The sequence below is a fragment of the Micromonospora sp. PTRAS2 genome (assembly GCF_054052245.1).
On record NZ_JBSWBU010000004.1, the window covers coordinates 511,102 to 568,422 of the forward strand.

General features: G+C 76.0%; 51 protein-coding genes and 2 pseudogenes (2 of these 53 cut by a window edge). 40 read left to right on the forward strand and 13 right to left on the reverse strand.

The annotated features are described in order from the left end of the window. The 8 genes from ACVMYR_RS17280 to ACVMYR_RS17315 all read left to right on the forward strand — a co-directional run. On the forward strand, positions 1-206 hold the 3' portion of the coding sequence (locus ACVMYR_RS17280; protein ID WP_457122213.1) for a DUF167 domain-containing protein. Its footprint begins 94 nt before the window's first position; only the last 206 of its 300 coding nucleotides appear in the window; its start codon lies beyond the left edge, outside the window; the stop codon is at positions 204-206. A gap of 22 nt (positions 207-228) precedes the next feature. Then, positions 229-1,734 (forward strand): potassium/proton antiporter, encoded by a 1,506-nt coding sequence (locus ACVMYR_RS17285; protein WP_077939062.1) that lies wholly within the window; start codon positions 229-231, stop codon positions 1,732-1,734. Positions 1,735-1,957: 223 nt separating this feature from the next. Further along, the gene (locus ACVMYR_RS17290) at positions 1,958-2,377 is read left to right on the forward strand and encodes a TraR/DksA family transcriptional regulator (protein WP_043969309.1); all 420 of its coding nucleotides are present in this window, start codon (positions 1,958-1,960) and stop codon (positions 2,375-2,377) included. Between the two features lie 62 nt (positions 2,378-2,439). Continuing rightward, positions 2,440-3,048, forward strand: coding sequence for a signal peptidase II (gene lspA, locus ACVMYR_RS17295; protein WP_043967322.1), 609 nt, complete (start codon positions 2,440-2,442; stop codon positions 3,046-3,048). Next, entirely contained in the window at positions 3,045-3,989 is a 945-nt protein-coding gene (locus ACVMYR_RS17300) for an RluA family pseudouridine synthase (RefSeq protein ID WP_077939063.1), read from the forward strand. Before lspA ends, ACVMYR_RS17300 begins: the two co-directional genes overlap by 4 nt. Positions 3,990-3,993: 4 nt before the next feature. Next, complete coding sequence (locus tag ACVMYR_RS17305) at positions 3,994-4,899, forward strand: hypothetical protein (protein ID WP_457122214.1); 906 nt, start codon at positions 3,994-3,996, stop codon at positions 4,897-4,899. Between the two features lie 76 nt (positions 4,900-4,975). Next, positions 4,976-6,652 (forward strand): AAA family ATPase, encoded by a 1,677-nt coding sequence (locus ACVMYR_RS17310; RefSeq protein WP_457122215.1) that lies wholly within the window; start codon positions 4,976-4,978, stop codon positions 6,650-6,652. Between the two features lie 91 nt (positions 6,653-6,743). Continuing rightward, on the forward strand, positions 6,744-7,646 hold the full coding sequence (locus ACVMYR_RS17315) for a DUF2567 domain-containing protein (RefSeq protein WP_457122216.1): 903 nt from the start codon (positions 6,744-6,746) through the stop codon (positions 7,644-7,646). Here the strand turns inward: ACVMYR_RS17315 and ACVMYR_RS17320 are convergent. Then, complete coding sequence (locus ACVMYR_RS17320) at positions 7,561-8,262, reverse strand: LON peptidase substrate-binding domain-containing protein (RefSeq protein ID WP_077939069.1); 702 nt, start codon at positions 8,260-8,262, stop codon at positions 7,561-7,563. The two genes, ACVMYR_RS17315 and ACVMYR_RS17320, sit on opposite strands and share 86 nt — an antisense overlap. A gap of 187 nt (positions 8,263-8,449) precedes the next feature. Here ACVMYR_RS17320 and hisD point away from each other — a divergent pair, with 187 nt between their 5' ends. From hisD to hisF, 12 genes are all read left to right on the forward strand, one after another. After that, complete coding sequence (gene hisD / locus ACVMYR_RS17325) at positions 8,450-9,772, forward strand: histidinol dehydrogenase (RefSeq protein ID WP_077939070.1); 1,323 nt, start codon at positions 8,450-8,452, stop codon at positions 9,770-9,772. Then, entirely contained in the window at positions 9,769-10,839 is a 1,071-nt protein-coding gene (locus ACVMYR_RS17330; RefSeq protein WP_396787865.1) for a histidinol-phosphate transaminase, read from the forward strand. The genes hisD and ACVMYR_RS17330 overlap by 4 nt, the downstream gene beginning before the upstream one ends. Next, positions 10,839-11,450, forward strand: coding sequence for an imidazoleglycerol-phosphate dehydratase HisB (gene hisB, locus ACVMYR_RS17335; RefSeq protein WP_043967336.1), 612 nt, complete (start codon positions 10,839-10,841; stop codon positions 11,448-11,450). The genes ACVMYR_RS17330 and hisB overlap by 1 nt, the downstream gene beginning before the upstream one ends. A gap of 2 nt (positions 11,451-11,452) precedes the next feature. After that, positions 11,453-11,623 (forward strand): hypothetical protein, encoded by a 171-nt coding sequence (locus ACVMYR_RS17340; RefSeq protein ID WP_176734836.1) that lies wholly within the window; start codon positions 11,453-11,455, stop codon positions 11,621-11,623. After that, positions 11,623-12,267, forward strand: a complete 645-nt coding sequence (gene hisH, locus ACVMYR_RS17345; protein WP_077939072.1) for an imidazole glycerol phosphate synthase subunit HisH — start codon at positions 11,623-11,625, stop codon at positions 12,265-12,267. Before ACVMYR_RS17340 ends, hisH begins: the two co-directional genes overlap by 1 nt. Positions 12,268-12,309: 42 nt before the next feature. Beyond that, positions 12,310-12,633, forward strand: a complete 324-nt coding sequence (locus tag ACVMYR_RS17350; protein WP_396787866.1) for a hypothetical protein — start codon at positions 12,310-12,312, stop codon at positions 12,631-12,633. A 31-nt stretch (positions 12,634-12,664) separates the two neighbouring features. Next, positions 12,665-13,390, forward strand: coding sequence for a bifunctional 1-(5-phosphoribosyl)-5-((5-phosphoribosylamino)methylideneamino)imidazole-4-carboxamide isomerase/phosphoribosylanthranilate isomerase PriA (gene priA, locus ACVMYR_RS17355; protein WP_091278328.1), 726 nt, complete (start codon positions 12,665-12,667; stop codon positions 13,388-13,390). Continuing rightward, on the forward strand, positions 13,387-13,776 hold the full coding sequence (locus ACVMYR_RS17360; protein WP_457122217.1) for a Rid family hydrolase: 390 nt from the start codon (positions 13,387-13,389) through the stop codon (positions 13,774-13,776). The genes priA and ACVMYR_RS17360 overlap by 4 nt, the downstream gene beginning before the upstream one ends. A 123-nt stretch (positions 13,777-13,899) precedes the next feature. Further along, positions 13,900-14,346 (forward strand): MarR family winged helix-turn-helix transcriptional regulator, encoded by a 447-nt coding sequence (locus ACVMYR_RS17365; RefSeq protein WP_043967344.1) that lies wholly within the window; start codon positions 13,900-13,902, stop codon positions 14,344-14,346. A gap of 5 nt (positions 14,347-14,351) precedes the next feature. Next, on the forward strand, positions 14,352-14,783 hold the full coding sequence (locus tag ACVMYR_RS17370) for an organic hydroperoxide resistance protein (RefSeq protein WP_077939078.1): 432 nt from the start codon (positions 14,352-14,354) through the stop codon (positions 14,781-14,783). 56 nt (positions 14,784-14,839) lie between these two features. Then, positions 14,840-15,877 (forward strand): NADP-dependent oxidoreductase, encoded by a 1,038-nt coding sequence (locus tag ACVMYR_RS17375; RefSeq protein WP_077939079.1) that lies wholly within the window; start codon positions 14,840-14,842, stop codon positions 15,875-15,877. 183 nt (positions 15,878-16,060) lie between these two features. Continuing rightward, positions 16,061-16,828, forward strand: coding sequence for an imidazole glycerol phosphate synthase subunit HisF (gene hisF, locus ACVMYR_RS17380; RefSeq protein ID WP_043967348.1), 768 nt, complete (start codon positions 16,061-16,063; stop codon positions 16,826-16,828). A 145-nt stretch (positions 16,829-16,973) separates the two neighbouring features. Here the strand turns inward: hisF and ACVMYR_RS17385 are convergent, their stop codons facing one another. After that, positions 16,974-17,435: a hypothetical protein gene (locus ACVMYR_RS17385; RefSeq protein WP_043967350.1), complete on the reverse strand. Its 462-nt coding sequence runs from the start codon at positions 17,433-17,435 to the stop codon at positions 16,974-16,976. A gap of 85 nt (positions 17,436-17,520) precedes the next feature. Then, complete coding sequence (yczE, locus tag ACVMYR_RS17390; RefSeq protein ID WP_353901152.1) at positions 17,521-18,189, reverse strand: membrane protein YczE; 669 nt, start codon at positions 18,187-18,189, stop codon at positions 17,521-17,523. A gap of 58 nt (positions 18,190-18,247) precedes the next feature. Here yczE and yczR point away from each other — a divergent pair, with 58 nt between their 5' ends. Then, positions 18,248-19,705 carry a MocR-like transcription factor YczR gene (gene yczR / locus ACVMYR_RS17395; RefSeq protein ID WP_077939075.1) on the forward strand — a complete coding sequence of 486 codons (1,458 nt, stop codon included), beginning with the start codon at positions 18,248-18,250 and terminating at the stop codon, positions 19,703-19,705. A 78-nt stretch (positions 19,706-19,783) separates the two neighbouring features. After that, a complete protein-coding gene (locus tag ACVMYR_RS17400; protein ID WP_457122218.1) occupies positions 19,784-21,088 on the forward strand; it encodes a low temperature requirement protein A in 1,305 nt (434 codons plus the stop codon). 115 nt (positions 21,089-21,203) lie between these two features. Here the strand turns inward: ACVMYR_RS17400 and ACVMYR_RS17405 are convergent, their stop codons facing one another. The 3 genes from ACVMYR_RS17405 to ACVMYR_RS17415 form a co-directional block, all read right to left on the reverse strand. Next, positions 21,204-23,030 (reverse strand): AMP-dependent synthetase/ligase, encoded by a 1,827-nt coding sequence (locus ACVMYR_RS17405; RefSeq protein ID WP_457122219.1) that lies wholly within the window; start codon positions 23,028-23,030, stop codon positions 21,204-21,206. A 125-nt stretch (positions 23,031-23,155) separates the two neighbouring features. Continuing rightward, positions 23,156-24,103, reverse strand: a complete 948-nt coding sequence (locus ACVMYR_RS17410; protein WP_077939080.1) for a terpene synthase family protein — start codon at positions 24,101-24,103, stop codon at positions 23,156-23,158. A gap of 128 nt (positions 24,104-24,231) precedes the next feature. Further along, entirely contained in the window at positions 24,232-24,861 is a 630-nt protein-coding gene (locus ACVMYR_RS17415; protein ID WP_077939095.1) for a TIGR03085 family metal-binding protein, read from the reverse strand. A gap of 149 nt (positions 24,862-25,010) precedes the next feature. Between ACVMYR_RS17415 and ACVMYR_RS17420 the strand changes: the two genes are divergently transcribed. From ACVMYR_RS17420 to ACVMYR_RS17430, 3 genes are all read left to right on the forward strand, one after another. Beyond that, positions 25,011-26,888, forward strand: a complete 1,878-nt coding sequence (locus ACVMYR_RS17420; RefSeq protein WP_457122220.1) for an ABC transporter ATP-binding protein — start codon at positions 25,011-25,013, stop codon at positions 26,886-26,888. Beyond that, a complete protein-coding gene (locus ACVMYR_RS17425; RefSeq protein ID WP_457122221.1) occupies positions 26,885-28,660 on the forward strand; it encodes an ABC transporter ATP-binding protein in 1,776 nt (591 codons plus the stop codon). Before ACVMYR_RS17420 ends, ACVMYR_RS17425 begins: the two co-directional genes overlap by 4 nt. 112 nt (positions 28,661-28,772) lie before the next feature. Next, positions 28,773-29,525, forward strand: a complete 753-nt coding sequence (locus ACVMYR_RS17430) for a DUF2470 domain-containing protein (RefSeq protein WP_043969311.1) — start codon at positions 28,773-28,775, stop codon at positions 29,523-29,525. Between the two features lie 91 nt (positions 29,526-29,616). Here the strand turns inward: ACVMYR_RS17430 and ACVMYR_RS17435 are convergent, their stop codons facing one another. From ACVMYR_RS17435 to ACVMYR_RS17445, 3 genes and pseudogenes are all read right to left on the reverse strand, one after another. Further along, a complete protein-coding gene (locus tag ACVMYR_RS17435; RefSeq protein WP_396787873.1) occupies positions 29,617-30,216 on the reverse strand; it encodes a TetR/AcrR family transcriptional regulator in 600 nt (199 codons plus the stop codon). 18 nt (positions 30,217-30,234) lie between these two features. Further along, the gene (locus ACVMYR_RS17440; RefSeq protein ID WP_077939082.1) at positions 30,235-30,990 is read right to left on the reverse strand and encodes an ABC transporter permease; all 756 of its coding nucleotides are present in this window, start codon (positions 30,988-30,990) and stop codon (positions 30,235-30,237) included. An 86-nt stretch (positions 30,991-31,076) separates the two neighbouring features. Continuing rightward, a pseudogene (locus tag ACVMYR_RS17445) lies at positions 31,077-31,796 on the reverse strand (ABC transporter ATP-binding protein); the annotation flags it as partial. A 702-nt stretch (positions 31,797-32,498) separates the two neighbouring features. On the opposite strand from ACVMYR_RS17445, the pseudogene ACVMYR_RS17450 reads away from it, so the two are divergent. The 4 genes and pseudogenes from ACVMYR_RS17450 to ACVMYR_RS17465 form a co-directional block, all read left to right on the forward strand. Then, a pseudogene (locus tag ACVMYR_RS17450) lies at positions 32,499-32,822 on the forward strand (phosphoribosyl-AMP cyclohydrolase); the annotation flags it as partial. 204 nt (positions 32,823-33,026) lie between these two features. Next, positions 33,027-33,461 (forward strand): phosphoribosyl-AMP cyclohydrolase, encoded by a 435-nt coding sequence (gene hisI, locus ACVMYR_RS17455; protein WP_043969313.1) that lies wholly within the window; start codon positions 33,027-33,029, stop codon positions 33,459-33,461. Further along, positions 33,458-35,011 (forward strand): anthranilate synthase component I, encoded by a 1,554-nt coding sequence (locus ACVMYR_RS17460; RefSeq protein WP_077939084.1) that lies wholly within the window; start codon positions 33,458-33,460, stop codon positions 35,009-35,011. Before hisI ends, ACVMYR_RS17460 begins: the two co-directional genes overlap by 4 nt. Positions 35,012-35,048: 37 nt before the next feature. Next, positions 35,049-35,666 carry a Trp biosynthesis-associated membrane protein gene (locus tag ACVMYR_RS17465; RefSeq protein WP_457122222.1) on the forward strand — a complete coding sequence of 206 codons (618 nt, stop codon included), beginning with the start codon at positions 35,049-35,051 and terminating at the stop codon, positions 35,664-35,666. 113 nt (positions 35,667-35,779) lie between these two features. Here the strand turns inward: ACVMYR_RS17465 and ACVMYR_RS17470 are convergent, their stop codons facing one another. Then, on the reverse strand, positions 35,780-36,037 hold the full coding sequence (locus ACVMYR_RS17470) for a hypothetical protein (protein WP_043967379.1): 258 nt from the start codon (positions 36,035-36,037) through the stop codon (positions 35,780-35,782). A 521-nt stretch (positions 36,038-36,558) separates the two neighbouring features. On the opposite strand from ACVMYR_RS17470, the gene trpC reads away from it, so the two are divergent. The 5 genes from trpC (at position 36,559) to ACVMYR_RS17495 (ending at position 42,040) form a co-directional block, all read left to right on the forward strand. Beyond that, a complete protein-coding gene (gene trpC / locus ACVMYR_RS17475; protein ID WP_077939086.1) occupies positions 36,559-37,422 on the forward strand; it encodes an indole-3-glycerol phosphate synthase TrpC in 864 nt (287 codons plus the stop codon). A 71-nt stretch (positions 37,423-37,493) separates the two neighbouring features. After that, the gene (gene trpB, locus ACVMYR_RS17480; RefSeq protein WP_091278303.1) at positions 37,494-38,729 is read left to right on the forward strand and encodes a tryptophan synthase subunit beta; all 1,236 of its coding nucleotides are present in this window, start codon (positions 37,494-37,496) and stop codon (positions 38,727-38,729) included. Between the two features lie 3 nt (positions 38,730-38,732). Beyond that, entirely contained in the window at positions 38,733-39,536 is an 804-nt protein-coding gene (gene trpA, locus ACVMYR_RS17485) for a tryptophan synthase subunit alpha (RefSeq protein ID WP_043967383.1), read from the forward strand. Positions 39,537-39,697: 161 nt separating this feature from the next. Then, positions 39,698-40,837 (forward strand): prolipoprotein diacylglyceryl transferase, encoded by a 1,140-nt coding sequence (gene lgt, locus ACVMYR_RS17490; protein WP_457122223.1) that lies wholly within the window; start codon positions 39,698-39,700, stop codon positions 40,835-40,837. A 15-nt stretch (positions 40,838-40,852) separates the two neighbouring features. Beyond that, a complete protein-coding gene (locus ACVMYR_RS17495; RefSeq protein ID WP_091278299.1) occupies positions 40,853-42,040 on the forward strand; it encodes an FAD-dependent oxidoreductase in 1,188 nt (395 codons plus the stop codon). A 303-nt stretch (positions 42,041-42,343) separates the two neighbouring features. On the opposite strand, the gene ACVMYR_RS17500 is transcribed toward ACVMYR_RS17495, so the two are convergent. After that, positions 42,344-43,195 (reverse strand): GNAT family N-acetyltransferase, encoded by an 852-nt coding sequence (locus ACVMYR_RS17500; RefSeq protein ID WP_077939091.1) that lies wholly within the window; start codon positions 43,193-43,195, stop codon positions 42,344-42,346. A 145-nt stretch (positions 43,196-43,340) separates the two neighbouring features. On the opposite strand from ACVMYR_RS17500, the gene gltB reads away from it, so the two are divergent. After that, positions 43,341-48,005 (forward strand): glutamate synthase large subunit, encoded by a 4,665-nt coding sequence (gene gltB, locus ACVMYR_RS17505; RefSeq protein WP_077939092.1) that lies wholly within the window; start codon positions 43,341-43,343, stop codon positions 48,003-48,005. Then, positions 47,998-49,503 (forward strand): glutamate synthase subunit beta, encoded by a 1,506-nt coding sequence (locus tag ACVMYR_RS17510; RefSeq protein ID WP_457122224.1) that lies wholly within the window; start codon positions 47,998-48,000, stop codon positions 49,501-49,503. The genes gltB and ACVMYR_RS17510 overlap by 8 nt, the downstream gene beginning before the upstream one ends. Before the next feature lie 48 nt (positions 49,504-49,551). Here ACVMYR_RS17510 and ACVMYR_RS17515 read toward each other — a convergent pair whose 3' ends face one another. Next, positions 49,552-51,105 (reverse strand): M1 family metallopeptidase, encoded by a 1,554-nt coding sequence (locus ACVMYR_RS17515; protein ID WP_077939094.1) that lies wholly within the window; start codon positions 51,103-51,105, stop codon positions 49,552-49,554. A gap of 196 nt (positions 51,106-51,301) precedes the next feature. Here ACVMYR_RS17515 and ACVMYR_RS17520 point away from each other — a divergent pair, with 196 nt between their 5' ends. The 3 genes from ACVMYR_RS17520 to ACVMYR_RS17530 all read left to right on the forward strand — a co-directional run bounded on the left by ACVMYR_RS17520 (position 51,302) and on the right by ACVMYR_RS17530 (position 55,733). Then, positions 51,302-52,129, forward strand: a complete 828-nt coding sequence (locus tag ACVMYR_RS17520; protein WP_077939099.1) for an SGNH/GDSL hydrolase family protein — start codon at positions 51,302-51,304, stop codon at positions 52,127-52,129. 190 nt (positions 52,130-52,319) lie between these two features. After that, a complete protein-coding gene (locus ACVMYR_RS17525; RefSeq protein WP_457122225.1) occupies positions 52,320-54,875 on the forward strand; it encodes an FtsK/SpoIIIE domain-containing protein in 2,556 nt (851 codons plus the stop codon). A 3-nt stretch (positions 54,876-54,878) separates the two neighbouring features. Continuing rightward, positions 54,879-55,733, forward strand: coding sequence for a hypothetical protein (locus tag ACVMYR_RS17530; protein WP_457122226.1), 855 nt, complete (start codon positions 54,879-54,881; stop codon positions 55,731-55,733). Between the two features lie 77 nt (positions 55,734-55,810). Here ACVMYR_RS17530 and ACVMYR_RS17535 read toward each other — a convergent pair whose 3' ends face one another. After that, positions 55,811-56,767: an FAD-dependent oxidoreductase gene (locus ACVMYR_RS17535; RefSeq protein WP_457122227.1), complete on the reverse strand. Its 957-nt coding sequence runs from the start codon at positions 56,765-56,767 to the stop codon at positions 55,811-55,813. Positions 56,768-56,869: 102 nt separating this feature from the next. On the opposite strand from ACVMYR_RS17535, the gene ACVMYR_RS17540 reads away from it, so the two are divergent. Then, positions 56,870-57,321, forward strand: the 5' portion of a protein-coding gene (locus tag ACVMYR_RS17540; protein WP_228986826.1) for a LysR family transcriptional regulator. Its footprint extends 433 nt past the window's final position; 452 of the gene's 885 nt are visible here — the first part of the coding sequence; its start codon is at positions 56,870-56,872; its stop codon lies beyond the right edge, outside the window.

Below are 57,321 nucleotides of genomic sequence, written 5' to 3' on the forward strand. Positions count from 1 at the left end.
TGGTGATCGCCGTGAACGCCCCGCCGGTCGACGGCCGGGCGACCGAGGCGGCCCGCCGGGCCCTCGCCGACGCGCTCGGCGTCCGGCCGGCGGCCGTCGCGCTGCGGGCCGGGGCGGCGAGCCGGGACAAGCTCTTCGCGGTCGAGCGCCCGACGCCGGAGCTGACGGAGACGCTGCGCCGACTGCGCGACGGGGCCGGCCGGTGACGGCTGGCCGCACCGGGCCGGCATGACGCCCGGGTTCGATCTCGCACTGCTGCTCGGCGCCGGGGTGTTGCTGGTGGCGGTCGGCGCGGTCCGCTTCTCGACCCGCCTCGGCGTGCCCAGCCTCCTGGTCTATCTGGCCCTCGGGGTGGCCATCGGCGAGTCCGGGCTGGGCATCCGCTTCGACGACGTCGACCTGACCCGCACCCTCGGCTTCTGCGCCCTGATCGTGATCATCGCCGAGGGCGGGCTGACCGCCCGGTGGAGCACCCTGCGCCCGGTGCTGGGCCTCGCCTCGGCGCTGTCCACCGTCGGCGTGGTGGTGAGCATCCTGGTGGTCGGCCTGGCGGTGCACCTGCTGCTCGGGCTGGACTGGCGGCTGGCGATGCTCTACGGTGCGGTGCTCTCGTCCACCGACGCCGCCGCCGTCTTCGCCACCCTGCGCCGGCTGCGTCTGCCACCCCGGCTGGTCGCCACCCTGGAGGCCGAGTCGGGGATGAACGACGCCCCGGTGGTGCTGCTGGTGGTGCTGCTGTCCCGCTCGGCCACCGAGGCCGGTCACCCCTGGTGGTACGAGGTGCTGCTGCTCGGTTACGAGCTGGGCGTGGGCGCGGCCGTCGGGGTGGGCGCGGGGCTGGCCGGCCGGGCGGCGCTGCGCCGGGCGGCGCTGCCCTCGGCGGGGCTGTACCCGATCGCGGTGGTCGGCTTCACGGTGCTCGCGTACGCCGCCGGTGCGGTGCTGCACGCGTCGGGCTTCCTCGCCGTGTACGTGGCGGGAGTGCTGCTGGGCAACGCCCGGCTGCCGCACCGGCAGGCGATCCTCGGCTTCGCCGACGGGCTGGCCTGGCTGGCCCAGATCGGCCTGTTCGTGCTGCTCGGGCTGCTGGTCTCGCCGGGCCGGCTGGAGGCGGCGGTGCTGCCGGCGGTGGTCGCCGGGCTGGCGCTGCTGCTGCTGGCCCGGCCGCTGTCGGTGGCGGTGTCGGCCACCCCGTTCCGCGTCGGCCCGCGCGAGCAGGCGTTCCTGTCCTGGGCGGGGCTGCGCGGGGCGGTGCCGATCGTGCTGGCGACCATCCCGCTGTCGCAGCGGGTGCCGGGGGCGGAGCAGCTCTTCGACGCGGTCTTCGTGCTGGTGGTGATCTTCACTGTGCTCCAGGCGGGCACGCTCGCCCCGGCCGCGCGCCGGCTGCGGGTCACCGCGCCCGCCGAGCCGGCGGAGATCCGGGTGGAGACCGCGCCGCTGGAGCGGATGCGGGCCGACCTGCTCCAGTTGGAGGTGCCGCCGGGCTCGCGGCTGGGCGGGGTGCACGTGGACGAGCTTCGGCTGCCGGTGGGCGCGTCGGTGACGCTGGTGCTGCGCGACGGGGTGGGCTTCGTGCCCGGCCCGGACACGCGGCTGAAGGCGGGCGACAGCCTGCTGATCGTGGCCACCGCCGGGGTGCGGGACGCCGCCGAGCGGCGGCTGCGGGCGGTGAGCCGCCGGGGCCGCCTGGCGCGGTGGTTTGGCGAGTACGGCGACGACCGCGACGACTGATCTGCTAGCGTTCCTTTTGCCCATTTGAGGGCTTTTCGGGGCGGATTAGCGGTGCGGCGGTGCGGCACGTTGTCGGACGCCTGTACGTTCCGTATTCTTGCCAACCTCCGGAGTGCGCGGCGGTCCTCGCTGCGCGCCCGTTTTGTTACCTGGGGGCGCCAGGCCGGTGACCCCTGTCCAGAGGCCGTGGCATGCCGCGGTCCCGTGGCGCGAGGGAGTGACGATGGTGAAGCCAGCCGACACCAGGACCGCCGGGCGCAAGCCGGTGGCCAGGACCACCCGCAGCGCCGCGGAGACCGAGAAGATCCGGGCGGCGCTGGCGGCCCGCCGCGACGAGCTGAGCGCCGAGTACGATCAGACGTTGAGCGAGATCACCGAGCTGCAGCGCGACCGGCTGACCGACTCGGCCGGGGACGACCAGGCCGACACCGGCACCAAGACGTTCGAGCGGGAGCAGGAGATCTCACTCGCCAACAGCATCCGGGAACGGATCACGCAGGTCGAGCGGGCCCTGGAGCGGCTCGACGAGGGCGGCTACGGCTGGTGCGAGAAGTGCGGCGACCCGATCCCGGTGGAGCGGCTCGCCGCCTTCCCGTCGGCGACCCTCTGCGTGAAGTGCAAGCAGCTGGAGGAGCGGCGCTGACCTCGCTCCCCGGCCGGTCAGGGCGGTGAGCGATCACCGCCGGGAGCGTCGATGGGGAGCAGATGACGGCTACACCGCCCGCCGGAACCGAGACCGGCACCGCCGAGCCGGGCGGAGGCAGGGCCCGACGCCGGGCGATCGTGCTCCTCGCCGGCGTCGGCCTGTTCGCCTTCCTGGCCGACCTGCTCACCAAGCACCTCGCGTTGCAGGCGCTCAGCGACCGGGAGCCGGTGAAGCTGCTCGGGGGCGCGGTCTACCTCAGCCTCACCCGCAACAGCGGGGCGGCGTGGAGCATCGGCAGCGACCACACCTGGGTCTTCCCGCTGATCACCATCGCGGTGATCGGCTGGATCGGCTGGATGGCGCTGCGGCTGCGTTCGGTGCCGTGGGCGGTCTCGCTCGGCCTGGTGCTGGGCGGGGCGCTGGGCAACCTGGCCGACCGGATCTTCCGCGCACCCGGCCACTTCGTCGGGCACGTGGTCGACATGATCAGCCTCTTCGACCCGTACGGGCAGGTGTGGCCGGTGTTCAACCTGGCCGACAGCGCGCTGGTCTGCGGCGTGGTGCTCGCCGTGTTCCTGGAGCTGACGGGCCGCCAGCGTGACGGTTCCCGGCTCGGCCGGGACAAGCCGGCCGCCGAGGTCCCGGTCGAGCAGGGGGAGCGGGCGTGACGGCCGCGTTCGCCGCCGGCGGCGACCACCGTTCCCTGCCGGTCCCCGACGGCCTGGACGGCATGCGGCTCGACCAGGCGGTGTCCCGGCTGTTCGGGCTCTCCCGCACCGCCGCCGCGAACCTGGTCGACGGCGGGGACGCGCTGGTCGACGGCGTCGTGCGGCCGAACTCGCACAAGGTCAAGGCCGGCTCCTGGCTGGAGGTGACGCTGCCCGCCCCGGTCGCCCCGCCGACCGTCGTGCCGCAGGCGGTGCCCGGCCTCACCGTCGTGTACGCCGACGACGACATCGTGGTCGTGGACAAGCCGGTCGGCGTCGCCGCCCACCCCAGCCCCGGCTGGACCGGGCCGACCGTGATCGGCGGGCTGGCCGGGATCGGGCACCGCATCTCCACCAGCGGCGCGGCCGAGCGGCAGGGCGTGGTGCACCGGCTCGACGTGGGCACCACCGGGATCATGGTGGTGGCCAAGAGCGAGCAGGCGTACACGGCGCTGAAGCGGGCCTTCAAGTACCGCGAGGTGGAGAAGCGTTACCACGCCGTGGTGCAGGGGCACCCGGACCCGTCGCGCGGCACCATCGACGCCCCGATCGACCGGCACCCGCACCACGACTACCGGTGGGCGGTGGTCTCCGGCGGCAAGCCGAGCATCACCCACTACGACACGCTGGAGGCGTTCCCGTCGGCGAGCCTGCTCGACGTCCGGCTGGAGACGGGGCGCACCCACCAGATCCGGGTGCACTTCTCCTCGCTGCGCCACCCCTGCGTCGGTGACGTCACCTACGGCGCGGACCCGACCCTGTCGGCCCGGCTCGGGTTGGCGCGGCAGTGGCTGCACGCCCGGTCGCTGAGCTTCCAGCACCCCCGCACGGGCGACGAGGTGACCTTCGTGAGCGACTATCCCGACGACCTGGACCGGGCGCTGCGGGTCCTCCGCGACTGACCCGGTGACCAGCCGAGACCCCGGTCGGCCGGGCGGCCGCGCGGCCCGACGCCGGCCCCGCGCGCTCACCGTCGCCGCGCTGCTGTCGGTGGCGGCGGTGCTGGTCGCGGCCGGCTGGGTCGGCCGCCACGACCGGCCGGTGGGCGACCGCACGGTGGGCGAGGTGACCCGGGTCGGGGTGCCGCCCGGCGGGTCGGTCCCCGAGTACCTGCGCGCCGCCGCCGCCGAGCTCACGGCCCTGCCGTCGGATGGGTCGCCGTCGGGCACGTACGCGCTGGTGTCGTTCGCGGACTACCTCGCGCCGGACCGGCTGGCCGACACGCTCGCCGGGGTCGCGGTGGCCGAGGTGGTGGCGCGGGCGCCGCTGCCCGGCCGGCAGACCGAGATCGTCCGGCTGTCGGCCCAGCGGCTCCCGCAGGACGTGGTGGTGGGGATGGCCGGCATGGCGGGGCGCAAGGACCGCGAGGCCGCCGACCAGCGGGCCCGGGCCGCCGCCGCCGACGACGCCGAGCTGCGCCGGGCGTACGAGACCGGGGCGCTGGTCGCGGCGGGCGAGGCGGCGGCGTACCGGGCGGGGTGCGCCTGCGCCTACGCCGCCGTCGTGCGGGCCGCGCCGGACGCGCTGCGCGCCCTGGCCGCCCGGCCCGGGGTCCGCGCCGTCGACCCGGCCCCGGAGCTGCGCCGGCTGGACCGGACGGTGGTGACCCCGCCGCTGCCCGAGCAGCGCGACGTGGCCCGTCCGCCGGCCGACGCCGGCCCGACGCCGCTGGTGGGCGAAACGTCGGAAGCGGCACCGACGGCGACGGGTTCCTCACCGAACGTCGACCGGGTCGGACCCGCCGCGACCCCGTCCGGCGTCGCGACCTCCCCGGACGCGTCCGTGGGCAGCCGAACGGTGGTGGAGAAGTGACAAAGCCGAATCAGGATGTGCGCGGACCGGTGTGGTCCGAATAGGGTTTCGTTCGTAGCCTGTCAGGCGGAGATCGATGGCGCTGGGAGGGCGAGCCTTGGACGGCACGGAGACCAGCTGGGGTCGGCCGGCCGAACCAGCACCGCGGTGGCGGGCGCTGCTCGACCGGGCGCGGCTCGGCGGTCGCACCGCGGAGCAGGCCGAGGCCGACCGCCACGCCGAGGAGGCGCCGCGCGCGGCGCCCGAGCCGCTGCCCCGGCGCACGTCCGGCAACGGCTACGCCGGGCGGGCGGCGGCGATCGGCCCGCCGGGCGAGCAGTCGTACGCCGCGGAGCCCGGTTACCCGGCGGAGCCGGCGCGCGGCGGCTACCGGGCCGGGGCGAGCTACCGGGTGGACCCGGCCTACCGGATCGACCCGGCGTACCAGCCGGAGCCGCCGGGCTACCAGCCGGAGCCCCCGGGCTACCAGCAGCCGGAGCCGCCGGCCTACCCGGCCGATCCGCTGGGCTACCAGCCCGAGCCTTCCGGCTATCCGCAGGAGCCGACCTATCCGGCCGAGCCGTCGTGGCGGTCCGCCCCCGGGCGCCTCGACCCGGAGCCGGTGCGCCGCGCCGACCCGCCGCCGCCCGCCCAGTCCCGCTACTCACTGCTCGACGGCGGCGGCTACCGCCCCGAGCCCCCGCCGGTCGAGTCGCGCTACTCGCTGCTCGACAGCGGCGGCTACCGCCCCGAGCAGGCCTACCAGCCGCCCCCGGCCGACCCGGTCTACCAGCCGCCGGTCGTGGAGCCCGCCTACCAGCCGCCCCCGGCGGAGCCGGCCTACCGGGCCGAGGCGGCCTACCCGCCCGTCGCCGAGCCGGTCTACCAGCCGCCGCCCGGGCCGCCCGCGGTGGTCGAGCGGGGCTATCCGGCCCGCATCGAGTGGCGGGCGCAGAGCGCCGAGAGCGAGCTGGAACGCGCCGCCGGGGTGCTCCGCCGCGACCTGGGCACGCCCCGGGTGCTCGCCTTCGCCAACCCCAAGGGCGGGGTGCACAAGACCACGGCCACGGTGCTGGCCGCCGCCACCGTCGGCAGCGTGCGTGGCCGGGGCGTGCTCGCCTGGGACGACAACGAGCTGCGCGGCACCCTCGGGCTGCGCGCCGGCAGCGCCCGGCACGCCCGGACGATCCGGCACCTGATCCACGACCTCGCCCAGATCGAGATCCTGGAGGGCTCCGCCCTGCTCGGCAGCCTCGACGACTACCTGCGGCACGCCGCCGACGGCTCGTACGACGTGCTGGCCGGGGAGGAGAGCCCCCGGTTCGCCCAGCGGCTCGACCAGTTCACCGTCAAGCGGGTGCTGGAGCTGCTGCGGCGCACCCACGACGTGGTCTGCGTGGACACCGGCAACAACGTGGAGAGCCCCAACTGGCGCACGGTGATGCAGGCCGCCGACCAGCTCGTGGTGACCACCGTGCCCCGGGAGGACGCCGCGTTCAGCGCCGACTGGATGCTCGACCTGCTGCACGAGGTCGGCATGGGCGAGCTGGCCGACAACGCCGTCACCCTGATCTCCTGCCCGACGCCGGGCCGCTCGCCGTTGCAGACCGACCTGGAGCGGCACTTCGCCACCCGCACCCGGGCGGTGGCCGTGGTGCCGTACGACCCGGCGCTGGAGACCGGCTCCTCGATCGAATACCACCAGCTCCAGCCGGAGACCCGGCAGGCGTGGCTGCGCGCGGCGTCGGTGATGCTGGAGCCCTTCGCCCGCTGAGCCGGCCGCGACCACGAGCCGCCGCGGCGGCCGAGCCGGCTGCGGAGGCACCGACGCCCCGGGGACGCCCCCGGTCTGTAAGGATCATCGGGTGAGCCCGGACACCTCCGACGCCGACCGCCCCGCGCCCCGTCCCGACCCGACCGCCGGGCCGGTCCCCGGGCCGCCCGCCGCCCCGGCCCCCGACCCGACCGAAGGGCTCGTCCACGGGCCCCCGGCCCACCAGCCGCCCGCCGGGCCGTTCGCCGGTCCGCCCCAGTATCCGTTCGGCGCGCCGCCGACCGGGCCGGTCCTCGCCGGCCCGGTTCCGTCCGAGCGCCGCCCGGGCCGGGTGATCGGCGTGGCGCTGGGCGCGGCGGCCGTCCTCACCGCGCTGGGCGTCCCGCTGGGGCTGCTCTGGGCGGCCGTCGCCCCCGACACCCCGGTGGTCAAGACCGCCGAGGGGGCCGTCTACGCCCAGCCGCAGCCGGAGCAGCCGATCGCCGCCGACGGCTGGTTCAGCCTGCTCGGGCTCGGCTTCGGCGTGCTCGCCGCGCTGGCCCTGTGGGTGCTGCTGCGGCGCCGGCGCGGCCCCGTCGGGCTGCTCGCCGGTGCGGCCGGCGGCCTCGGCGCGGCCCTGGTGGCCTGGCAGGTCGGCCGGCGGGTCGGCCTGTCGGCGTACGAGCGGCTGCTGGCCTCCGCGCCGGACGGGCAGGCGTTCACCAAGCCCGCCGACCTGCGCGCCGGGGGCCTGCACCGGCTGTTCGACCTGCTGCCCCTGCCGTACGGCAACCTGCTGCTGCCGGCGTTCGGCGTGGCCGTGACGTACACCCTGCTGGCCGGCTGGTCGCGCTGGCCGTCGCTGCGCCCGGAGCCCGAGCCCGACCTGTCCTGGGTCTACGCCGCCCCGCCCGCCACCGGGTCGCAGGTCAGTTCGGGGTCGGCGGACTCGCCAGCTCCGACAGCGGCACCGGAACCGCCCGCACCTGGCGCAGCAGGGTCGCCTCGCGGTTGAGCAGCCGCAGCTCGGCGCGGAGCCGGGCGGCGGTGCCGTCGACCGCGAGCAGCCGCTGCCGGTCGTCGACGGTCAGCATGGCGGTCGCGGCGACCAGGTGGGACAGCACCGTCGGGTCCTCCGGCAGCTGCTCGGAGATGTCCTCCGGGTCGGGGCGGATCAGCCCGAGGTATTGCCGGAACACCGAGATCACCCGGGCCGCGAGCAGGTCGGCGGCCTCGTCGGGGCCGCCCGGCTCGGGCAGCCACTCGACCTCGGCCGTCAGGTAGGGCTCGGTGGTCTCGTCGAGCTGCGCGACGCGGAACCGCCGCCGTCCCACGGTGACGATGTCGAACCCGCCGTCGTCCAGCTCGGTCACCTGCCGCAGCTCGGCGGTGCAGCCGACCTCGTGCAGCGTGACGCCGCCGACGCCGGGGACGGGCCGCCCGGGCGTGCCGGGGGCGACCTCCCAGCCGGCCCGGATGGCCACCACGCCGAACTCCCGGGGGGCGCCCTCGGGCAGGCCCGTCAGGTGGCGCACCAGGGCCCGGTAGCGCTCCTCGAAGATGTGCAGCGGCAGCACCAGGCCGGGGAAGAGCACCGTCCCGAGGGGGAAGATCGGCAACCGCGCAGTCACGGGACCGAGCCTAGCCCGCCCGCGCCGTCCCGGCGGGGCCCGTCCCGCCCCGGAGGACCCGCCCGCCCCCGGCGGGGCCGCCCCCGGGCCCGTCGCGGCCCGCCCGGCGGCCGGCGTGGCTCGGCTCACCGTCCCGGCGTGCGGGCGGCGCGGGCCGCCGCCGGCCCGGCCGCCTAGACTCGCAGGCGTGTTGAATCGGATCGACCTGCGCGGCGGCGTCCGTGACCCCCGCCGCCTGCTGCCCCGTGCCCAGCTCGACGTCTCCGTGGCGGTCGAGCGGATCCGCCCCCTCGTGGAGGCGGTCCGCGATCATGGGTACCCGGCGATCCGCGAGGCGAGCGAGCGCTTCGACGGGGTCTCGCCGGAGCGGCTGCGGGTGCCGGCCGAGGCGATCGCCGAGGCCGAGGGGACGCTCGACCCCCAGGTCCGCGCCGCCCTGCTGGAGTCGATCAGCCGGGCCCGCAAGGTCCACGCCGACCAGCGCCGCGTCGACCACACCACCCAGGTGGTGCCCGGCGGCACCGTCACCGAGCGCTGGGTCCCCGTCGAGCGGGTCGGCCTGTACGTCCCCGGCGGCCTGGCGATGTACCCGTCGACCGTGGTGATGAACGTGGTCCCCGCCCAGGCGGCCGGCGTCCGGTCGCTCGTCGTGGCCAGCCCGCCGCAGCAGGAGAACGGCGGCCTGCCCGACGCCCGGGTCCTCGCGGCCTGCGCGCTGCTCGGCGTCGACGAGGTCTACGCCGTCGGCGGCGCCCAGGCGGTGGCGATGCTGGCCTACGGCGCGACGGTCGACCCCGACGGCGCGCAGCGCTGCGACCCCGTCGACATGATCACCGGGCCGGGCAACATCTGGGTCACCGCCGCGAAGCGGCTGCTGCGCGGCGTGGTCGGCATCGACGCCGAGGCCGGCCCCACCGAGATCGCGATCCTCGCCGACGACACCGCCGACCCGGCGCACGTCGCCGCCGACCTGATCAGCCAGGCCGAGCACGACCCCCTCGCGGCCAGCGTGCTGGTCACCTGCTCGGTCGCGCTGGCCGACGCCGTCGAGGCCGAGCTGGCCCGGCAGGTGCCGGCGACGAAGCACGCCGACCGGGTCACCACCGCGCTGACCGGCGAGCAGAGCGGCGTGGTGCTGGTCGACGACCTGGCGGACGGCCTGCGGGTGGTCGACGCGTACGCCGCCGAGCACCTGGAGATCCAGACCGAGAACGCCCGCGAGTGGGCGCTGCGGGTCCGCAACGCCGGGGCGATCTTCGTCGGCGCGTGGTCGCCGGTGTCGCTCGGCGACTACTGCGCCGGCTCCAACCACGTGCTGCCCACCGGCGGCTGCGCCCGGCACTCCTCCGGCCTGTCCGTGCAGTCCTTCCTGCGCGGCATCCACCTGGTGGAATACACCCGCGACGCGCTGCGTGAGGTGGCCCCGCACGTGGTGACCCTGGCCGGCGTCGAGGACCTGCCGGCCCACGGCCAGGCGGTCAGCGTCCGCTTCCCCGGGAGCGCCTCGTGACGACCCTCGACGAGCTGCCGATCCGTGACGACCTGCGGGGCCTGACGCCCTACGGCGCCCCGCAGCTCGACGTGCCGGTGCGGCTGAACACCAACGAGAACTCCTACCCGGTGCCCGAGGCGGTGGCCGACGCGATCGGCAAGGCCCTCGCCGCCGAGCTGCGCGACCTCAACCGCTATCCCGACCGCGACGCCGTGGCGCTGCGCGCCGACCTGGCGGCCTACCTGGGGCACGGGCTCACCGTCGGGCAGGTGTGGGCGGCCAACGGCTCCAACGAGATCCAGCAGCAGCTCCTGCAGGCGTTCGGCGGGCCGGGGCGCACGGCGCTCGGCTTCACGCCGGCGTACTCGATGCACCCGCTGCTGGCGCTCGGCGCCGGCACCCGGTGGGTGCCGGCGCAGCGCGGGGTCGACTTCGGGCTGACCGCCGACGAGGCGGTCGCCCAGGTCCGGGCGCACCGTCCCGACGTGGTGTTCCTCTGCTCGCCGAACAACCCGACGGGCACGGCGCTGGACCCGGCGGTGGTCGCCGCCGTCCTCGACGCCGCGCCCGGCATGGTGGTGGTCGACGAGGCGTACGCCGAGTTCGCCCGCCCCGGCACGGTCAGCGCCCTCGCGGTGCTGCCCGGCCACCCGAGGCTGGTGGTGACCCGCACGATGAGCAAGGCGTTCGGGTTCGCCGGCGGCCGGCTGGGCTACCTCGCGGCCGATCCGGCCGTGGTGGCGGCGGTGCAGCTCGTGCGGCTGCCCTACCACCTGTCGGCGCTCACCCAGGCCGCCGCCCGCGCGGCCCTGGCGCACCGCGACGCCCTGCTGGCCACGGTCGAGGCGATCATGGGGCAGCGGGACCGGATCGTCGCCGAGCTGCGCGCCCGGGGCCTTCGGGTCGCCGACAGCGACGCCAACTTCGTCCTGTTCCAGGTGGGCGGCGACCAGGCGGTGGCCTGGCGCGCCCTGCTGGAGCAGGGGGTGCTCGTGCGCGACGTCGGGCTGCCCGGCTGGCTGCGGGTCACCGCCGGCACCCCCGCCGAGACCGACGCCTTCCTCACCGCGATGGAGAGTTTGTGATGAGCCGCACCGCCCGGGTCGAGCGGATCACCAAGGAGACCAAGGTGCTCGTCGAGATCGACCTCGACGGCACCGGCCGGGCCGAGATCGGCACCGGGGTCGGCTTCTACGACCACATGCTGCACCAGATCGCCCGGCACGGCGGCTTCGACCTGACCGTGCGCACCGTCGGCGACCTGGAGATCGACGCCCACCACACGATGGAGGACACGGCGCTCGCCCTGGGCGCCGCGTTCGACCAGGCGCTGGGCGACAAGGCCGGCATCCGGCGGTACGGCTCGGCGACCGTCCCGATGGACGAGGTCCTCGTCCGGGCCGCCGTCGACCTGTCGGGCCGCCCGTACGTGGTGCACGACGAGCCGGCGCTGGCCCCGTACATCGGGCCGGTCTACCCGACCAGCATGACCCGGCACATCTGGGAGTCCTTCGGTCAGGCGGCCCGGATCACCCTGCACGTGGACGTGCTGCGCGCGGCCCGCCCCGGCGGCCACCCCGACGCCCACCACGTGGTGGAGGCCCAGTTCAAGGCGGTCTCCCGCGCCCTGCGCGAGGCCACCGCGCTCGACCCCCGGTCGGCCGGCGCGATCCCCAGCACGAAGGGCGCGTTGTAGCCGTGGGCGGGGTGCTGCCGACCCTGCTGCTGATCCTCGCCGGGGTGCTGGTCGGCGGGGCGGTCTCGCTGCACCGCCAGGGCGCGACGCGCGGCGCGGTGGTGGTCACCGCGGTGCTCGCGGTGCTGGCCACGGCCGGTGGGGTGCTCTGGCTGCTGCCCGGGGAGGGCTGATGGGCGATCTGGTCAAGCGGGTCGTGGTGCTCGACTACGGCTCGGGCAACCTGCGTTCGGCCGAGCGGGCCCTGGCCCGGGCCGGCGCCGACGTCACCGTCACCGCCGACCTGGCCGCCGCCGCCGACGCCGACGGCCTGGTGGTGCCGGGCGTGGGCGCGTACGCCGCCTGCATGGCCGGGATCGAGGCGCTCGGCGCGGGCCCGGTCATCGCCGAGCGGGTCGCCGCCGGCCGGCCCGTGCTGGGCATCTGCGTGGGCATGCAGGTGCTCTTCGAGCACGGCGACGAGCACGGCGTGGTCACCAAGGGGCTCGGGCTGCTGCCGGGCGCGGTGACCCGGCTGCCCGCCGCCCGGCTGCCGCACATGGGCTGGAACACGGTGCGACCTCCGGCGTCGTCGGTGCTCTTCGCGGGCCTGCCCGCCGACAGCCGCTTCTACTTCGTCCACTCCTACGGGGTGGTCGACGCGGGCGCGCTGGCGGCGTCGGGCGCGGCGGTGACCACCGCCCACCACGAGGCGGACTTCGTGGCGGCGGTGGAGCGGGGCGCGCTCTCGGCCGCCCAGTTCCACCCGGAGAAGTCGGCCGACTCCGGCGCGGCGCTGCTGCGTAACTGGCTCGGCACCGTGCCCGCCGGTGGCTGAGCGGGGCCCGCGCGGCCGGGGCACCGGGCCGGGGGGCGCGGCGTGAGCAAGGAGCGGGCCCGCCGCCGGGCGGCCCGCGAGGCCCAGTTGGAGCGGGAGCGGGCCGTGCGCCGCCGCCGGGTGGCCCGCCGGGATCGCCGCCGCGCGGTGGTACGTCGGCTGACGCCCCGCTGGCCTCGCCGCCGCGCCGGCCGGCTGGCCCGGCACTCCCGGGGCGAGCGGGCCGCGATCGTCGGCCTGACCGGCGTGGCGCTGGTCGCCATCTGGAGTTTCGTCGACGACCTGGCGCTGCGGGTGGTGCTGGTCGTGTTGTTGCTGCTGGTGCTGCCGGCGGCCGTGGTGATCGCACTGGGCCGCCGGTCCTGACGCGCACGTTATCGATTCGAGGAGAAGAGCGTTGAGCCTCACCCTGTTGCCCGCCGTGGACGTCGCCGACGGCCAGGCCGTCCGGCTCGTGCAGGGCGCCGCCGGCAGCGAGACCGCCTACGGCGACCCCCTGGAGGCGGCGCTGGCCTGGCAGCGCGACGGCGCGGAGTGGATCCACCTGGTGGACCTGGACGCCGCGTTCGGCCGGGGGTCCAACGCCGCGCTGCTGGCCGACGTGGTGGGCCGGCTGGACGTGCAGGTGGAGTTGTCCGGCGGGATCCGCGACGACGCGTCGCTGCGGGCCGCGCTGGGCACCGGCGCGGCGCGGGTCAACATCGGCACCGCCGCGCTGGAGGACCCGCAGTGGTGCGACCGGGTCTGCGGCGAGTACGGCGACCGCGTCGCCATCGGGCTGGACGTGCGGGGTCGTACCCTCTCGGCGCGGGGCTGGACCCGCGACGGCGGCGACCTGTACGAGGTGCTGGAGCGGCTCGACAAGGCGGGCGCCTCCCGTTACGTGGTGACCGACATCACCAAGGACGGCACGATGCGCGGGCCGAACCTGGACCTGCTGCGCGAGGTCTGCGCCCGCACCGACGCCCCGGTGATCGCCTCGGGTGGCGTCTCGACGCTGGACGACCTGCGCGCCCTGGCCACCCTGGAGCCGGTCGGCGTGGAGGGCGTGATCGCCGGCAAGGCGCTGTACGCGGGCGCGTTCACCGTGCGGCAGGCCCTCGACGTGCTCGCCGCCGCGTGACCGTCACCCGGTTGGGCTCGGGCGGCCCCTGGGAGGCGCGGTACGGCTACTCCCGGGTCGTCCGGGCCGGCGACCGGGCCGTCACGGCCGGCTGCACGGCGACGGTCGACGGCCGGGTGGTGCACGTGGGGGATGCCGCCGCGCAGACCGCGCAGGCGCTGCGGATCGCCCTGGCGGCCCTCGCGGAGGTCGGCGCGGGGCCCGGCGACGTGGTGCGCACCCGGATGTACGTGACGGACCGCGCGTACGCCGACGAGGTGGGCCGGGCGCACAACGCGGTGTTCGGGGCGGTCCGGCCGGCGGCGACCCTGGTCGTGGTGGCCGCCCTGCTCGACCCCGACCACTTGGTCGAGGTGGAGCTGGAGGCGTACCTCGGCGACCGCTGACCCGGCGCACCCCGCTTGCCGGGGTGCCGGGTCGGCGGCGGTGCGTCGTCCGGCGGCGGTGAGCCGGGGCACAGTGCGGCCCGTTAGGTTGTGCACAACTCAATTGCGCACTATGTTTTTCCCGTGACCGACGATCTGGTGCTGGGACGGCAGGTGTGCTTCGCGCTCTACGCCGCGTCGCGCGCCCTCACCGACGTCTACCGGCCGATCCTCGACGAGTTCGGGCTCACCTACCCGCAATACCTGGTGCTGCTGGTGCTCTGGGAGCGCGGCGACGACGCGCCCACCGTCTCCGAGCTGGGCGCCGCCCTGCGGCTGGACTCCGGCACGCTCTCCCCGCTGCTCAAGCGGCTGGAGGCCGCCGGGGTGCTGGTCCGGTCGCGGTCCGCCGCCGACGAGCGGCGGGTCGAGGTGCGCCTCACCGACGCCGGCCGCGCGCTGCGCGAGCGGATGTGCGGGGTGCCGCTGCGGGTGGCGCTGGCCACCGGGCTCACCGAGGCCGAGCTGATCGGGCTGCGCGACACCCTCAACCGGGTCACCGAGACGATCCACCGACAGAAGGAGAAGTGATCGCCATGCAGGTCCTCTACACCGCCAACGCCCGCGCCACCGGCGACGGCCGCGACGGCCACGTCCGCACCTCCGACGGCACCTTCGAGCTGGGCCTCGCGATCCCGAAGGAGCTGGGCGGCGCGGGCGGTGCGGCGAACCCGGAGCAGCTCTTCGCCGCCGGCTACGCCGCCTGCTTCCACTCCGCCCTGCGTCGGGTGGCCCGCGCCGCCAAGGCCGACGTGACCGGCTCGGTCGTCGAGGCCGAGGTGGGCATCGGCGCCAACGGCAGCGGCGGCTTCGGCCTGACCGCCGCCCTCGTGGTGGACCTGCCGGCCGTGCCCAGGGAGGCCGCCGAGCAGCTCGTCGCCCAGGCCCACCAGGTCTGCCCCTACTCGAACGCGACCCGGGGCAATGTCGAGGTCGCCCTCACCGTCCGCGAGACCCTCGCCGCCTGAGCCGTGGCGCGCGGCGCCGGCGCACCCGGGTGTCGCCGCGCGCCGCGCCCCGCCTGATGCAGCCCCGACCAGCGACCGAGAGGACGACCGACACCGTGACCGTCAACCGTGAGATCCACCTCGCCTCCCGCCCCGAGGGGTGGCCGACCGCCGACAACTTCCGGCTCGTCGAGACCGAGGTGCCCACCCCGGGCCCCGGCCAGCTCGTGGTCCGCAACCAGTTCATGTCCGTCGACCCGTACATGCGCGGACGGATGAACGACGTCAAGTCGTACGTGCCGCCGTTCGCCCTCGACGCCCCGCTCGACGGCGGCGCGGTCGGCGAGGTGGTGGCCGGTGAGGGCAACGGGATCGTCCCCGGCGACACCGTCCTGCACGGCCTCGGCTGGCGGGAGTACGCGCTCCTCGACGCCAAGGGCGCCCGCAAGGTCGACCCGTCCCTGGCCCCGGTGAGCGCCTACCTGGGCGTGCTCGGCATGACCGGGCTGACCGCGTACGCCGGCCTGCTCGACGTGGCCGCCATGCAGCCCGGGGAAAGCGTCTTCGTCTCCGGCGCGGCCGGCGCGGTGGGCAGCATGGTCGGCCAGATCGCCAAGCTGAAGGGCGCCGCCCGGGTGGTCGGCAGCGCCGGCTCGCCGGCCAAGGTCGAGCGGCTGCGGGCGCTCGGCTTCGACGCCGCCTTCGACTACCACGACGGCCCCGTGGCCGACCAGCTCGCCGCCGCCGCCCCGAACGGGATCGACGTGTACTTCGACAACGTCGGCGGCGAGCACCTGGAGGCCGCGATCGGCGCGCTGCGGCTGCACGGCCGGGCCGCCGTCTGCGGGATGATCGCCCAGTACAACGCCACCGAGCCGCCGGCCGCGCCGCGCAACCTGGCGATGCTCATCGGCAAGCGGCTCACCCTGCGCGGCTTCCTCGTCGGCGACCACGGCCACCTGCGCGACCAGTTCGTCCAGGAGGTGGCCGGCTGGCTGCGCGAGGGCAGGCTCTCGTACGACGAGACGGTCGTCGACGGCATCGCCGCCGCCCCGGAGGCGTTCCTCGGCCTGCTGCGCGGCGACAACCTCGGCAAGATGCTGGTGCGCCTGTAAGGAAGGGCCCCTTGTTAACGCTTCCGGTAGAGAAGGGTCCCCTTCTCACCCCCCCCGGAGCCGTGGTGCGGAGCCGTGGTGCGGAGCCGCCCCCCGGGGAGCCGCGTGGCGGAGCCGCCCGTCGCCGGTGGTCGGCCTCACTCGGCGGCCGCCGGGGCGGGCCGGGGCGATAGGCTTCGCGGCATGACGGTGGCGGTGCGGGTGATCCCGTGTCTCGACGTGGACGCCGGGCGGGTGGTCAAGGGGGTCAACTTCCTTGACCTGCGCGACGCGGGCGACCCGGTGGAGTTGGCGGCGGCGTACGACCGGGCGGGCGCCGACGAGCTGACCTTCCTGGACGTGACCGCCTCCTCCAGCGACCGGGGCACCATGCTCGACGTGGTGCGCCGCACCGCCGAGTCGGTCTTCATCCCGCTCACCGTCGGCGGCGGCGTGCGGCAGGTCGCCGACGTCGACACGCTGCTGCGGGCCGGCGCCGACAAGGTCGGGGTGAACACCGCGGCCATCGCCCGGCCCGAGCTGATCGCCGAGATCGCCGACCGGTTCGGCCGGCAGGTGCTGGTGCTCTCCCTCGACGTGCGCCGGGCGCCGGCCGGCACCACCGCGAGCGGCTTCGAGGTGACCACCCACGGCGGCCGCCGGGGCACCGGGCTCGACGCCGTCGAGTGGGCGCGGCGCGGCGCCGAGCTGGGCGCGGGGGAGATCCTGCTCAATTCGATGGACGCCGACGGCACGAAGGCCGGCTTCGACCTGGAGCTGATCGGCGCGGTCCGCGCCGTCGTCGACGTGCCGGTGGTGGCCAGCGGTGGCGCGGGCGAGGTGGCCCACTTCCCGCCGGCCATCGCCGCCGGCGCCGACGCGGTGCTCGCCGCCAGCGTCTTCCACTTCGGCGAGCTGACCGTCGCCGAGGTCAAGGCCGCCCTGCGCGGTTCGGGTCACCCCGTGCGCTGACCCGCCCTGCGGCACCGGGTGATCCGGCCCCGCCCGTCGGGGCCGGGTGATCCGGCCCCGCCCGTCGGTGCCGGGCCGAGCCACCGCAGTGCGACCCCGTGGCGGGCCACCAGGCCCGTCGACACCCGGCGTCGCGCCTCGCCCGTCAGTGCCGCCCGGAGTGGCCCTCCGGCGAGCGGCGCGGGGCCGGGATCGAGCGGACGGCGTACTCCTGCACGGCGGCGGCGTGCTCGTCCTCGGGGAGGGTCCAGTCGGCGCTGCCCGGGGCGTGCCGTCGGCTCAGCACGCCCTGCACGGTGTCGACGGCCGTGGCCAGGCCGGCGCTCGGGCGGGAGCGCCAGAGCTTCTCCCCGTCGGGGGTGAGCCGGAACCAGCCGTCGGTGACGCTGACCAGGCCGGCGCCGACGAGCCGGCGGACGGCGGTCTCCACCTCCTGCCGCTCGGGGATGGCGTGGTTGAGGTGGTCGGCTGTGGAGAGCACGTCAGCGAGCCGGACGCCCTCGGGGCGCCGCGTGGACGCCGCCCTGCGGTGCCGGCCGGCACCGTTGGCGATCACCAGCGAAACGAAGATCCAGGCGTCGGTCCAGCGCCATCCGCTCTCCCCCATGCAGGAATGATGCCGTGCGCCGCCGCCGGAGGAAACACCTACTTTTCCGGTACGGGTGTCACCGCAGCTCAGCGCGGTTACGTGGTCACGGTCCGGCGGGGCGCGGCCCGGCGACCCCCACCTCGACCGGTCCCGCCCCGGCCGGTTCCGCCTCGACGGTGAACATCGGCAGGAACAGTTGGGCCAGCGGCCCGATGGTGAGGGCGTACGCGACGGTGCCGACGCCGACGGTGCCGCCGAGCAGCCAGCCGAGGGCCAGCACGGTGACCTCGATGACGGTGCGGACCAGCCGGACCGACCGTCCGGGGCGGCGCGCCACGTACCCGGTCATCAGGCCGTCGCGGGGGCCGGGGCCGAGCCGCGCGCCCAGGTAGAGGGCAGTGGCGGCGCCGTTGGCGACGATCCCGACGACCAGCAGCGCCGCCCGCGCCGCCAGCGGGGCCCCGCCGGGCAGCAGGGCCAGGGTGGCGTCGACCACGAGGCCGATCACCAGCACGTTGCTGACCGTGCCGAGGCCCGGTCGTTGGCGCAGCGGGACCCACAGCAGCAGTACGAGCGCGCCGACGGCGATGGTGACGGTGCCGAACGACAGGCCGGTCCGGCGGGCGACGCCCTGGTGGAAGACGTCCCACGGGTCGAGGCCGAGGCCGGAGCGGATCATCAGCGCCATGCTGACGCCGTAGAGGGTCAGGCCCGCGTAGAGCTGGACCAGCCGTCGGACGGGCCGGTGCCGCAGATTGCCAATTGCCACCATGCATGCCACCCTAGGTGCCAATCCGGCGGTGGGGAGAGCCAATATCGGGAGGGTGGCCATGACAAGTCAGGTGCGTGGGGCCCAATTGGCTCGGCTCCTCGGGCAGTGGCACGCCCTGCCGGGCCGCCGGCGCAGCCCCGACTACGCCGCGCTCGCCGGCGCCGTCCGGGGGCTGCTCGCCGACGGCCGCCTGCCCCTGGGGGTACGCCTGCCGGCCGAGCGGGAGCTGGCCGAGGCGCTGCGGATCAGCCGGACCACGGTGACCGCCGCCTACCGGCAGTTGCGGGAGAGCGGCCACCTGGCCAGCCGCCGGGGGGCGGGCAGCTGGACGATGCTCCCGGGCACCCACCGGGTGGCCAGCACCGGCCTGTGGACCCCGCTGGACGACCGCGACATGATCGACCTCGGGGTGGCCGCGCTGGCCGCGCCGCCCCAGCTGCTGCCCGCCGCCCGGGCCGCCGCCGAGGACCTGCCCCGCTACCTGGGCGGGGCCGGCTACCACCCGACCGGCGTCATCGAGCTGCGCGAGGCGGTCGCCGCCGGCTACACGGCGCGGGGCCTGCCCACCTCACCCGACCAGATCATGGTCACCAGCGGCACCCAGCACGCGCTCGACCTGGTGCTGCGGCTGGCCCTGGCACCCGGGGGCAACGTGCTGGTCGAGTCGCCGACGTACCCGAACGCCCTCGCCGCCCTCGCCGCCCGCCGGGCCCGGATCACCACCCACGGGCTGGCCACCGACGCCGCCGGCTGGGACGCCGACCTGCTGCTGGGCAGCCTGCGTCAGGGGCGGCCGAAGTTGGCGTACCTGATCCCCGACTTCCAGAACCCGACCGGGCACCTGATGCCGGCCGAGCTGCGTGAGCGGGTGGTCGCCGCGGCCCACGCGGCCGGCACCGACCTGGTGATCGACGAGTCGTTCGTGGACCTGCCGCTGGACGGCACCGAGCTGCCCCCGCCCGTCGCCACGTTCGACCGGCACTCCCGGGTGATCTCCATCGGCGGGATGAGCAAGCCCTACTGGGGCGGCCTGCGCATCGGCTGGGTCCGCGCGTCCGCCCCGCAGGTGCAGCGGCTGGCCGCCGCCCGGGTCGGGGTGGACATGGCCAGCCCGGTGCTCGACCAGCTCGTCGCGGTCCACCTGCTCGCCGACGCGCCGGCCATCGTGGCCGCCCGCCGCACCCAGCTCGCCGCCCAGCGCGACGCCCTGACCGACGCGCTCGCGCGCCGCCTGCCCGACTGGCGGGTCACCGCGCCGCGCGGCGGGGTGACGCTCTGGGTGGAGCTGGACGGGCCGATCTCCAGCGCGCTGGCCCGCGCCGCCGAGGAGGTCGGCGTACGGCTGGCGCCCGGCCCCCGGTTCGGCCTGGACGGCACCCTCGAACGCTTCCTGCGGCTGCCGTTCACGCTGCCCGCCGCGGACCTGGCGGAGGCCGTCGGCCGGCTCGCGGCGGTCCGCTACGACCTGGACCGCGCCAGCCGCCCGCGCTGGCAGGAGCCGGCGGTCATCGCCTGACCCGGCCGCCCGCCCGCGCGGTCCACCGATCCGGCCGAACCCGGCTGCCCGGCGGCCCCGGGTTGGAAGACTGCGGGGGTGGGCAACGCGGGATGGTCGCTCGGGGTACGCCCCGGCGCGCCCGGCTCGCGCACCACCCGGCTGGAGCTCTTCTACGACCTGGTCTTCGTCTACGCGTTCCTCAACGTCACCACGCTGACCGTGTACTACCCGAGCCCCGTCAACCTGTGCCGCTGCCTGCTCGTGCTCGGGCTGCTGTGGTGGTGCTGGACGGGCTTCGCCGGGCTCGGCAACGCGATCCGCGCCGACCAGGGGGTCCTGCCGCTCGTCGGCTTCGTCACGATCGCCGCGACCTTCCTGCTGGCCCTGAGCATGCCGGGCGCGTTCACGGACCGGCCCGGCGGGCTGAACGGCCCGTTGGTCTTCGCGAGCTGCTACTTCCTGGTCCGCGCCTCGCAGCTCGCGGTCTTCGGCTGGGTGGCCCGGGGCGACCCGGTGCGGCTGCGGCGCTGGGCGTGGCTTGCCGGGCTGCCGGTGGTCGCGGCGGCCCTGCTCGTCGCGGCCGCGCTGGTGCCGCCGCGGATCGCCCACGACGGCACGGCGACGGCCCTGCAGCTGGCCTTCTGGGCCGCCGCGCTGACCCTGGAGTACGTGGCCGGGACGAGCCTCGGCGGCGCGTACTGGGTGGTGGTGTCGGCGGGGCACTGGGCGGAGCGGCACGCCCTGATGGTGCTGATCGCGCTCGGCGAATCGATCATCGCGTTGGGGCTGGGCTCGAAGTTCGTCACCGGCCTGCCGCTGACCTGGCCGGTGGTGGTTGCCGCGGTGACCGGCATCGCGATCGCGGCGACGCTGTGGTGGGCGTACTTCGACGTCCTGGCGCTCGCCGTCGAGCAGGCGCTGCACCGGGCCCGCGACCCGGTGGCGCGGGCCCGGCTGGCCCGGGACGCGTACACGTACCTGCACCTGCCGATCGTCACCGGGGTGATCTTCTTCGCCCTCGGGATCAAGGACCTGCTCGTCGAGGCGGCGGACCCGACCTCGCCGGCCTGGGGCGAGCCGCTGGGCGCGTTCTGGATCCTCGTGCTCTACGGCGGGGTCGGCCTCTACCTGCTCAGCCTCGTCGCCTGCGGGCTGCGGGCGCTGCGGGTGCTGCGCTGGCCGCCGGTGGTCGCGGTGGCGCTGCTGGCCCTGCTCTCGCCGCTGGCCGCCCGGATCGGGGCCCTGCAGGCGCTGCTGCTGCTGGGGGCGGTCTGCGTGGCGCTGGTCGTGGTGGAGACCCGGGGCGAGGGGCGCCGCCGGCACCGGGTCCGCCAGTTGGCGCTGGCGGAGCAGACGGAGGCCGAGGCCGAGGCGAGCCGGTGGCGCGCCGAGCACCTGTGAGTCCCGACCGCGCCCGTCGGCGTCACGCGGCGACCGGCGGCCGTGCCCCGGGACGGTGGGGCACGGCCGCCGGTGGGTCGGCGCCGCGTGGGCGGGGACCGCCGAAGGAGGCGGCTCAGATCTCGGCGAGGCTGCCCTCGTACATCCGGTCGATCTCGGCCGCGAAGTTGCTCTCCACGCCCCGGCGCTTGATCTTGAGGGACGGGGTCATCTCGCCGTCCTCGATGGTCAGGTCGCGGGGCAGGACGGTCACCTTCTTGATCGTCTCCCAGCGGTTGAGCTTGGCGTTGAGCTGGGCGACGTACTCCTCGACCATGGCCCGGGCCTCGGCGGAGGCGGCGATCTCGGCGTAGCTGCGCCCCTCCAGCGGGCCACCGGCCGCCCAGCCCCGGATCGCATCCGGGTCGAGACTGACCAGCATCGTGCAGTAGTTGCGGGCCTGACCGATGACGACCGCCTGCGACGTGTACGGGCACAGCGCCTTGAACATGCCCTCGATGTGCGAGGGGGCGACGTACTTGCCGCCGGAGGTCTTGACCAGGTCCTTCTTCCGGTCGGTGATGCGCAGGTAGCCGTCGTCGTCGAGGCTGCCGATGTCGCCGGTGCGGAAGAAGCCGTCCTCGGTGAACGCGGCGGCCGTGTCCTCGGGGAGGTGGTGGTACCCCCGCATGACCGGCCGGCCCCGGACCAGGATCTCCCCGTCGGTGTCGATCCGGCACTCCAGGTCGCCCATCGCCCGGCCGACGGTGCCGATGCGCAGGCCGCCGGGCGGGTTGACGAAGTTGCCGGCGCTGCTCTCGGTGAGGCCGTAGCCCTCGGAGATCGGCAGGTTGGCGGCGGCGAAGAAGGTGGCGATCTCCTTGCTCAGCGGCGCGGCGCCGGAGACGAGCACCCGGATCCGGCCGCCGAGGCGGGCCTGGAGCTTGCTGAACACCAGCTTCTCGGCCAGCGCGTACCGCAGCCTCAGCCCGGCGGGGACGGGCCGGCCGGCCTGCTCCAGCGCGACCTTCTCCTTGCCGACCCGCACCCCCCAGGCGAAGATCTTCGCCTTCGCGCCGCCGGCGTCCTGCGCGGTGGTGACCGCCTTGTTGTAGACCTTCTCGAAGACGCGGGGCGCCCCGCACATCAGCGTCGGCCGCACGACGGCCAGCAGCTCGACCAGCTTGTCGACCCGGCCGTCGACGTAGGTCGGCAGGCCGACGTGGGTCGCGCCGCAGAGCAGGGTCTTACCGAACGAGTGGGCCAGCGGCAGCCACAGGTACTGCAGGTCGTCTTCGCGCAGCAGCCCCACCTCGGCCTGCGCCACGCCCTCCCAGCACCAGCCGCCGTGCAGCAGCTCGACGCCCTTGGGCCGCCCGGTGGTGCCGGAGGTGTAGATGAGGGTGGCCAGGTGGTCGGGCCCGAGGTCGGCGGTCAGGCGCTCGATCAGCTCCGGGTCGTCGGCCAGGGTCCGGGTGCCCCGCTCCTCGAGCTCGGCGAGGGTCAGCTGCGGCACGGCCGCCGCCGGGTCGGGCGTGCCGTCGAAGAGCACCACGTGGGTCAGGGCCGGCAGCGTCGCGCCGGCGAGCTTGGCGGCCTGGGCCGGGTTCTCCGCGAACAGCACCCGGGACCCGGAGTCGGCGACGATGTACGTGGCGTCCTCGGGCTCGGTGGTCGGGTAGACGGTGGTGGTGGCGCCACCCGCGCACATGATGCCGAAGTCGGCGAGCACCCAGTCGAGCCGGGTGCTCGACAGGATCGCCACCGGGTCCTCGCGGCCGACACCGAGCCCGTGCAGCCCCGCCGCGACCGCCCGGGCCCGCTGCCCGACCTGGGCCCAGGTCAGCCAGACCGGCCCGGAGTCGTCGGGGGCGGGGTGGGCGAACGCGGGGCGGTCGGGGGTGGCCGCCACGCGCTTGAGGAACATGTCGGGGATGGAACGGTACGGTACATCGAGAGACATCGCTGTAGCCGCCTTCAGGGGTGGAGGCGTGACGGGGGTCACGTCGTTTGCGGTTACCGAAGGGTATTGCCTGCACCGCGCATCGGCTAGTCCTCGCGGCGACCCGCCGGGGCCCCCGGGGTGGATCAGGCGTACCGGGCGGCCCGCAGCGACCAGTCGTAGGTGGCCCGCACCCAGTTGCGGCGGGCCGCCAGGAACGAGCGCAGCGCCGGGTCGTCGTCGGCGTCGCCCAGGGCCGCCTCCCGCTCGGCGTAGCACGCGAGGGCCCGGTTGAACCGCTCGGCGGCGGCCCGCAGCGCCGCCGGCTCGCCCCGGCCGGTCTCGGCCGCGATTGCGCTGACCAGGTTGTGCGCGTCCGGCCCCGCCCGGTTCTCCTTGCCGTACGAGAACAGGTCGTTGCACCAGCAGACCAGGTCCGCCGCCAGGGTCTCGACGTCGACGAGCGCCGGCTCGACGCGGCGGTCCGCCTCCGGCGGCGCGTCGTACGCGAGGTCGGTCAGGGTGAACGCGGGATGCACCGCCCCGGTGTGCCGGCGCAGCGAGACGTACTCGGCCACCCCGGGCACCCGGCCGTGCTCCCGGTTCGCCGCCTCCCACAGCAGGGCCAGCAGGTAGTCGCGCAGCTGGCCGACGAAGCGCAGCAGCAGCGGCGGGTGCCCGTGGGCCCGGATCCGCCGGCAGAGGTCGTCCAGGGCGGCGCCCAGCGGACCGCCGGCGGGGCTGGGGCCCGGGGCGCCGTGCCGGTCCAGCACGTCCAGCAGGTCGGCGACGACCGGGGCGAGCCGGGTGGGCGCGTCGCCGAGCCCGTCGTCGTCGCAGGCGTCGTCGACGACGAAGAGCCAGGTGATCAGGTCGGTGAGCAGCCGCAGCCGGTCGGCGGGCGCGTCCGGGCAGGTGCGACCGGCCAGCTCGGCGGCGGCGGCGTGCCGCAGCCGGTGCATCCGGCGTCCGTTGGTGATCAGGCCGAATGCCTGCGCCCAGCCCAGGCTCTGCGCGGCGGCCAGATCGGTGCCGGCGTGCCGGCACGGGGGAAACGGTGGCTCGTCCAGGGCAGAGACCGCGAAGCTCCGCACGTCACCCCCTGCCGGGTCGGGCCACCCCGGGTGGGGCGACCGGCCGAGGGTACGCCAGATGAATAGATATTCATAGTTCGGTCGGGAGCCCGCCCCGCGCCGTCGAGTGACCGTTCCTGCACAGCCGGTCAGATGCCGAGCTGGGCGGCCCGGAGCCGGTCCACCGCCGCCGCCGGCCCCTCCACCTGCACCCGCGAGACCCGCTGCCGGCCGGTGAGGAAGAGCACCAGCTCGCCCGGCGCGCCGACCACGCGGATCCGTGGCCCGCCCCGCCCCGCCGACAGCGCGCCGTGCCCGGGCGCCTGCACCAGCAGGTCGGCCGGGAAGCGGCGCAACGCCAGCCGGCCGAGCACCGAGGCCCGCCGCCACAGCACGGCGTCCAGCCCGGCCGGCAGGTCGCGTGGACCCCACCCCGCCCGGGCCCGCCGGACGTCCTCGTGGTGGATGTAGAACTCCATCGTGTTGACCAGCTCGTCGGTGACGGGGTTGCTCAGCGGGCTCCACAGCGGCGGCCGGCGCACCTGCGCCACCAGCTCGTCGAAGGGCCGCGCCGCGACCCGCAGGCGCACCCGTTCGGCGTACCCGCGCAGCGGCGGCAGCGCGATCCCCCCGGCGGCGTCCGGCCGCCGCTCCCGCACGACGACGTGGGCGGCGAGGTCCCGCACCGACCAGCCCTCGTTGACGGTCGGCGCGTCCGGACCCAGGTTCTGCATGAGGTCGGCGAGCGCCTCGCGCTCCGACCGGGCGTACCGCGGCATGGCCCGATCGTAGGCCGGTCCGCCGCGGTCGGCTCGTCGTGCGGGGACGCCGCCCGACGTGATCGCCGACATACCCGTTCCGGGACAGCGTGGCTGGACCGGTCCGGTAAGGATGAGGGAGATAATTGCAACTTACGGCGGGGGAGAGCGTGACCAGCAGGACAAGTCGGGACGTGCTCCGCAGAGGGCTGTTCGTGCTCGGCCGGGCGATCCGGGAGCAGCCCCGGATCTTCGCGGTGGCGGTCAGCGGCAGCGTGTTGTTCGGCGGGCTGGTGATCGCCAGCGCGTACGTTGTCGGGGCGGTGGTCGGCGACGTCGTGGTGCCGGCGATCGCGCGCGGGTCGGTGGGCATCGCGGCCCTCGCCCTCGCCGCCGGGGCGCTGTTCGGCATCAGCGTGCTGCGGGTGGTCGGCATCTTCGGCCGCCGGCTCGGCGCGGGCTACATGCAGTTCCGGCTCCAGGCCGCCTACCGCCGGCAGGTGACCCGCCGCTACCTGGAGCTGCCGCTGTCCTGGCACCAGCGCAACGCCACCGGCACCCTGCTGTCCAACGCCAACTCCGACGTCGAGGCGGCCTGGTACCCGATCGCCCCGCTGCCCTTCGCCGTCGGCACCGTGGTCATGCTGGTCGGCGCGATCGCCTCCCTGTTCGTCACCGACTGGGCGCTGGCCCTGGTCGGGCTCGCGGTCTTCCCCGCCCTGTTCGCCCTCAACGTGGTCTACTCCCGCCGGATGGCCCCGCGCCAGGCCCGCGCCCAGCGGCTGCGCGCCGAGGTCAGCGGCATCGCCCACGAGAGCTTCGACGGCGCCCTGGTGGTCAAGACCATGGGCCGCGAGGCGCAGGAGACCGCCCGGTTCGCCGCCCGCGCCGGCGAGCTGCGCGACGCGCTGATCTCCGTCGGCCGGCTGCGCGGCGTCTTCGACCCGATGCTGGAGACCCTGCCCAGCCTCGGCACCCTCGCCGTGCTGGTGGTCGGCGCGTTCCGCCTCCGGCAGGGCGCCATCGGTGTCACCGACCTGGTCAGCGTGGCCTTCCTGTTCACCGTGCTGGCCTTCCCCGTGCGGGCCATCGGCTGGGTGCTGGCCGAGCTGCCGCGCAGCGTCGCCGGCTGGGACCGGGTGCGCCGGGTGCTCGACGCCACCGGCGAGATGCCGTACGGCGACGTCACGCTCGACCCGGCCGACCCGACGCCGGCCACGCTCGCCTTCGCCGACGTCGGCTTCGCCTACGAGCCCGCCGAGGCGCACCTGCCCGGCGCCGAGGTGCTCGGCGAGGTCACCTTCACCGTGCCCGCCGGGAAGACCGTGGCCCTGGTCGGGTCCACCGGCTCGGGCAAGTCCACCATCGCCGCGCTGGCCGTGCGGCTGGTCGACCCGCACACCGGCACGGTCAGCCTCGACGGCGTCGACGTCCGCCGGCTCACCGCCGCCTCGCTGGCCGGCACCGCCGCCCTGGTCGCCCAGGTGCCGTTCGTCTTCGACGACACCGTGCGGGCGAACATCGCGCTGGACCGGCCCGGCGTCGCCGACGACGACGTCTGGGCCGCGCTGCGGCTCGCCGAGGCCGACGGCTTCGTCGCCGCGCTCCCCGAGGGGCTCGACACGATGGTCGGCGAGCGGGGCACCTCGCTCTCCGGCGGGCAGCGGCAGCGGCTCACCCTGGCCCGGGCCCTCGCCGGGCGGCCCCGGCTGCTGGTCCTCGACGACGCCACCAGCGCGGTCGACCCGAGGGTGGAGGCGGCCATCCTCGCCGGGCTGCGCGCGCCGGCCGCCGGCGGCCCCGCCGCCTCGATCCTGGTGGTGGCCTACCGGCGGGCCACCATCGCGCTCGCCGACGAGGTGATCTACCTGGAGCGGGGCCGGGTGGTCGCCCGGGGCACCCACGCCGAGCTGCTCGCGACCGTTCCCGGCTACGCCGACCTGGTCACCGCCTACGAGCAGGCCGAGGCCGACGGCGAGCAGCAGCCCCGCCCGTACGACGAGGTCGCCCCGTTGACCTCCGGCCTGGAAGTCGAGGTGGACCGGTGAGTGTGGTGGAGGCCGAGCAACCGGCGGAGAACACCTGGCGCACGCTGCGGCGGGGCCTGGCCCTCTCGCCCGAGCTGCGCACCGGCCTGGCCGGCACCCTCGCGTTGGCGCTGGTCTACATGGTGGGCCGGGTCGCCGTCCCGGTCGCCGTGCAGCAGGGCATCGACGAGGGCATCGTCGGCGGCCTCGACCTCGGCGTGGTGTGGACCGTCGTCGCGGTGACCGCCGCCGTGCTGGTGGTGACCACCACCTGCGGCTACCTGATGATGCGCCGGCTGTTCACGGTCAGCGAGACGGCCCTGGCCAACGTGCGCACCCGGGCGTTCCGGCACGTGCACGACCTGTCGATGCTGCACCAGCAGTCCGAGCGGCGCGGCTCGCTGGTCTCCCGCGTCACCAGCGACGTCGACCAGATCACCCAGTTCCTCCAGTGGGGCGGGGTGATCCTGATCGTCAACCTCGGCCAGCTCGCGGTGACGACGGCCGTCATGCTGGCCTACTCCTGGCAGTTGACCCTCGTGGTGCTCGCCGCGTTCGCGCCGGCGGTGCTGGTGATCCGGCAGCTCCAGCGCCGCCTCGCCGGGGCGTACGGGACGGTCCGGCAGCGGATGGGCACCCTGCTCGGCACGATCGGCGAGAGCGTCGTCGGCGCGCCGGTGATCCGGGCGTACGGGATCGCCGGGCGGACCGCCCGGCGGCTCGACGCGGCGATCGAGGGGCAGCAGCGGGCCCAGCAGCGGGCCATCCGGATCAGCATCCTGGGCAGCTCCGTCGGGGAACTGGCGGCCGGGCTGGCGCTGGCCGGCGTCGTCGTGCTCGGGGTGCTGCTCGGCGTGGACGGCACCCTGTCTATCGGGCAGCTCACCGCGTTCCTGTTCCTGGTCACCCTGTTCATCCAGCCGGTGCAGATCGCCACCGAGGTGCTCAACGAGGCGCAGAACGCCATCGCCGGCTGGCGGCGGGTGCTCGACGTGCTCGACGTCGCCCCGGACGTGGCCGACCCCGGCGAGCAGGGCCGGGACCTCCCGGCGGGGCCGCTGGACATCCGCTTCGCCGGGGTCGGCTTCGCCTATCCGGGCGGGCCGCCGGTGCTGCACGACGTGACCCTGGACATCGCGGCGAAGAGCCGGGTCGCCGTGGTGGGCGAGACCGGCAGCGGCAAGACCACGTTCGCGAAGCTGCTCACCCGCCTGATGGACCCGACCGCCGGGGCGGTGCTGCTCTCGGGCGTGCCGCTGACCGAGGTCCGGTTCGCCTCGCTGCGCTCCCGGGTGGTGATGGTGCCGCAGGACGGCTTCCTGTTCGACGCCACCGTCGGGCAGAACGTCCGCTTCGCCCGGCCGGAGCTGACCGACGCGGAGCTGACGGCCGCGTTCACCGAGCTGGGGCTGGCCGACTGGCTGGCCGGGCTGCCGGCGGGGCTGGACACCCCGGTCGGGGAGCGGGGCGAGGCGCTGAGCGTGGGGGAGCGGCAGCTCGTGGCGCTGGCCCGGGCGTACGTGGCGGACCCGGACCTGCTGGTGCTGGACGAGGCGACCAGCGCGGTGGACCCGGCGACCGAGGTGCGCCTGCAGCGCACCCTGGACGCGGTGACCCGGGGCCGGACCACCCTCGCGATCGCCCACCGGCTCTCCACCGCCGAGGCCGCCGACGAGGTGATCGTGGTGGACCGGGGCCGGATCGTGCAGCGCGGGCCGCACGACGAGTTGATCCGCGACCCCGACTCGGTCTACGGCCTGCTGCACGCCTCCTGGCTGGAGCAGACCCGCTGACCGGCCCGGACGGGCGAACCGGCGGTGCGGTGGACGCGGGGGCGCGCATGGTCTACCGTGCTGCTTAGGTAAGCCTAACCTTCGGAGGTGGGTCATGCGCCCCAGTCCCGCCCTGCGCCCCACGCCCGCCGAGACCGTCCGGACGCTGGTCGCCGGCCGGCTCCCGGCCCTGGTCCACCTGGCCCAGCGGCCCGGCCCGTACCACGTCCGGCACGCCACCGACGCCGACGGGCGGGTGCTGCTCCTCGTCGGCGTGCACAGCGACCTGGCGGCGGCGCTGCCCCGGGGCGCGGGCGCCGACGTCGCCGTGGCGCTGGACGTGCTCGACCTGCCGCCGGCCGCTGGCGCCCCGTCGCTCGGCCGGGCCTGGGTCTCCGGGTGGGCCGCCGCCCTGCACGGCGACGAGGCCCGCCAGGCCACCCTGGACTTCGCCGAGGTGGACCCGACCGGCGACCTGCTCGACGTGGGCACCCGCTTCCGGCTGTACCGCTTCGAGGTGGCCGAGGCCCGCCTGGAGCGCCCCGACGGGCTGCTGCGGATCGACCCCGTCGCGTACGCCGAGGCGGAGCCGGACCCGCTGCACCCGGTGGAGCCGGAGCTGCTCACCGAGCTGGCCGTGCACCACGGCCGGGAGATGGCCGCGTACGTCCGGCGTCAGCTCGGCCTGGTCGAGTCCGGCCCCGACGGCCCGCCCCGCGTGGTCCGCGTCGACCGGTACGGGCTGCTGGTCTCCCTCGGCCGGCCCGGCGCCCGGCGGCGGGCCCGGCTGGCCTTCCCGCGCCCGGTGGCCGACCACCGGGAGCTGGCCCGGCTGCTGCACCCGATGCTCTGCCAGCACCCGCGCTCCGCCGCCCCCCGCGGCTGAGCGCACCGTGCCGCCGTGGGGCGCGCGGGCCGCGCCCGGTGGGTGAGCGGGGTACCCCGCTCTACCGAATGCGTTAACAAGGGGCCCTTCCTTACCCCAGCTCACCGCGCAGATAGCGCTGGACGGTCGGGCCCACCGCCGCGACCAGGGTCTCCGGCGGGGCGGAGGCGACCGGCTCCAGCCGCACGACGTGCCGCATGAGGGCCAGCCCGACCAGCTGGCTGGCCACCAGCGACCCGCGCAGCGGCAGCTCGGCCGGGTCGACGTCGAGGTGGTGCAGGACCCGGCGCAGCACCTGGGTGACCAGGAACTCGCGCAGCAGCCGGGCCGTCCACTCGTTGCTCACGGCCGAGCGCAGCAGCGCCACCGCGGCGGTGCCGGCCGGGGAGTCCCAGACGCCGAGGAAGGTGCGCACCAGCCGCTCACCGACGCCGTCGGCGTCGCCGGCCAGCACCCGGGGCAGCAGCTCGCCCGGGTCGAGCGGGGCGCCCATCGCGGCCAGGAAGAGCTGGTCCTTGCCGCCGAAGTAGTGGTGCACCAGCGCCGGGTCGACCCCGGCCGCGGCGGCGATCGACCGGATCGAGGCCGCGTCGAAGCCCCGCTCGGCGAACGCGGCACGCGCCGCGTCGAGGATCGCCTCGCGGGTGCCCGGGTTGCCGGGCCGCCGCCCGGTGCGTCGCGCCGTCGCCATCCGCGCCCCGCCCGCGCGTCAGCCGCTGCGGCGGCGCAGGGTGGCCGCGGCCAGCGCCAGCGCCAGCACCACCGCCCCGGCCACCACCCCGAGGTCGCGCCACATGGTGGCCGTCGGCTCGGCGTGCGCGCCGACCTCCTGCAACGCCTCGACGGCGTACGACAGGGGGAGCGCGTCGCTGACCGCCTGCAACCAGCCGGCCATCTCGTCGCGGGCGACGAACAGCCCGCACAGCAGCAGCTGGGGGATCACCACGACGGGCATGAACTGCACGGCCTGGAACTCGGTGCGGGCGAAGGCGCTGCAGAACAGGCCGAGGGCGACGCCGAGCACCGCGTTGACCACGGCGATCACGATCACCAGGGCGCTGCTGCCGGCGGTGGTCAGCCCGAACACCCAGTACGCCACCGCCGAGGCGATCGCGGCCTGGCCGGCGGCGGCGAGGCCGAACGCGATGCCGTAGCCGAAGAGCAGGTCGAGCCGGCCCAGCGGGGTGGTGAGCAGCCGCTCCAGGGTGCCGGAGGTGCGCTCGCGCAGCATCGCGATGCTGGTCACCAGGAACATGATCACGAAGGGGAAGACGCCGAGCATCACCAGGGCCACCCGGTCGAACATGCTCGGCTGGCCGGGCGGGGTGGGCTGGTCGGCGTACATGTAGTAGACGAGCGTGAGCAGCAGGGCCGGCACCAGCACCAGCAGGGCGACGGTGCGCCGGTCGTGCCGCAGCTGGCGCAGGACGCGGCCGGTGGTGGCGGCCAGGATGCGCGCGTTCACGACGCCGCCCCCTCGCCGGCTGCCCGCCCGAGGCCGTCAGCCTGCCCGCCGCCCGCTCTGCCGCCGCCCGGCCCGCCGTCGTCCTGCCCGGCGGCCGCCTCGCTGGCCCGGATCAGGCGCAGGAACGCCTCGTCGAGATCGTCGACCCCGGCGGCGGCGCGGACCGCGTCGGGGGTGTCGTCGGCGACGAGCCGGCCCTCGCGGATCAGCAGCAGCCGGTCGCAGCGGGCGGCCTCGTCCATCACGTGGCTGGACACCAGCAGGGTCGTCCCGGCGGCGGCGAGGGCGTGGAACCGGGCCCACAGGTCGGCCCGCAGCACCGGGTCCTGCCCGACCGTCGGCTCGTCGAGGACGACCAGCTCCGGCTCGCCGACCAGGGCGCAGGCCAGCGACGCCCGGCTGCGCTGCCCGCCGGAGAGGGAGCCGACGAGCTGGCCGGCGGCGTCGGCCAGCCCGACGTCGGCCACGGACCGGTCGGCCTCGGCCCGGCCCCGGCCGTGCAGGGCGGCGAAGTAGCGGGCGTTCTCGGCGACGGTGAGGTCGGCGTAGACGCTGGGCGCCTGGGTCAGGTAGCCCACCCGGCTGCGCAGCGCCGGGGAGCCCGCCGGCCGGCCGAGGACGGTCACCGAGCCCGAGCGGACCGTCTGCACCCCGACGACGGCCCGCATGAGGGTGGTCTTGCCGCTGCCGCTGGGCCCGAGCAGGCCGGTGACGGCGCCGCGCGGCACCGTGCATGTCACGCCGTGCAGCACCCGGCGTCGGCCCCGGTCCACGACCAGGTCGCGGACCGCGATCGCGTGGTCCATCGCCACCCCCTGGGAAGTAATTCATCACCTGATGAACTCCACGCTAGGTGAGGGAGGGGGTCGCCCGCAACGGTCGCCGCCCGGCCGGGCGGTACTGCCACCGAGCCGGGCGGTACTGCCGCCGCGACGGGCGGGGCGGCCGGCCGGAGTCGGGGTGCCGCCGGGCGGCGGCGAAAGGTACCCCGAGGCAGGAAAGAGAACCCTCGGGCACTAGCCTTCGGACCGGGGCGTCAGCCTTCTGACCGGACAGCCCGTCCGGCATCGGGCATTGCGCCCCGATCGGGCGTACGGCACGATGGCGCGGTGGGTCACTCTGCGTCACCGGAAAGTGGATTCCTCGACGACTGGGCCGCCCGGCTGCGGCAGGCGGCCGAGCGCCCCGTCGTCGGCATCCTGCTGCGGGGCAGCCACGCCCGCCGGGCCGCCACGGCGCACAGCGACGTCGACCTCGACGTGCTGGTCGCCGACGCCACGCCGGGCCGCCCGGCCGGGCCGCCGATCAACGCCCCGTACGCCGCCCGCCGCGCCTACCTGGCCGAAACCGGCGGCCGGCTCACCCACGTCTCGGTGGCGGTCCGCGACGTCCGCTCCTGGCTGGAGCGGCTCGCCCAGCCGGCCGAGTGGGCGTTCGGGCTGCCGGTCACCGCGCCGATCCGGCTGCTCTGGGCCGACGAACGGTGGCGTGCCCGCATCGACCTGCCGGTGCTCTGCCAGCCCGCCGACGAGCCCCGGCTGGAGGAACTGATCGCCACGCTCGGTAAGGTCGCCGGGGCCCGGGCCCGGGGTGACCACCTCGGCGTCCGGCTGGCCGCCGCCGACCTGGCCCGGCTCTGCCCGTCCGTGCTGCGGCTGGCCAACCCGTCGGTACGGGTGGTGTCCCGCCGGGCGGCGTTCGCCGCCGCCCTCGACCTGCCGGTCGCCCCGCCCGGATACCGCGACGACATGCTGCTCTGCCTCGGCGTGCGCCCCGGCTCCGTCGGGCAGCTCTGGGCCGCCGCCGGGCGGCTGGTCACCGGCACCGTCCCGCTGGTCCGCCCGTATGCCGAGGAGATCGCCGCCGTCGCCGGCACGGACCTCGCCGAGGCCCTGTCCGACGGGCGGCTGGACCGCTACCTCGCGCAGCTCACCGGCGGGCCCGTACCGGCGCGGGCCCGCGTGCCCGAGCCGGCGCCGGGTGCCCGCCGGGAGCCGTCGCCGGTGCCGTCGCCGCGTGCGGGAGAATGGCTGACTGTGCCCGTACCTGACGCGCCGGTGACCGGCGCCAACGCCCCCAGGACCCCGGCGGCGACGCCCGGCCCGGCCCGCCCGTCCCGGCTCGACCCGGCCGTCGCCGCGCGGCTGCGCCGCACCCCCGACGGTCTGGTGGCCGCCGTGGTGCGCCAGCACGACACGGGCGAGGTGCTGATGGTCGCCTGGATGGACGACGAGGCGCTGCACCGCACCCTCACCACCGGTCTGGCCACCTACTGGTCGCGCAGCCGGCAGGAATACTGGGTCAAGGGGGCCACCTCCGGCCACCTCCAGCACGTCCGCTCGGTCGCGCTGGACTGCGACGGCGACGCGCTGCTGGTCAGCGTCGACCAGGTCGGCGCGGCCTGCCACACCGGCGAGCGCACCTGCTTCTTCACCGAGCTGCCGGTCACCACCACCGGGGGGCAGGCATGACCGACGGCGTCGTCAGCCCCGACCAGGTCACCTTCGCCGACCTGGCGGCCCGCTGGCGGGTCGTCCCGGTCACCCGGCGGCTGCTCGCCGACGCGGAGACCCCGGTGGGCGTCTACCGCAAGCTGGCCGGCGGCCCCGGCACGTTCCTGCTGGAGTCCGCCGAGCAGGGGGCCGGCTCGGCGGGGATGGCCTGGTCGCGATACTCGTTCATCGGGGTGCGCAGCAGCGCCACCCTCACCGAGCGCGACGGCGTGGCGGGCTGGACCGGCCAGCCGCCGGCCGGGCTGCCCTCCGGCGGCGACCCGGTCAAGGTGCTGCGCGAGACCGTCGAGGCCCTCGCCGGCCCGGCCTGGGACCCGGCCAGCGGCATGCCGCCGCTGACCGGCGGCATGGTCGGCTACCTCGGGTACGACCTGGTCCGTCGCTTCGAGCGGCTGCCCGAGCTGACCGAGGACGACCTCGGCCTGCCCGAGCTGGGCATGATGCTCGCCACCGACCTGGTGGTCCTCGACCACTACGACGGCTCGGCGATCCTCATCGCCAACGCGGTGCTCCCGCCGGCCGACGAGCCGGGCCGGGACGCCCTGGTCGCCGCCGCCTACCACCACGCGGTCGGCCGGCTGGACGCGATGACCACGGCGCTGTCCCGGCCCATCCCGCCGATGATCTCCACGGTCGACCGGCCGGCCGTCGGCGACGTGGTCAGCCGCACCGACGCGGGCGGCTACCCGAAGGCCGTCGAGGCGGCCAAGGAGGCGATCCGGGCCGGGGAGTGCTTCCAGATCGTGCTGGCCCAGCGCTTCGAGCGGCCCACCGACGCCGACCCGCTGGACGTCTACCGGGTGCTGCGCACCACCAACCCGAGCCCGTACATGTACCTGCTGCGCTTCGACGGCTTCGACGTGGTCGGCTCGTCGCCCGAGGCGCACCTGAAGGTCAACGCCGGCCCCGACGGCCGCCGCCGCGCGCTGCTGCACCCGATCGCCGGCACCCGCCCGCGCGGCGCGACGCCGGACGCCGACGCCCGGCTCGCCGCCGAGCTGCTCGCCGACCCGAAGGAGCGCTCCGAGCACGTCATGCTGGTCGACCTGGGCCGCAACGACCTGGGCCGGGTCTGCCGCCCGGGCACCGTCCAGGTGCCGGAGTTCGCCACCATCGAGCGGTACAGCCACGTCATGCACATCGTCTCCACCGTGGTCGGGGAGTTGCGCCCGGAGCAGACGGCGTTCGACGCGCTGGCCGCGACCTTCCCGGCCGGCACCCTGTCCGGCGCGCCGAAGGTCCGGGCCATGGAGATCATCGAGGAGCTGGAGCCGGTCCGGCGCGGCCTCTACGGCGGCACGGTCGGCTACTTCGGCTTCGGCGGGGACCTGGACATGGCGATCGCCATCCGCACCGCGCTGATCCGCGACGGCCGCGCGTACGTGCAGGCCGGAGCGGGGGTGGTGGCCGACTCCGACCCGGCCGCCGAGGACCGGGAGACCCGCGACAAGGCCGCCGCCGTGCTCGCCGCCATCGCCGCCGCCGAGACGCTGCGGCCCGCCCGATGAGCGCGGCGGGGCGGCGCGTCGTGGCGCCGGGCGTCGGGTGGCCGCGGTGACCGGGCCGGCGACCGACCGGGAGACCTCCGAGGCCGGCGCGCCGGCCGCGCGGGCGCGCCGTGAGCTGACGTACGCGGTGCTGCTCTGCCTGGCCGGCGCGGGCCTGGCGCTGTGGGCGTCGACCCGGACGTGGGCGGTGGAGCTGGCCGCCCGGCCGGCGCCGCTGCCCCCGGTGCGCGCGGCCCGCACCGGGGCGGGGCTGCTGCCCTGGCTGCCCGCGCTCGCGGTGGTCGGGCTGGCCGGGGGCGGCGCGGTGCTGGCCACCCGGGGGCTGCCGCGTCGGCTGGTCGGCGTCCTGCTGCTGGCGCTCGGGGCGGCCGTCGCGGTCGGCGGCGGCTACGGCCTGGTGGCCGCGTTCGACGGCACGGTGAGCCGGCAGTGGCCGGCGTTCTGCCTGGTCGGCGGCCTGCTCGCCGCCCTCGGCGGCGGCCTCGTCGCGCTGCGCGGCGCGGGCTGGCCGGCGATGGGGGCGCGTTACGAGCGCCCGGGTCGACGCGGCGCGGGCCCCGCCCCGGCGGAGGCCGCGGCCGGCCCGGTGACCGGGCGGCGCACCACCGAGGCGTGGGACGCGCTGGACCGGGGCGAGGACCCGACGGCCGACTGACCGGCGAACGCCGTCCGCGTCGGGCGCGAGGGCGAGGGCCCACTGTCGAACCGGCCGGCCGGCGAACCGACTGGCCGGCGGCCTCGCGGCCGGGGCCGGCCCGGCGGCCGGGGTCAGCCGACCGGCTGGCGGTCCCGCGTCGCGGCGCGGGCGGCGGCCAGCTCGGCCACCAGGCGGTCCAGCTCGGCGCGCTGGTGGGCACGGGCCCGGTCGGCGCAGACGGCCTCCCAGGCGTTGCCGCGTGCGGTGCGCACCCGGGCGTCGCCCACGACGGCCCGCTCCAGGGTGTGCACCACCCCGACGGCCAGCGACGCCACGGTGCGGGAGATGGTGGTCAGTCCGATGGTCGGGTTGGGCCCGGCAGTGCTCATCTGGTCACCCCACGCGAGATCGTTCCGACGGCTCGGGCGGCTGCTCGCCGCGGCCGCCCGATGGGCCGCAGGCAGGCCCCTCGTCGAGTCTGCCCGAGCTCCACGGTGCCCGGCTCACGTTTCGCCGTGGTCACCGCCACGTCAACTGTCCGCCGGATCCGTCCACCTGGGCAGGGCCGTTCAGCCTTGAGCTTCGTCACAACATCGACCGGCGTGCGCGCGGTCGCCGGCCGGCGCGCGTGCGGGTCGCCGGCCGGTCGCGCCGGTGGGCACCGGGCGGCGTGCGCGCGGCGCGGCGCCGACGGACAATGATCCGATGAAGATGGGCGATCATCGATGGCCTGGTGGGCGGTGGTGTCACCGCGATCGATGCGGGAGATCGCGCTCGGTGATCCACCGTTCACCGGAAGTCGGCCATTATGCCGCAGCCCATCTCGTGAGGAGCGCCATACCCCCGGCACGTGCTGCCAGGTGGCGCCCCCTAGCATCGGCCCATGACACCCGGAGAGGGGAGTCCGTTGGTGACTGCTGAGCATGCGCACGCGGAGGGGGACGGGGTCGGTCCGGCGGCGTCCGGAAGCGTCCTCGACGAGATCCTGGCCGGCGTCCGCGAGGACGTCGCCCGGCGGCAGGAGCAGGTTCCGCTGGAGCGGATCCGTGAGCTCGCCGCCGCCGCGCCGCCACCGCTGGACGCGTACGCGGCCCTGCGCCGACCCGGCGTGGCCGTGATCGCCGAGGTGAAGCGTTCGTCGCCGTCCAAGGGCCAGATCGCCGAGATCGCCGACCCGGCCGTCCTCGCCGCCGACTACGCCGCCGGGGGTGCGCGGGTCATCAGCGTGCTCACCGAGGGGCGCTGGTTCGGCGGCTCGCTGGACGACCTGGCCGCCGTCCGGGCCGCGGTCAAGGTCCCCGTCCTACGCAAGGACTTCGTCGTCTCCAGCTACCAGGTGCACGAGGCCCGCGCGCACGGTGCCGACCTGGTCCTGCTGATCGTGGCCGCGCTGGAGCAGAACGCGCTGGTCGGGCTGCTGGAGCGGATCGAGTCCCTCGGCATGTGCGCGCTGGTCGAGGTGCACACCGAGGAGGAGGCCGACCGGGCCATGGAGGCCGGCGCGCAGGTGATCGGGGTCAACGCCCGCGACCTGCGTACCCTGGAGGTCGACCGGTCGGTGTTCGAGCGGATCGCGCCCGGCCTGCCCAGCAACGTCGTCAAGATCGCTGAGTCCGGCGTGCGTGGCCCCCACGACCTGATCCGCTACGCCTCGGCCGGCGCCGACGCCGTGCTCGTCGGCGAGGGCCTGGTCACCCACTCCAGCCCCCGCGAGGCGGTGGCCGCCCTGGTCAACGCCGGCAACCACCCGGCGACGCCCCGCCCGGCACGCTGAGCCGCGCCGGGCGTCCCGCCCGGCGCGCTGAGCAACCCGGGGCGAGAAGTCAGCAGCGAGAGGACACCGCCATGAGCGCCACCGAACCGGCCCCGGCCGGTCAGCTCCCCGACGCCGCCGGTCACTTCGGCCGGTTCGGCGGCCGGTTCGTCCCGGAGGCGCTCGTCGCGGCGCTCGACGAGCTGGACGCCGCGTACCGCAAGGCGATGTCCGACGAGTCGTTCCGCGCCGAGTTCGACGCGCTGCTGCGCGACTACGCCGGCACCCCCTCGCGGCTCTACCCGGCGCACCGGTTCTCCGCGAAGATCGGCGCGCAGGTGCTGCTCAAGCGGGAGGACCTCAACCACACCGGCGCCCACAAGGTGCGCAACGTGCTCGGCCAGGCGCTGCTGACCAAGCGGATGGGCAAGCGGCGGGTGATCGCCGAGACCGGTGCGGGCCAGCACGGCGTGGCCACCGCGACGGCCGCCGCCCTGTTCGACCTCGAATGCGTGGTCTACATGGGCGAGGTCGACACCCAGCGGCAGGCGCTCAACGTGGCCCGGATGCGGATGCTCGGCGCCACGGTCGTCCCGGTCACCACCGGCTCGCGCACCCTCAAGGACGCGATGAACGAGGCGATGCGGGACTGGGTGGCCAACGTCGACGAGACGCACTACCTCATCGGCACGGCCGCCGGCCCGCACCCGTTCCCCGAGCTGGTCCGGGACTTCGTCCGGGGCATCGGCGTCGAGGCCCGCGCGCAGTGCCTGGAGGCGACCGGCGCGCTGCCCGACGCCGTGGCGGCCTGCGTCGGCGGCGGTTCCAACGCGCTGGGCATCTTCCACGCCTTCGTGCCCGACGAGGGCGTGCGGCTCTACGGCTTCGAGGCCGGCGGGGAGGGCGTGGACACCGACCGGCACGCGGCCAGCATCACCGGCGGCACGTCCGGCGTGCTGCACGGCGCCCGCACCTACGTGCTGCAGGACGCCGACGGGCAGACCGTCGAGTCGCACTCCATCTCGGCCGGCCTGGACTACCCGGGCGTCGGGCCGGAGCACGCGTGGCTGCACGACAGCGGCCGGGCGAACTACCTGCCGGTCACCGACGCCGAGGCGATGGCCGCGTTCGAGCTGCTCTGCCGAACCGAGGGGATCATCCCGGCGATCGAGAGCGCGCACGCCCTCGCCGGCGCGCGCAAGATCGCCCCGGGGCTCGCCGCCGAGCTGGGCCGGGAACCGGTCATCCTGGTCAACCTCTCCGGTCGTGGCGACAAGGACGTGCACACCGCCGGCGAATACTTCGGCATCCTCGACAAGGAGCAGTGACTCGTGAGCCGCATCGGGGTCGCGTTCGACAAGGCCCGGGCCGACGGGCGGGCCGTGCTGGTGGGCTGCATGCCGGCCGGCTTCCCGACCGTCGAGGGCAGCATCGCCGCGATGACCGCCATGGTCGACGCCGGCGTGGACGTCATCGAGGTGGAGATCCCCTACTCCGACCCGGTGATGGACGGCCCGGTCATCCAGAAGGCCAGCGACATCGCCCTGGCCGGCGGCGTACGCACCGCCGACACGCTGCGCATCATCGAGGCCGTCGCGGCCACCGGCGCGCCGGTGGTCACCATGACCTACTGGAACCCCATCGAGCAGTACGGCGTCGACGCCTTCGCCCGGGACCTCGCGGCGGCCGGCGGCACGGGCCTGATCACCCCCGACCTGATCCCCGACGAGGCCGACGAGTGGCTGGCCGCCTCGGACGCGCACGGGCTGGACCGCACCTTCCTGGTCTCCCCGTCGTCGACCGACGCGCGGCTGCGGATGACCGTGGAACACTGCCGGGGCTTCGTCTACGCCACCGCCATCATGGGCGTCACCGGCGCCCGGTCGCAGACCTCGGAGGCCGCGCCGATCCTGGTCTCCCGGCTGCGCGAGGTGACCGACCTGCCGGTCGGCGTCGGGCTCGGCGTCGGCACGGGCGCGCAGGCCGGCACCGTCGCCGGGTACGCCGACGGCGTGATCGTCGGCAGCGCGCTGATCCGCTGCCTGCTCGACGCGCCCGACCCGGCCGCCGGCCTGACCGCCCTGCGGGCGCTGAGCGCCGAGCTTGCCGAGGGCGTCCGCCACCCGCAGCGCTGATCCGCCCCGCCCCCGCGCCGCCCCCCGTCCGGCGTCGCTCGTGCGCGCCGTGCGGGGTGAGAAGGGAACCCTTCTCTACCGTATGCGTTAACAAGGGGCCCCTCCTTGCAACCCGGCCCGGGGTGCCGGTCGGGCGGTGGGCGGCGGTAGCGTGTGCACCCGTGACCCTCGTCTCCACGATCCCCCAGGCGGCCCTGCCGAGCCCCAGCACGGCCGTCTGGCAGCTCGGCCCGCTGCCGCTGCGGGCGTACGCGCTCTGCATCATCGCCGGCATCGCGGTGGCCTGCGTGGTCACCGAGCGCCGGCTGCGCCAGCGCGGCGTCGCCCCCGGCGCGGTGCTCGACATCGCCGTCTGGGCGGTGCCGACCGGCATCATCGGCGCTCGGATCTACCACGTGATCACCTCGCCGGAGAAATACTTCGGCGCGGGCGGCGAGCCGCTCAAGGCGTTCGCCATCTGGGAGGGCGGCCTCGGCATCTGGGGCGCGGTGGCCGGCGGTGCGCTCGGCGCATGGATCGCCGCCCGCCAGCTCGGTATCCCGTTCGCGGTGGTGGCCGACGCGCTCGCCCCGGGGCTCCCGCTCGCGCAGGCGGTCGGCCGGTTCGGCAACTGGTTCAACAACGAGCTCTACGGCGGCCTGACGACCCTGCCGTGGGGGCTGCGGGTGCACGACATGGACCCGCGCAACCCGGGTCACGCCAAGGTCGTCGACGGCGAACCGGTGCTGCTGCCGGGGCTCTACCATCCGACGTTCCTCTACGAGGCGCTGTGGAACGTCGGCGTCGCCGCCCTGGTCCTCGTCCTCGACCGGCGGCTGCGGCTGGGCCGGGGGCGGGCGTTCGCGCTCTACGTGATGGGCTACACGGCCGGCCGGTTCTGGATCGAGCTGATGCGCACCGACGAGGCCAACCACATCCTCGGCCTCCGGCTCAACGTCTGGACGGCCGCGCTGGTCTTCGTCGGGGCACTGGTCTACTTCCTGCGGGTGCGCGGGCCCCGCGAATACCTCGTCCCGGTGGGCGGCTCCGCCCCGGAGCCGGCCCCGACCGGGGGCGACGTGTCCCAGCTCGACCTGTCCGAGCGGGAGGCCGGCGCGCGGGCCGCCGCCCCGGAGGGCTACCGGGTGGTGAGCGAGGAGCAGTTCCGCGCGTACCGGGAGACCGGGGTCGTCCCCGACGACCCGGCCGCGGCCGGCCCCGACGCGGCGGGCGACGCCGATCGGGACGAAGACGGAGCCGACGAGACGGACGACGAGGCGGCCGGGGCCACCGGCACCCGCGCCGCCGACCGCGAGAGCTGAGCGGGAGGGGTCGGCATGCGTACCGCGGTGGTGGTCGGCGCCGGGATCGGCGGCCTGGCGGTCGCCGGCGCGCTGGCCCGGTCCGGCTGGCAGGTCACCCTCCTGGAGCGCGCCGACCGGGTCCGCCCGGACCCGACGGCCGTCGTGCTCTGGCCCAACGGGGTACGCGCGCTGCGCGCCCTCGACCTCGGCGCGGGGCTCGACGCGATCGCCACGCCGCTGCCCGACGGCGGCGTGCGCCGCCCCGACGGGCAGTGGCTGGTGCAGCCCCGCCCCACCCCGGCTGACCGGATGCCCGTGGTGGTGCACCGGGAGGACCTGCACGACGCCCTGATCGCCGGCCTCGGCGAGCGGGTGGAGCTGCGCACCGGCGTGTCGGTGCGCACGGTGCGGGCCGAGCCGGGCCAGCGCCCGTCGGTCGGCGACGGCCGGCAGCGCTTCGAGGCCGACCTGATCGTCGCGGCCGACGGCACCGACAGCGAGATCCGCCGGCAGTTGGCCCCCGAGTCCCGGGTGGTCAGCTCCGGCTGCGCCGCCTGGCGGGCGGTGATCCCCTGGTACCGGGCGCCCCGGCTGCCGGCCGACCAGTCCGTCGGCGGGGAGACGCTGGGCGCCGGGTACCGCTTCGTGGCCGCCTCGCTGGGCGAGCGCGGCTCGTCGGGCGCGTCGAGCCGGGGCGGCATCTACTGGGTGGCCACCGCCGCGGGCGCGCCCCGCCCGGAGCCGCCGGAGACCCAGCTCACCCTGCTGCGCCGCTGGTACGCCGGCTGGCCCACGCCGGTCGGCGAGCTGCTCGACGCCACCGACCCGGCCGACCTGGTGCAGCAGGAGATCCGCGAGCTGCGCCCGCTGCCCCGCTCCTACGGCTTCCCGGCCGGGCCGGGCGGGGTGGTGCTGCTCGGCGACGCCGCGCACGCCATGCCCCCGCACCTCGGCCAGGGTGCCTGCCTCGCCTTCGAGGACGCCGCCACCCTCGCCTCGCTGCTGCGCGAGTCGCGCCTGCCGGACGCCGTGGTCGCGTACGACCGGCTGCGCCGCCCCCGCGCGGCGACGGTGGTGCGGCAGACCCGCCGGATGTCGGCGGTGCTCCAGGCCCGGGGCCGGCTCGCCCTGCGGGCGCGCGACGCCGCCCTCGGCGCGATCAGTCCCCGCCTGCTCTCCGGCGCGGCGGCCTCCGCCGCGCAGTGGCGCCCCCCGTCCTGACGGCCCGGGGCCGGGCCGGGTCCGGTCCGGTCCGGGTCCGGGCGCGTCCGGGCACCGGCTGGGTCCGGGCGTGGGCCGGCCCCGGGCGTCATGTCGGCGACATGGCGGTATCCCCGACGCCCTGATACCGCGATGTCGCCGACACCGCCGCGCGCCCCCGGCCGACATCGCCGCGCGTCCCTGGCCGGCAGCGCGGCGCGTCCCTGGCCGGCAGCGCGGCGCGTCCCTGGCCGGCAGCGCCGCGCGTTCCCGGCCGGCAGGCGGCGGCACCTCCCGCGGGCCGCCGCGACGGCGACGGCGGCGTCAGATGATCGCGGCGGGCTCGGCGATGCAGGCGGTGCCGATCCGGCGGAAGCCGACCCGCACGTAGACGCGGGCGATGTCTTCGCTGCCGGCGGAGAGGAAGACCAGGTCGGTGCCGGCGGCGCGCAGCGCGTGGGCGAGGGTGGCGGTGACGGCCGCGGCGAGCCCCCGGCGGCGGGCGGCCGGCAGGGTGGCCACCCCGGCGATCTCGGCGGTGTCGCCCACCCGCATCGCCATCCCGCTGGCCAGCGCACCCTCGCCGGGGGCCTCGGCGAGCGCGGACAGCCGCCGGCCGTCGGCGGTGCGTGCCCGCTCCTCCTCCAGCGCCGCCACGTCCAGCTCGGTGATCGCCGCGTCCCGCTGCGCCGGGCCGGCGTCGCCCCGGGCGGTGCCGGCGGCGGCGAAGCCCACGGCGGCGACCGCCCGGCGGGCGGCCACGTCGGCGGCGAGGCCGGGGGAGGCCGCGTCCAGCAGGCGCACCGGCACGTCGGTGAAGCTGCCCGGGTCGGCCAGGGCGGCGGGGTCGAGGACCATCAGCGGGGCCTCCAGGACGGTCAGCCCGGCAGCGCGGGCCACCGCGAGCAGGTCCGGGTTGCGCTCGTGCACCCACTCGAACGCCTCCGGCAGGCCGAGGTCCCGCTGCCGCTGGCGCACGGCGGTGATGTCGGCCACGGAGGGTGGCCCGGCGGCGTCGAGGCGGGGACGCGCGTAGAACGGCCATCCCGCCCCTTCCCGGGCGAACAGGACCAGGGGGCCGTGCTCCTCGGCGCGGGCCACGTCGCGGGGCACGGCGTCGTAGAACCGCTCCAGCCGGTCGAACGTCACGGTCGTCTCAACGCGTACGTGATCCACCGCGCGAGACTACCTTTCCCAGGATCTGGAAGTGTGATCAATCTGAACTGGCCTTGCGCGCCTACCCCTAACGTAGACTCAATAGACCCATAAGGGCCGACGTCGTCCCGACCATGATCCAACCTGAGTGACGACAGGAGGCCCGGTGGCCTTTCCGTACCCTCTCAGCCAGCAGTCGGCCCCGCCCGCGGCCGGGCTGTACGACCCCGCGCACGAGCACGACGCGTGCGGGGTGGCGTTCGTGGCGGACCTGTACGGCCGGCGCTCCCACTCGGTCGTCGCCAACGGTCTCGGCGCGCTGCTCCGGCTGGACCACCGGGGCGCCCGGGGCGCGGAGCACAACACCGGCGACGGCGCGGGCATCATGATCCAGGTGCCGGACGCGTTCCTGCGCGAGGTCGTCGACTTCCCGCTGCCGCCCGCCGGCGAGTACGCCACCGGCCTGGTCTTCCTGCCGACCGACGACGACGGCGAGGCCCGCGCCCGCCGGGTCCTGGAGAAGTACGCCCTGGTCGAGGGCGCCGAGGTCCTCGGCTGGCGGGACGTGCCCACCGACCCGAGCGGCCTCGGCGAGACCGCCCTGGCGGCGATGCCCCGGGTGCGGCAGGTCTTCCTGGCCGCCAGCCGGCTCACCGACACCCCCGCCGGCCCGGCCGGCTCCCCGCTGTCCGGCCTCGACCTGGACCGGGTGGCGTTCTGCGTCCGCAAGCAGGCCGAGCGGGAGACCGCCGAGCGGGGCGTGGCGGCCTACTTCCCGTCGCTGTCGTGCCGGACGATGGTGTTCAAGGGGATGCTCACCCCCGACCAGCTCCCCGAGTTCTTCCCCGACCTGACCGACGGGCGGGTCGACAGCGCCATCGCGCTGGTGCACTCCCGGTTCTCCACCAACACGTTCCCGTCGTGGCCGCTGGCCCACCCGTACCGGATCATCGCCCACAACGGCGAGATCAACACGATCCGCGGCAACCGCAACTGGATGCAGGCCCGCGAGGCGCTGCTGCGCAGCCCGAACCTGCCCGGCAACATCCGCCGGGTGTTCCCCGTCTGCACCCCGGCGGCCTCCGACTCGGCGAACTTCGACGAGGTCCTGGAGCTGCTGCACCTGGCCGGGCGCAGCCTGCCGCACGCGGTGCTCATGATGATCCCCGAGGCGTGGGAGAACGACCCCGACATGCGCGCCGACAAGCGCGCCTTCTACCGGTTCCACGCGAGCCTCATGGAGCCGTGGGACGGGCCGGCGTCGGTCGCGTTCACCGACGGCGAGATCGTCGGTGCGGTGCTGGACCGCAACGGGCTGCGCCCGGGGCGCTGGTGGCGCACCGCCGACGGCCTGGTGGTGCTCGGCAGCGAGGCGGGCGTGCTCGACCTCGACCCGGCCACCGTGGTCGCCAAGGGCCGGCTCCAGCCGGGCCGGATGTTCCTGGTCGACACCGTCGCCGGCCGGATCGTCTCCGACGACGAGATCAAGACCGAGCTGGCCGCCGCCCAGCCGTACGCGGAGTGGCTGCACGCCGGGCTGATCGACCTGGGTGACCTGCCGCCGCGCGAGCACATCGTCTACACCCACGACTCGGTGCGCCGCCGCCAGCAGACCTTCGGCTACACCGAGGAGGAGCTGAAGATCCTGCTCGCCCCGATGGCCCGCACCGGGGCCGAGCCGCTGGGCTCGATGGGCACCGACACCCCGATCGCCCCGCTGTCGACCCGGCCGCGGCTGCTCTACGACTACTTCCACCAGCTCTTCGCCCAGGTCACCAACCCGCCGCTGGACGCCATCCGTGAGGAGCTGGTGACTAGCCTCCAGCACACGATCGGCGCGGAGGGCAACCTGCTCGACCCGGGCCCGGCGAGCTGCCGGCAGATCGTGCTGCCGTACCCGGTGATCGACAACGACGAGCTGGCCAAGATCCTCTCCATCGACGAGGACGGCGACCTGCCCGGCTTCAAGGCCGTGCGGGTCTCCGGGCTCTACCGGGCCCGCGACGGCGGGGCCGGGATCAAGGCGCGGCTCACCGAGATCTGCCGGCACGTCTCCGAGGCGATCGAGGACGGCGTACGCATCCTGGTGCTGTCCGACCGCGACTCCAACGCCGACCTCGCCCCGATCCCGTCGCTGCTGCTCACCGCCGCCGTGCACCAGCACCTCGTCCGCGAGCAGACCCGCACCCAGGTGGCGCTGGTCGTCGAGTCCGGCGACTGCCGCGAGGTGCACCACGCGGCCGTGCTGATCGGCTACGGCGCGGCGGCCGTCAACCCCTACCTGGCCTTCGAGTCGGTCGAGGACATGATTGCCACCGGCGCCCTGACGGGCGTCGAGCCGGCGAAGGCGGTGCGCAACTACGTCAAGGGGCTCGGCAAGGGCGTCCTGAAGATCATGTCCAAGATGGGCATCTCGACCGTGTCGTCGTACTGCGGGGCGCAGGTGTTCGAGGCCGTCGGCCTGGACGCCCGCCTCGTCGAGCGCTACTTCCGGGGCACCCCCAGCACGATCGGCGGGGTCGACCTGCACGGCGTGCACGCCGAGGTGGCCGCCCGGCACTCGCTGGCCTGGCCGGCGCCGGGCGCGGTGGCGACCGACCGGCTGGAGGTCGGCGGGGAATACCAGTGGCGTCGCGAGGGCGAGCTGCACCTGTTCAACCCGGAGACCGTCTTCCTGCTCCAGCACGCCACCCGCAGCCGCCAGTACGACGTGTTCCGGCAGTACACGGCCAAGGTCGACGAACTGGCCGCGAAGGCCGGGTCGCTGCGCGGGCTGTTCACCCTGCGCACCGGCGTCCGCCCGCCCGTGCCGCTGGACGAGGTCGAGCCGGCCAGCGAGATCGTCAAGCGGTTCGCCACCGGCGCGATGTCGTACGGGTCGATCTCCGCCGAGGCGCACGAAACCCTGGCCATCGCCATGAACCGCCTCGGCGGCAAGTCCAACACCGGCGAGGGCGGCGAGGACGTCGACCGGCTGCACGACCCGGCCCGCCGCTCGTCGGTCAAGCAGATCGCCAGCGGCCGGTTCGGCGTGACCAGTGAATACCTGGTCAACGCCGACGACCTCCAGATCAAGATGGCCCAGGGCGCGAAGCCCGGCGAGGGCGGCCAGCTGCCCGGCAACAAGGTGTGGCCGTGGATCGCCCGCACCCGCCACGCCACCCCCGGCGTCGGCCTGATCTCCCCGCCGCCGCACCACGACATCTACTCGATCGAGGACCTGGCGCAGCTCGTCCACGACCTCAAGTGCGTCAACCCGGCCGCCCGGGTGCACGTCAAGCTGGTCAGCGAGACCGGCGTCGGCACCGTCGCGGCCGGCGTGGCCAAGCTCAAAGCCGACGTCATCCTCATCTCCGGCCACGACGGCGGCACCGGGGCGTCCCCGCTCAACTCGCTCAAGCACGCCGGCACCCCGTGGGAGCTGGGCCTGGCCGAGGCGCAGCAGACCCTGCTGCTCAACAAGCTGCGCGACCGGGTCACCGTGCAGGTCGACGGCCAGCTCAAGACGGGCCGGGACGTGCTGGTCGCGGCGCTGCTCGGGGCGGAGGAGTTCGGCTTCGCCACCGCCCCGCTCATCGTCGAGGGCTGCGTGATGATGCGGGTCTGCCACCTCGACACCTGCCCCGTCGGCATCGCCACCCAGAACCCCGTGCTGCGCGAGCGGTTCACCGGCAAGCCGGAGTTCGTGGAGAACTTCTTCCTCTTCCTCGCCGAGGAGGTCCGGGGCTACCTCGCCGAGCTGGGCCTGCGCTCGATCGAGGAGGCGATCGGGCAGACCGAGCTGCTCGACGTCGTACCGGCCATCGACCACTGGAAGGCCCACGGCCTCGACCTCGGTCGGGTCCTGCACCTGCCGGAGCTGCCGGCCGGCGCCGCCCGGCGCGGCGTACGGGCCCAGGAGCACGGGCTGGAGCTGGCGCTGGACAACGAGCTGATCGCCCTCGCGCAGCCGGCACTGACCGACGGCACGCCCGTGCGGGTCGAGGTGGCGGTGCGCAACGAGCACCGCAGCGTCGGCGCGATGCTCGGCGGCGAGGTCACCCGCCGCTTCGGCGGGGCCGGCCTGCCCGCCGACACCATCGAGTTCCTGCTGCGCGGCACCGCCGGGCAGTCCTTCGGCGCGTTCCTGCCCGCCGGGGTCACGCTGCGGCTGCACGGCGACGCCAACGACTACGTCGGCAAGGGGCTCTCCGGCGGCCGGCTCGTCGTCCGCCCGGACGCCGCCGCGCCGTTCGTCGACGGCGAGGCCGCGTCGGGGGAGCGGGCCGAGGACCAGATCATCGCCGGCAACACCATCCTGTACGGGGCCACGGCCGGCGAGGTCTTCCTGCGCGGCCGGGTCGGCGAGCGGTTCGCCGTGCGCAACTCGGGCGCGGTGGCGGTCGTCGAGGGCGTCGGCGACCACGGCTGCGAGTACATGACCGGCGGCACGGTGGTGGTGCTCGGCGAGACCGGGCGGAACTTCGCCGCCGGCATGTCCGGCGGCACCGCGTACGTGTGGCGGCTCGACGAGCGGCGGGTCAACACCGAGCTGGTCGACCTGTCGCCGCTGAGCGACGAGGAGTCCGACCGGCTGCACGAGCTGGTGCACCGGCACGTCGCCGAGACCGGCTCGGCGGTCGCCGAGGCGCTGCTCAAGCGCTGGCCGGAGGCGGTGGAGGAGTTCACCGCGGTGGTGCCCCGGGACTACCGCCGGGTGCTGGAGATCATGCGGGCCGCCGAAGCCGCCGGCCATGACGTCGACGACGCGGTGATGAGCGCGCTGAGCGCGCCGGCCGCGCCGGTGCCGCCCGCCACGCGGGTGGTCGCCCAGGAGGTGGCTCGTGCCTGACCCGAACGGTTTCCTGCGCTACGACCGGCGGCTGCCCGCGCGCCGGCCGGTGCCGGTGCGGATCACCGACTGGCGGGAGGTGTACCCGCCGGCCGGCGAGGCGCTGATCCGCGAGCAGGCCACCCGCTGCATGGACTGCGGCATCCCGTTCTGCCACGACGGGTGCCCGCTGGGCAACCGCATCCCGGACTGGAACGACCTGGTCCGCACCGGCGGCTGGGACGCCGCGGTGGAGTCGCTGCACGCCACCAACAACTTCCCCGAGTTCACCGGCCGGCTCTGCCCGGCGCCCTGCGAGGCGGCGTGCGTGCTCGGCATCGGCGGCGGGCAGCCGGTCACCATCAAGCAGGTCGAGGTGGAGATCGCCGACGCGGCGGCCCGGGGTGGCCTCGCGCCGCGTCCGGCGGCGGCGCCGACCGGCCGGTCGGTCGCCGTGGTCGGCTCCGGGCCCGCCGGCCTGGCCGCCGCCCAGCAGCTCGCCCGCGCCGGCCACGCCGTGACGGTGTACGAGCGCGACGACGCGATCGGCGGCCTGCTCCGCTACGGCATCCCCGACTTCAAGCTGGAGAAGCAGCACATCGACCTGCGGCTGGCCCAGCTGGAGGCCGAGGGCGTCCGGTTCCGCACCGGCGTGAACGTCGGCGTCGACGTGACCGCCGAGCAGCTGCGCGAGGCGCACGACGCGGTGCTGCTCGCCTGCGGCGCGTTGCAGGGCCGGGACACCCCGGAGACGCCGGGGCGGGCGCTGCGCGGCGTGCACCAGGCGATGGCGCACCTGGTCGCCGCGAACCGCGTCGTCGCCGCCGCGGGCGAGGGCCGGCCGGCCCTCGCGGTGCTGCCCGACGGCACCCCGATCGACGCCGCCGGTAAGCACGTGGTGATCATCGGCGGCGGCGACACCGCCGCGGACTGCCTCGGCGTGGCCCACCGGCAGGGCGCTGCCGGCGTACACCAGCTCGACCTGTACCCCGAGCCGCCGCACGCCCGCGACGCCGCGCGCGACCCGTGGCCGACCTGGCCGTGGATCCTGCGCAGCTACCCGGCGCACGAGGAGGGCGGCGACCGGGTGTTCGCCGCCGCCGTGCAGGAGTTCGTCGACGACGGCACCGGCCAGGTGCGCGCCGTGCGCATCGCCGAGGTGACCGTCGAAAAGCGCGACGGCCGGCGGATCGTCACGGCGGTGCCCGGCTCGGAGCGGGAGCTGCCGGCGGACCTGGTGCTGCTGGCGATCGGCTTCGAGGGCACCGAGGAGCAGCCGCTGCTGGCGCAGTTCGGGGTGGCCCGCAACGCCCGGGGCGCGATCGACGCCCGGCCGGACTGGCAGACCGACGCCGACGGCGTCTTCGTCGCCGGGGACATGCACCGGGGTGCGTCGCTGATCGTGTGGGCGATCGCCGAGGGGCGGGCGGCGGCCGCCGCGATCCACTCCTACCTGGGCGGGGTGGGCGAGCTGCCCGCCCCGGTCGACCCGGCGCGGCAGCCCCTCGCCGCCCGCTGACGGCCCCGCTCGGCGGGCCGGGACCTGGTGTCCCGGCCCGCCGGCGTGTCAGTGCAGCAGCTCGTGGGCCTCGCGGACCTTGGCCCACGACTTCGGCTTGACCGGGGCGGCCGGGGTGGCGGCGGCCCGGGCCGCCGCCGCGTCCGACGTCAGCTCCGGGCGGCCCTTGGTGAACAGCCAGGTCGTGAACAGGGCGTCGAGGTCCTTGCCCGAGACCTGCTCGGCGAGGGCCTGGAACTGCGCGATCGTGCCGTTGCCGTGGCGGTGGGCGGCGGTCCACTCCGGCAGGATGCGGAAGAACGCCGCGTCGCCGACGGCCAGTCGGAGCTGGTGCAGGGCCATCGCGCCCCGGTCGTAGACCGCGCCGTCGAAGACGTTGTTCGCGCCCGGGTCGCCGGGCGGCACCTGCCAGAACTCGTCATCGGCCGGGTAACTGGCGTAGGTGAAGTCGAACCACTCCTGCGCGGTGCCCTCGCCCTGCTCCTCCGACCAGAGCCACTCGGCGTAGCTGGCGAAGCCCTCGTTGAGCCAGATCTGGCTCCAGTCCGCGACCGAGACCGAGTCGCCGAACCACTGGTGGGCGTTCTCGTGCACGACCACGTAGGTGTTCGACCCGCGCCGCCAGAAGCCCGGCCCGTACACCGAGCGGGTCTGCGTCTCCAGGGCGAAGCCGAGGCTGTTGGCCGGAGCGGCGACGCCGCCCTGCGCCTCGAACGGGTACGGCCCGAAGATCCCGCTCTCCCAGTCGACGATCTCGGCGGTGCGTCCGATGCTGGCCCGCGCGGCCGGCCCGAGCGAGCCCAGCGTGGTGCTGTACGCGTTGACGACCGGCTGCCCGTTCGGCGCGGTGTCGGTGACGATGTCGTACTGCCCGATGGCGAGGAACGCCAGGTACGTCGCGCCCGGCGTGGCGCTGCGCCAGCCCCAGCGGGTCCGGTTGCCGGGCTCGGCCAGCGGCGGCCGGGGCTGCACCCCGTTGCTGACGACCTCGACGCCGGTCGGCACCGACACGGAGACGTCCCACGTGGCCTTGTCGCTGGGGTGGTCGTTGCTCGGGTACCACCACCAGGCCGACTCGGGCTCGTTGACGGCCAGCGCCCCGTCGGCGGTCTTCGTCCAGCCGGTCCAGCCGTCGACGCGGGTCTGCGACGGCACGCCCGCGTACTGCACCACGATGGTCAGGGACTGGCCCGAGACGATGGGGCGGGGCGCGGTGATCACCAGCTCGTGGGCGCCCTCGCGGGCGAAGGTGGCCGGGTAGTTGTCGACCTTCACCGACTGGACGCCGAGCACGAAGTCCAGGTTGAACCGGGAGAGGTCCTGGGTGGCCCGGGCGAGGATCGTGGTGGTGCCGGAGAGCTGGTCGGTGGCGGGCTCGTAGCGCAGCCGGACGTCGTAGTGGTCGACGTCGTACCCGCCGTTGCCGTAGTCGGGGAAGTAGCTGTCGCCGATGCCGGGGCTGCCCGGGGTGGGCGCGGCCGGCGCCGCGGCCGGCCGGCCCCAGCCCGATCGGGCGGCGGCGTGGCCGGGTGCGCCGGCCGCGACCGTGCCGGCGGTGGAGACGGTCAGGGCGGCGATGGCCGCCGCGAGAACGCGTCGCACGGGATGGACTCCCTCCGTTGGGTGTACGCCGGCCAACCTAATCGACAGATGTAAACGGGTGTGTCCCGCGCGGGCGGTCCGCGCCCTATTCCCTCGATGGAAATGTTTCGATAGCATTACCGACCAGTAACCACCACCCCTGGGCCACGCGCGCGGTTCCGAGGATCCACCACCCCTGCCCCCGCGGAGGTTCCCCATGCCCCACCGCCCGCTGGCCCGCGCCCTGACCGCGCTGACCGCCCTGCTCGCCGCGACCCTCGGCGCGGCGGCCGCCCCCGGCGTCGCCCAGGCCGCCCAGGCGGCGAAACCCGCCCGTGCCGCCGCCGCGATCAACTACGTGGCGCTGGGCGACTCCTACTCGTCCGGCGTCGGCGCCGGGCCGTACGACCTGTCCACCTGCCTGCGCAGCGACAAGTCGTACGCCCCGCTCTGGGCCGCCGCCCACCAGGTCGCCAGCTTCACGTTCCCCGCCTGCGGCGGCGCGGTCACCGCCGACGTCATCAACAAGCAGGTGAGCGCGCTGAGCACCAGCACCACCCTGGTCACCATCACCATCGGCGGCAACGACGCCGGCTTCGTCGACGTCATCACGAGCTGCCGGTTCGGCAGCACCAGCACCTGCGAGGGCGCGGTCAACGAGGCCAGGACGTTCGCCACCACCGAGCTGCCCGGCCGCCTCGACCGCACTTACGCCGCGATCCGCGAGAAGGCCCCCAACGCCCGGCTCGTCGTGCTCGGCTACCCGCGCCTGTTCGAGACGACCTCCTGCGGCGCGCTGGCGATGAGCGCCTACAAGCGCACCATCATCAACGAGGCCGCCGACCTGCTCGCCTCGGTCACCGCCGGCCGGGCCGCCGCGGCCGGGGCCACCTTCGCCGACGCCCGCCCCTACTTCGCCGGGCACGGCGTCTGCGCCGCCGCGCCGTGGATCCGCGACGTCACCGGCGTCATCGAGGCGTACCACCCGAACGCCGACGGCTACCGGCTGGGCTACCTGCCGGCGCTCACCGCCGTCACCGGCTGACCCCGCGCCACCACAGCCGGCCGGCGACCGGCGGCCCCGCCTCAGGCCCCGCCGCCGGCCCGTCACCGGCCCCGCCGGCCGCCCCGGCGGGGCCGGTGCGCGCGCCGCCGCGGCGGACTGTCCGACGCCGCCGCGCGTCCGTTAGGGTTCGCTGGATCAGACGGCCATCGCGCGTGGGGGGCAGCAGAGGGTGGGCAGGCTCGCGTCGGCGTACGGTCAGGCGGTCGCCGCCCATCGGCAGGCCCGCGAGCGGCTCGACCGGGCCCGCCGGTCCCTGGGCGCGCCGGGCCCGGCCGCCCCCACCGCCGCGGACGTCGTCGCCCGGCTGGCCGCCGTGGGCGGGCGGCTCGCCGCCCCCGCCCCCGGGGTCACCGCGCTGACCGGCGCGCCCGCCCCGATCCGCGTCGGCGAGGCGACCACACTGGACGGCGGCTTCCCCGTGCTCGTCCCGCTCGGCGGCGGCTGCCACCTCACCGTCGACGCCGACGCCCGGGACCCGCGCGTCGGCGAGCTGCTGCGCGCGGTGGTGCTGCGGCTGCTCGCCACCGCCCCGCCCGGCACGGTCCGGGTCGCCGGGATCGACACGGTGGCCTTCGGGGCCACCTTCCTGCCGCTGCGCCCGCTGCTCGACGCCGGGGTGCTCGCCCCGACCGCCACCACCGCCGCCGAGGTCGCCGCGCTGCTCGACTCCGCCGAGCGGCACGCCCGGGCCGCCCAGGAGGCCGACCCCGCCGCCCGCGAGCTGCTGGTGCTGGTCGTCGCCGCCGCGCCCGGCCCCCGCGAGCTGGCCCGGCTCGCCGCGCTCACCCACGCCGGGGCGTCCGCCGCGGTCTGCGTGCTGCTCGCCGGCCACCGCGCCGCCTCACCCGGCGGCGCCGGCCAGCAGAGCCCCGCCGGCTCCGACGCCCCGCCGGGCGCGGCCACCGCGCTGCGCCTGATGCAGCGGTACGCCCACGTCGGCGACCCGCCCGGGCACCCGTTCAGCGCCGACGGCTCCGGGCTGGCCGCCCCCGTCGTCCTCGACGGCGACCTGCCGCCGGCCACCGTGGCCGCCCTCGCCGCGCACCTCGCCCCCGCCGCCCGCCGCGACACCCCGCCCGCCTTCGCCGACCTGCTGCCGGCCCGCCGCTGGGCGGCGACCAGCGCCGCCGGGCTGTCCACCGTGGTCGGCCGGGCCGGGCGGCAGCCGGTCACCGTCGCCTTCGACGACGCCACCCCGCACTGGCTGGTCGCCGGCCGCACCGGCGCCGGCAAGACCGTGTTCCTCCTCGACGCCCTCTACGGGCTGGCCGCCCGCTACGCCCCCGACCAGCTCCAGCTCTGGCTGCTCGACTTCAAGGAGGGCGTCAGCTTCACCGAGTTCGTGCCCACCGAGCGGGACCCGTCCTGGCTGCCGCACGCCCGCGTCGTCGGCATCGAGAGCGACCGGGAGTACGGCCTGGCCGTGCTGCGGGAGCTGCGCCGGGAGCTGAACCGGCGGGCGACCGTCCTCAAGCGGCACGGCGTCACGAAGCTCGCCGACCTGCCCCGCGACGCGGCGGTGCCCCGGATCGTGGCGGTCGTCGACGAGTTCCAGGTGCTGCTCGCCGGCACCGACGCCGTCGCCCGCCAGGCCGTCGACCTGCTGGAGGAGCTGGCCCGCAAGGGCCGCTCGTACGGGGTGCACCTGGTGCTGGCCAGCCAGTCCACCGCCGGCATCGAGTCGCTGTACGGCCGCGCCGAGGCGATCTTCGGGCAGTTCCCGCTGCGGGTGGCCCTGCCCGGCGGCGGGGGAGTGCTGGACGCGCTCAACACCGCCGCCGACGCGCTGCCGATCGGCGCGGCCGTGCTCAACACCGCCGCCGGGGCGGCCGGGGCCGACACCGTGGTCCGCTTCCCCGACGCGTACGCCGCCCGCGCCGAGCTGGCCCGGCTGCGCCACGAGCTGTGGCGCGAGCGGCCGGCCGGGTCCGCCGGACCCACCGTCTTCCGGGGGTACGATCCGGCACGGCTGGACGACGACCCGGCCCTCGCCGCCCTGCGCCCCGGCGCCGTGCCCCCGGTCGCCCTGGTGGGCCGCGTCGTCGACGTGGCGAACAGTCCCGCCTCGTTCACCCTCGACGCGACCCCGGGCCGGCACCTGGCCGTGGTCGGCACCTCGACCGTCGGCGCGGAGGTGCTGCGCGCCGCCGCGCTGGGCCTCGCCCGGCAGCACGCCCCCGGCGGGGCCCGGTTCCTGCTCGCCGGGCTGGCCGCCGCCGTCGACCCGGTGGTCGACGCGACCGCCGCCGCGCTCGCCGCCGCCGGCCACCCGGTGCAGCGGCTCGACCCGGCCGCCCTGCGCGACCGGATCGCTGCGCTCGCCGCCGGCCAGCCCGCCGCCGGCCGCACCTACCTGGTGCTCTTCGGCGCGGACGCGGCCTCGGCCGCCCTCGCCGGCACCGACCCGACCACGTTCCGCTCCGGCCTGGACGACCTGCGCGCCCTGCTGCGCGAGGGCCCGGGCCGCGGGGTGCACCTGCTGGGCTGGTGGCGGGGGCTGCGCCGGCTCGCCGACGACCTCGGCGGGGCGCACCACCGCGACGACGTCGCCTGCCTGGTCGCGCTGAACGTCCCCGGCGCGGAGCTGGGACTGCACCTGGGCGAGCACGACCTCGCCTACACCCCGCGCCCCGACCGGGCGCTGCTGGTGGACCGGCACGACCAGCGCACCCGACTGATCGTGCCGTTCACCGGGCCGGGGCACGAACAGGACGAGGAGCGCTGAGCCGTGGCCACCTTCGCCGAGTACGCCGCCCTGGCCCGGCAGCTCGCCGACCAGCGCCGCGAGACCGACCGGGACGCCGTCGCCGCCGACCGCCGCCGCTCGGCCCTGCGCGCGACGCTGGACCAGCTCACCCGACGCCTCGACGCCCAGTCCCACCGCCTCGACCAGCTCGGCCGGGCCGCCGGCGTCACCGCCGAGCCGGCACCCACGGCGGGCGAGCGCCCCGCGTCGCCGGCCGCCACCCCGGCGGCAGCGGCCGGGGCGGGGCCGTCCGGCGGCAGGGCCGGTGGGTCGCCGGAGCCGGGGACGGCGGGGACCGGCGGCGCAGCCGCCGCGCCGGGGCGGCCGGGTGTCGGGGCGTACCCCCAGGGTGCGACGACGACCGGCGCGGTGGTGGCGGTGCCGACGGCGGCCGGGGTGCCCGCGCCCCGTGCCGGGGGCGTCGACCCGGGCACGGAGCTGGCCGAGGCCCGGCGGCTCGCCGACGAGACCGACCGGCTGATCGGCCTCACGGAGGCCGTCGGCCGGCGGCCGCCGCTGCTGCCGGCGTGGTCGCCGCTGGCGCGGGCCCTGGCCGTGTACGCGGCGTGCGCGGCGGCCGGCGTCGTGCTGGCGGTGGTGCTGCTGGGCGTCGCGGGCGTGGTGGCCAGCCCGGGGGCCGTCTACGTGGCGACCTGCGGGGCGCTGCCCGTGCTCTGCTTCGTCGCCGGCTATTTGGTGCTCGGCCGGTGGGGGCGGCCGGCGCTGGGCGCGGACGGGCCGCCGCCCCGGTTCGTGCCGCTCGGCTTCGTGACCTGTGTGCTGCTCATGCCGCTGGCCTACTGCGGCTACCTGGTGCTGTTCCGCCTGCTGGGCTGAGTCCGGCAGCCGCGGTCCCAGTCCCAGTCCCAGTCCCGGTCCGGTCGCCGGTCCCGGGTCGCCGGTCGCGTCGCCGGTCAGCCGTCCAGGGCGAGGCGGGCCACCTCGGCCGCGCACCCCCAGGACAGGGTTACCCCCGCGCCGCCGTGCCCGTACGCGTGCACCAGCCGGCCCCCGGCGGGGCCCGCCGGCTCGACCGCCACCCGGGGGCCGCCGTGCCGGGCCGGGCGCAACCCGATCCGCTCGCCGAGCACCGGCGCGTCGGCCAGCTCCGGCACGAGCGCCACGCACCGCCGCCGGATCGCCGCCGCCGTCGCCGGGTCGGGCCCGGTGTCCCACACCCCCGGCTGGTACGTGCCGCCGAGCACCACGTCGTGCCGGCGCGGGTGCACGTAGGTGATCCCGGCCGGGTCGTCCTCGTCCCGCACCGAGGTGGTCAGCCCCGGGTTGGCCACCAGCACCAGGTGCCCGCGCACCGGGTGCACGGCGGGGTCGGCGGCGAGCCGGCCGGCGGCCAGCCCGGTCGCGTTGACCACCGTCGGGGCGACGTCGAACGCCTCGGCGAGGTCCCGCACCCGGTGGCGCAGCACCCGCCCCCCGCCGGCGGTGACGCGCCCGGCCAGCCACCCCAGGTACGGCGTCATCTCCACCGTCGGCGCGGTGAACCGCAGCACCGCCGTGTACGGCGGCTCGGCCGGCCCGGCCACCAGGTCCCCGGTGGCCGCAGCCCACCACGGCGGGCCGCCGTAGCGGTGGCGCAGCAGCATCCGGGTCGGCCGGGCCACCACCCCCGGCACGCCCGCCCCCGCCTGGCGGCCCAGCTCCGCGTGCGTCTCGCTCGCCCAGCGCAGCACCCGGGGATCCTCGTCGGTGTGCGTCGGGTACCACACGGCGGCGGCCACCGTCGATACCGTGTCCGCCGGGTCGTCCGCCGCCAGCACGGTCACCCGCGCGCCCCGCTCCTGCAGGGTCACGGCGGCGGTCAGCCCGATGATCCCGCCGCCGACCACCACCACGTCCATCCGCTCCGCCATCGTCCGCTCCTTCCGGTCGTCGTTCGGATCGTGGCCGGCCGTCCGGGCGGGCGTCCAAGACGGACCGGGCAGGCGGCGATAAGCGGCGCTTATGATCCGGGGATGGACGCCTGGTCGGATCTGCGCCGGCTGCGCTACTTCGCCGTGCTCGCCGAGGAGCTGCACTTCACCCGGGCCGCCGCTCGCCTGCACATCGCTCAGCCGGCGCTCAGCCAGCAGATCCGCGCCCTGGAACGCCAGCTCGGCGTGCCGCTGGTGCACCGCACCAGCCGGGGCTGCACGCTGACCGAGGTGGGGCAGCGGGTGGCCGCCGAGACCGCCCGGCTGCTCGCCGACGTCGACGCCGGCACCGCCCGCATCAGGGATCTGGTGCGGGGCCGGGGCGGGCGGCTGCGGCTCGCGTACACCCGGTCGGCGCGCGGCGGTCCGGTGGACGCCCTGGTGGCCCGGTTCCGCGCCGCCCATCCCGACGTGGAGGTCGTCGCCGAGACCGCCTGGACCGCGCCGAACGTCGCCGGGCTGCTCGCCGGCCGGCTCGACGCGGCGTTCGTCCG

What these genes read in the sequence shown, in the direction of transcription:
- ACVMYR_RS17520 (WP_077939099.1), top strand. Translation starts at nt 51,302, where the DNA reads ATGCCCCACCGCCCGCTGGCCCGCGCCCTGACCGCGCTGACCGCCCTG.
- ACVMYR_RS17495 (WP_091278299.1), top strand. Translation starts at nt 40,853, where the DNA reads ATGCGTACCGCGGTGGTGGTCGGCGCCGGGATCGGCGGCCTGGCGGTC.
- ACVMYR_RS17415 (WP_077939095.1), bottom strand. Translation starts at nt 24,861, where the DNA reads ATGCCGCGGTACGCCCGGTCGGAGCGCGAGGCGCTCGCCGACCTCATG.
- ACVMYR_RS17375 (WP_077939079.1), top strand. Translation starts at nt 14,840, where the DNA reads ATGCAGCCCCGACCAGCGACCGAGAGGACGACCGACACCGTGACCGTC.
- ACVMYR_RS17370 (WP_077939078.1), top strand. Translation starts at nt 14,352, where the DNA reads ATGCAGGTCCTCTACACCGCCAACGCCCGCGCCACCGGCGACGGCCGC.
- ACVMYR_RS17310 (WP_457122215.1), top strand. Translation starts at nt 4,976, where the DNA reads ATGGCGCTGGGAGGGCGAGCCTTGGACGGCACGGAGACCAGCTGGGGT.
- ACVMYR_RS17385 (WP_043967350.1), bottom strand. Translation starts at nt 17,435, where the DNA reads ATGGGGGAGAGCGGATGGCGCTGGACCGACGCCTGGATCTTCGTTTCG.
- ACVMYR_RS17470 (WP_043967379.1), bottom strand. Translation starts at nt 36,037, where the DNA reads ATGAGCACTGCCGGGCCCAACCCGACCATCGGACTGACCACCATCTCC.
- ACVMYR_RS17460 (WP_077939084.1), top strand. Translation starts at nt 33,458, where the DNA reads ATGACCGACGGCGTCGTCAGCCCCGACCAGGTCACCTTCGCCGACCTG.
- ACVMYR_RS17535 (WP_457122227.1), bottom strand. Translation starts at nt 56,767, where the DNA reads ATGGCGGAGCGGATGGACGTGGTGGTGGTCGGCGGCGGGATCATCGGG.
- trpB (WP_091278303.1), top strand. Translation starts at nt 37,494, where the DNA reads ATGAGCGCCACCGAACCGGCCCCGGCCGGTCAGCTCCCCGACGCCGCC.
- ACVMYR_RS17290 (WP_043969309.1), top strand. Translation starts at nt 1,958, where the DNA reads ATGGTGAAGCCAGCCGACACCAGGACCGCCGGGCGCAAGCCGGTGGCC.
- ACVMYR_RS17405 (WP_457122219.1), bottom strand. Translation starts at nt 23,030, where the DNA reads ATGTCTCTCGATGTACCGTACCGTTCCATCCCCGACATGTTCCTCAAG.
- ACVMYR_RS17435 (WP_396787873.1), bottom strand. Translation starts at nt 30,216, where the DNA reads ATGGCGACGGCGCGACGCACCGGGCGGCGGCCCGGCAACCCGGGCACC.
- hisB (WP_043967336.1), top strand. Translation starts at nt 10,839, where the DNA reads ATGAGCCGCACCGCCCGGGTCGAGCGGATCACCAAGGAGACCAAGGTG.
- ACVMYR_RS17285 (WP_077939062.1), top strand. Translation starts at nt 229, where the DNA reads ATGACGCCCGGGTTCGATCTCGCACTGCTGCTCGGCGCCGGGGTGTTG.
- yczR (WP_077939075.1), top strand. Translation starts at nt 18,248, where the DNA reads ATGACAAGTCAGGTGCGTGGGGCCCAATTGGCTCGGCTCCTCGGGCAG.
- yczE (WP_353901152.1), bottom strand. Translation starts at nt 18,189, where the DNA reads ATGGTGGCAATTGGCAATCTGCGGCACCGGCCCGTCCGACGGCTGGTC.
- lspA (WP_043967322.1), top strand. Translation starts at nt 2,440, where the DNA reads ATGACGGCTACACCGCCCGCCGGAACCGAGACCGGCACCGCCGAGCCG.
- hisF (WP_043967348.1), top strand. Translation starts at nt 16,061, where the DNA reads ATGACGGTGGCGGTGCGGGTGATCCCGTGTCTCGACGTGGACGCCGGG.
- hisH (WP_077939072.1), top strand. Translation starts at nt 11,623, where the DNA reads ATGGGCGATCTGGTCAAGCGGGTCGTGGTGCTCGACTACGGCTCGGGC.